This window comes from Prevotella sp. P4-67 (genome assembly GCF_002251325.1).
GTDB lineage: Bacteria > Bacteroidota > Bacteroidia > Bacteroidales > Bacteroidaceae > Prevotella.
The window spans coordinates 1-57671 of sequence record NZ_NPJL01000051.1 but is presented as its reverse complement, the minus strand read 5'-3'; the positions used below and the strand labels follow the sequence as shown (position 1 = coordinate 57671).

Sequence of the window (57671 nt, the reverse complement as noted above, 5' to 3'; positions counted from 1 at the left end):
TTATGTTTATCATAGGCCTCAACCAGGGCATGCAACCCATAGCAGGATATAACTACGGCAGCCGACAGATAGACCGTCTGGTACGAGTATACCACCTATCGGTAATGGCGGCTACGGCAATCATGGCGGTGGGATGGCTGATAGCCATGTTTGTGCCCCATCTCTGTGCCCGCATGTTTACCACCGACCCTACGCTCATCGACATGTCGGCACGCGCCATACGCATCATGATGCTGGTATTCCCCTTTGTGGGCTACCAGATAGTGACGACCAACCTCTTCCAGTGTATCGGCATGGTGAAGATAAGTATCTTCCTCTCGCTGTCGCGACAGATGCTCTTCCTGTTGCCGCTCATCGGCGTGCTGCCCCTGTTCTGGGGCATCGGCGGAGTGTGGTATGCCATGCCCATCTCTGACTTCATGGCAACTATCGCCACCTTTGTCATCATGAAGATATATATCAGCAAACTAAAGAATAGCAACCCCGTAGCCACTAACAATCATGGACAATAACAACATCATCATCACCATAGGCCGGCAGATAGGCAGTGGTGGAAGCGCCATCGCCAAGATGCTCGCCGAGGAGTTCGGCGCACGCCTCTACGACAAGGAGATACTCAACCTGGCAGCACGCGAAAGCGGCTTCTGCGAAGAGTTCTTTGAAGAGAACGACGAGAAGAAGGGTTTCTTCAAGACCGCACTGCAGTTTCACTTCCCTCTCTTCACGCGCAACAGCTACTACAACACCGACTTCAACCAGGAGAACCTGTACCTCTTCCAGTGTGATGCCATACGCAAGGCTGCCTCGGAGGGCAGCTGCGTGTTCGTGGGCCGCACCGCCGACTATGTGCTGCGCGATATGGACAATGTGGTCAACGTGTTTGTAAGTGCCGACCTCGACACCCGCATTGCCGAGATAGCCCGCCGCCGCAACATCAGCGACGACGAAGCCCGCAAGTATATCAGCGAGGGCGAAAGCCGACGGGCGTCGTACTACAACTACTACACGGGCAAGCAGTGGGGACACTGTGAGAGCTACGACCTCTGCATCAACGCCGGACGGTTGGGCCACGAGGCTGCCACCAAACTGATAGCCGACTACGCAAGACAGGTGATGGGACAGGCAAACGACAAGAGCCATGAGTAAGCGGATAGGCATCATCAGCGATACCCACGGATGCTGGGACGACAAGTACGAGACCTATCTCGGCGACTGCGACGAGATATGGCACGCCGGCGACATAGGCACCACCGAACTGGCAGACCAGTTTGAGGCCATGCGCCCCGTCTTCCGCGCCGTCTGCGGCAACTGCGACGGCGGCGACCTGCGTCGGCGCTATCCCGAGAGGCTGCGGTTCAAGTGTGAAGATGTGGACGTGCTCATCAAGCATATCGGCGGCTATCCGGGCCACTATGACCGCTCGGTCTTCAGTTCGCTCGTGGCTATGCCGCCCAAACTCTTCGTAGCCGGACACTCCCATATCCTCAAGGTGCAGTATGACCGCACGCTGGGAATGCTCCACATCAATCCCGGAGCAGCCGGTATGCAGGGCTGGCACGTAGACCGCACGCTGGTAAGGCTCACTATCGACGGCGACAAGATGAGCGACTGCGAAGTGATAACCCTCAATGATAGAAAACAACGATAAACCAACTAAAAAACATACCGATATGAAGACTTACCTTGTCACGGGAGCCGCCGGGTTCATCGGCGCCAATTTCATCAAGTATCTACTCTATAAGAAGTATGCCAACGACGACATACGCGTGGTGGTGCTCGATGCCCTCACCTATGCCGGCAACCTCGGCACCATCAAAGACGACATCGACAATCGTCGTTGCTTCTTTGTCAAGGGCGACATACGCGACCGGGAGCTCGCCGACAGACTCTTCAGCGAATACGATATAGACTATGTGGTAAACTTTGCCGCCGAGAGCCATGTGGACCGCTCTATCGAAGACCCGCAGCTCTTCCTGAGTGTGAACATCCTGGGCACGCAGAACCTGCTCGACGCCGCCCGCCGTGCGTGGGTTACCGGACGCGACAGCCAGGGTTATCCGGCATGGAAGCCGGGCAAGCGCTTCCATCAGGTTGCCACCGACGAGGTGTATGGCTCGCTGGGCGCAGAAGGCTACTTCACCGAGGAGACCCCACTCTGCCCCCACAGTCCCTACTCGGCGTCCAAGACCTCGGCCGACCTCTTTGTGATGGCTTACCGCGACACCTACCACATGCCCGTGTCAATCACCCGCTGTTCCAACAACTACGGCCCCTATCACTTCCCCGAGAAGCTGATACCCCTCATCATCAACAACATCCTCGAAGGCAAGCCGCTGCCCGTCTATGGCGAGGGCCTCAACGTGCGCGACTGGCTCTACGTGGAAGACCACTGCAAGGCGATAGACCTGGTGGTGCGCCAGGGTCGTGAGGGCGAGATATACAATGTGGGCGGTCACAACGAGATGCGCAACATCGACATCGTGAAGCTCATCATCAGCACCATCCATGACATGATGGCCGAAGACAAGCAGCTGCGCAAGGTGCTGCGCAAGCAGGTAATCGGCGACGACGGCGAGATAAGCATAGACTGGATTAACGACAGCCTCATCACCCACGTGGCCGACCGACTGGGCCACGACCAGCGCTACGCCATCGACCCCACCAAAATCAAGAATGAACTGGGATGGTACCCAGAAACCCGCTTTGCCGACGGCATCGTCAAGACCATCCGCTGGAACCTCGAGAACCAGGAGTGGATTAAAGACGTCACATCGGGAGACTATCAGAAATACTACGAACAAATGTATGGCAACCGTGGATAATTACACCTTATTATATATATGACAATGAAAAAGATAATGCTGCTCGGCTCGGGCGAGTTGGGCAAAGAATTGGTAATAGCTGCCAAGAGAGCCGGTCTCTACGTGGTGGCGTGTGACAGATACGACAACGCTCCCGCCATGCAGGTGGCCGACGAGAGAGAGATATTCAGCATGCTCGACGGCGATGCCCTCGCTGCCGCCGTGGCGCGCCACAACCCCGACATCATCGTGCCCGAAATAGAAGCCATACGCACCGAGCGACTCTTCGACTTCGAGGCGCAGGGCATACAGGTGGTTCCCAGCGCCAAGGCAGTAAACTACACGATGAACCGACGCGCCATACGCGACTTGGCATCAAGAGAGCTGGGTCTGCGCACCGCCAAATACTTCTACGCCAAGACCTTTGAAGAGTTCAAGAGCGCTGCCGACGCCATAGGGTTCCCCTGCGTGGTCAAGCCGTTGATGAGCTCGTCGGGGCACGGCCAGAGCTACGTGCACAATGACGACGAACTACAGCAGGCGTTTACCGAAGCGATGGAGGGAAGCCGTGGCGACGTGCGCGAGGTCATCATCGAAGAGTTTATCGACTTCGACAGCGAGTTTACCCTGCTCACCGTCACTCAGAAAAACGGCAAGACGCTCTTCTGCCCGCCCATCGGACACGTGCAGAAGGGCGGCGACTACCGCGAGAGTTGGCAACCCTACCAGATAGCACCACAGGCACTGGAGCAGGCACAGCACATGGCTGCCGAGGTGACACGCGCGCTGACAGGCTATGGCCTCTGGGGCGTGGAGTTCTTCCTGACCAAGCAGGGCGAGGTAATCTTCTCTGAGCTGTCGCCCCGTCCCCACGACACCGGCATGGTCACCCTCGCCCACACCACCAATCTGAGCGAGTTTGAGCTGCATCTGCGCGCCTTTATGGGTTGGAATATCCCCGCCATCCACCTCGAACACGCCGGCTGTTCGGCCGTGATACTCTCGCCGACGGAGTCTTGCCAACCGCTCGACTACCACTTCGACGAGGCTATGGAGGAAGACCGCACCCGTCTGCGTATCTTCTGCAAGCCCGAAGCCCACGTAGGCCGCCGTATGGGTGTCGCCCTCTGCTATGGAGAGGTGGGCGACGACATCGACCGCCTGCGCGAGAAAGCCAAGCGTGTGGCCAAGACCGTGCTGGGCACCGACCCTTATATGAAAAAGTAAGATGATAGGAAAGATAATCAGCCTGAGCAAGATAGCCGACCCTCGGGGCAACCTCTCCGTGGCCGAGCAGATGAAGGATATCCCCTTCGAGGTAAGCCGAGTCTACTGGACCTACGACATCCCTGCCGGCAGCCATCGTGGAGGTCATGCCCACCGCCACTGCCGTGAGTTCATCATCGCTGTGAGCGGCGCGTTCAGCGTAAGCCTTGACAATGGTACCGAGCGCGAGACCTATCAGCTCAACCGTCCTTACCAGGGGCTACTGGTAGACACCGGTATCTGGCGCACTCTCGACGATTTCTCATCGGGAACCGTATGCCTGGTGCTTGCCGAAGACCCCTACGACGAGGCCGATTATATCTATGACTACGAAGAATACCTGCAGAGCAGACGATGAGATGTTTGAGATAAGAAGATATACCGCCGACGACCGCAAGAGCTGGGACGGCTACGTGCGCCGTGCACGCAACGCCACCTTCCTCTTTGAGCGCAACTATATGGAGTATCACGCCGACCGCTTTGATGACTGGTCGCTGATGTTCTATCGCCAAGGCAGGCTCTACGCCCTGCTCCCCGCCCACCGTCGCGACACCACGCTTATCTCTCATTATGGCCTCACTTATGGCGGACTCATTATGGACATCCATGTCACCATAAGCGACACCTGCCAGCTCTTCGCCTGTCTCAACGACTATCTGCGCCACGAGGGCTTTACCCGTGTGCTCTACCGCCCCATCCCCTGGATTTATCATGTTCATCCCTCCGAGGAAGACCTCTATGCCATCTTCTGGCAATGTCATGCCCGGCTCGCCCTCCGCAACATCGGCACCGCCATCAGCATGCCCCAGCATCTGCGCTGGCGCAAAGACCATCTGCGGCGGTTGCGAAAAGCCCACGAGAACGGCGTGACCGTGAGGGCCAATGCGTCCATAGCCGAGTTCTGGCCTATACTCACCGACAACCTGCACAAGCGCTTTGACGCCAAACCTGTGCATACGCTCGACGAGATGCTCCTGCTGCAGAGCCGGTTTCCCGACAACATCATCCAGTACAGCGCCTACCGCGAGGGGCACATCATCGGCGGCATCACCTTCTACATCTCGCAACAGGTGGTGCACGGCCAGTACAGCGGAACCAACGACGAGGGCAAGGAGTATGGAGCCATGGAGGCTATCTACGAACAGGTCATGTACCAGGACTACAAGGACTGGCCCTACCTCGACTTCGGCAGTTCTACCGAGGAGCAAGGCAGCGTCATCAACGCCGGACTCATCGCCCACAAGGAGGGCTATGGCGGCCGGGGTGTGGTCTACGACACTTATGAATGGGAGTTATGATAGAATACTTGAACCTGAAACGGATGACGGCGATGCATGCCGACGAAATCGCGCAGGCGGTGACCGGCGTGGTCAATGGCGGACGCTACCTGCAAGGCGATGCCACGCGGGAGTTTGAGCACGACTATGCCCGGTATATCGGCACGCGCCACTGCATAGGCTGCGGCAACGGGCTGGATGCGCTCACGCTGATACTGCGCGCCTATATCGAGCTGGGACGACTGGCCGAAGGCGACGAGGTAATCGTGCCTGCCAACACCTATATCGCCTCGATACTCGCCGTGACCGAAAACCGGCTCAAGCCTATCCTGGTAGAGCCCGACATAACCACCTACAACATCGACGCCAACCTGATAGAGCAGGCCATCACTCCCCGCACCCGCGCAGTGCTCATCGTGCACCTCTATGGCCGATGTGCCTACTCCCCGCAGATAGCCGCAATATGCCGCCGACACGGGTTGCTGCTGATAGAAGACAACGCCCAAGCCCACGGATGCCGCTTCGGCGACGTGCACACCGGTGCCCTGGGCGACGCAGCCGGACACTCGTTCTACCCAGGCAAGAACCTGGGCGCCCTGGGCGATGCCGGAGCCGTGACCACCGATGACGACCGTCTGGCAGCGACCGTCAGAGCCATTGCCAACTATGGCAGCCATAAGAAATATGTATTTGATTACTGCGGACGCAACAGCCGTATCGACGAGATACAGGCGGCGGTGCTCCGCGTGAAGCTCCGCTATCTGGACCGTGACAACCAGCGTCGCAAGGATATAGCCCGCTATTATCTGGACCATATCCACAACACGCTTGTCGCTCTCCCTGCGGATAGAAACAATGACAGCGTATGGCATATATTCCCCATACGCTGCAATGACCGTGATGCGTTGGCGCTGCACCTCCTCCAACGGGGTATCCAGACGCTTATCCACTATCCCATCGCTCCACACCGCCAACGCTGTTATCTTGCGTGGAGCCATCTCTCACTGCCCATCACCGAGCAGATACATGCCCAGGAACTGAGTCTGCCGCTGGCACCTTATCTCTCAGACGAGGAGTGCCGGCAGGTAGCCGAGGCCGTCAGCGACTACTCGCCATCAAACGGGAACAGACCGTAGAGCTCGGCGTCGATATTGTCGGTGATGGTCTTGAAGTCTTCCACGCTGTTCTCAAACTGCAGAGTGTCGCCATCCACAATCATGAGCTTGCCCTTATAACCGGCAATCCATTCCTCGTATCTCTTGTTGAGACCCTCGAGATAGTCGATGCGGATGGAGCGCTCGAAGTCGCGTCCGCGCTTCTGGATATGCGACACCAGGGTAGGTATGGACGAGCGGATGTAAATCATCAGGTCGGGCAACTTGACAAGCGACATCATCAGGTCGAAGAGGTCGGTGTAGTTGTCAAAGTCGCGGTCGCTCATCATCCCCATATCGTGGAGGTTGGGCGCAAAGATGCGCGCGTCTTCAAAGATGGTGCGGTCCTGGATGATGGTGTCCTGGCTCTTGGCTATCTCCACCACGTCGCGGAAACGCTTGTTGAGGAAATAGATCTGAAGGTTGAACGACCAGCGGTCCATATCGGCGTAGTAATCGGCCAGATAGGGATTGTTGTCGACGGGCTCGAAATGGGGAATCCACCCATATCGCTTGGCGAGCTTCTTGGTAAGCGTGGTCTTACCGCTGCCTATGTTTCCGGCTATTGCTATATGCATAGTTGTATAGAGTTTTTATTCGTTGTCTTTGAATGGAAGTGTACCCAGTTCCAGCGCGCTGTCCACGCGCTCGATGATGCGGGCAAACTTGTCGGGGTCGTGCTGGAAGTCGTTGTCGTCGGCCTCTACCACCAGCACCTTGCCCTTATACTTGTTGAAGATAAAGTCCTCGTAACGCTGGTTGAGGTTCTTGAGATACTCCAGCTGCATCGTCTGCTCATAGGCACGGCCACGCTTTTGGATGTTCTTCACCAGATGGGGCACCGAGGCGCGCAGATAAATCATCAGGTCGGGCAGCTGGGCCACGTCGGTCATAATCTCAAACAGTTCCATATAGGTCTCATAGTCCCTGTCTGAGAGGTTGCCCATATCCCGGTTGTTGGCGGTAAACACATAGACGCCCTCATAGATGGAGCGGTCTTGCACGACGGTTCTGTCGCTCTTGCGTATCTCCAACAGGTCGCGGAAACGCTGTTTGAGGAAATACACTTCAAGACAGAACGACCATCGGGCTATGTCCTTATAATAGTCCTCAAGGTAAGGATTGATATCCACCGGCTCGAAGCGTGGTATCCATCCATAATGTTTTGCCAACATTGTGGTAAGCGTCGTCTTGCCGCTACCTATATTGCCTGCTATCGCTATATGCACGTTAGTGTAGGTTTTTATCGTGGTTATTGATAAATCTGTACTGCCCGGCGCCATCTCTATTGGCGCAAACGCTGTGCAAAGATAACCATTTATATATAAAAAAAGGTAGCGGAATAGAAAAAAAATTAAAAACAGTCTACCAATCGGGATATTATATTTATCTTTGTAATCGTAACAGAGTACATTATTCACCATTAAACCTTATAGATATGAAGAAAATCAATGTCACCGTCGTAGCATGGTTGCTTCTGGGCAGCCTCACCATGAGTTCGTGTATCGGCTCGTTCACCCTCTTCAACAAGTTTGCCAAGTGGGAAACGCAGATGACCAGCAACAAGTATGTCAACGCCATCGTGGGCTTCATCATCACTCCCTTCGTGGGCTCGGTATGCCTCTTGGGCGACGCGCTGCTGTTCAATACCATTGAGTTCTGGAGTGGCAGCAACCCCATCGCCGACATCGGAAAGACACGCACCATCATGGGTCAGGACGGACGCTACTATGCCGTGACCACCCTCAAGGACGGATATGAAATCAAGGCACCTACAGGCGAGGTGACCAATCTGAAATACAACAAGAAGAACAACTCATGGACCATGGAGCAGAACGGTGACGTGAAGGAAATCTTCCGCTTCAACGACGACGGCACCATCATGGCTACCGTCAACGGCGAGCCTCGCACCTACACCCTCGACGAAGCCGGAGTATACCAGGCACGCATGGATGCCAACGAGGGCATGTATTTTGCCGTGAGATAGAGTCACACCCTCTACATACAGACCATCTGGAGCAGCCCACCGCCACTGGCAGAGGCTGCTCCTTTTGGTTTCAGGCACATAGAGCCTAAACAAATGTCCCACTCTCTGTCATGGAGAGTGGGACATTCGGATATGGAGGCACTGCCGTCCATACGGGGGTACCCTTCGGCGGTGAAGGATTTAATCGGTGGTGTCGGCGATATCGACATCGTCGAAGTCTGCATCGTCTTCGTCATCTTCGATGATGTCCTCGGGCACGGGCAGCTGACGGTCTATCACCGCATTGAAGGAGACAATGGTCTCGCTACGCGACAGGCCCAGCGGCTGCAGACGGTCATGGATAATGTTGAGCAGATCATGGTTGGTACGGGCATAGAGCTTGATAAACATGTCATAGCCACCCGTGGTGTAGTGACACTCGGTCACCTCGGGTATCATTCTCAACTTCTCGACCACATCATCAAAGGTGGCGGGGTCCTTCAGGTAAAGGCCCACATAAGCACAAGTCTCATAACCCAGCTTTTCGGGGTCGATTACGTACTTGGAGCCCTTGATTAAGCCCATCTTTGTCATCTTTGCAATGCGCTGATGGATGGCAGCGCCACTCACATTACAGATACGGGCGACCTCGAGGAAAGGCATGCGTGCGTTATCGGCCACCAAGTTCAGGATCTTCTTGTCCAGTAAGTCTAAATTACGATATGCCATAGCAAGTTATATTTTACTTGCAAAGGTACTAATTTTTACCGCAATTTACTCTGTTTTCACGCAAAAAAGTTACAAAATAACAGCGTTAACGTTTTTTATCATTGGCAGTATAGATAACTCTCGTGGCATGGGCGCGACGAAGAGCGTCCTTGACCTGGCGCAGCAGACTCATAGGGATATGGCGGTCGGCTTTGATGACGACCAGATGGCGCTGCTGCTCAGCGGGCGTCATGCGGCTGCGCTCGGCAGCCACGAGGGCCGACAGCTGACTGGCATCGACCATCCTGTCGCCCAACTGTATCTGGGGCTGGGCGCCAGGCCGCTCTATGGGTGTTCCCACGTAGATATAGGTCACACACTGGCGACTCTGCTGGCGGGAGAGGTGAGTGCCCTGGGGCACATCATAGCGCACACGCACGGCATTGGTCTGCATGTGGGTCACTATCATAAAGAAGAAGAGCACGGTGAATATCAGGTCGGGCAGAGACGAGGTGTTCAGCTCGGGCACTTCACGGCGGCGGCGACGGATGATGCTCATGGGCGACTACCTCCTTTCTCCATATAGTTTTCGACGATGCGCTGCGGACAAGCCTGTCTCACCTGGTCGCGCTCGGCGGCGGTGCAGCCCTTCATGGGGCGCCCATAGCGTCGGCGGGCTTCGGCGTCGCGCAGCTGGCGGTAGGCTTCGACGATGCTGTTCTGCAGCTGGAAGTAAGACTGATACTCGGCATCGGGGTCTATGTCGATGGCGATGATATGGCGCAGCCCCCGGCTCGTCACATGCTGCTCCACGCGCGCTGCGACATCCTTGTCGGCCACAGGCTTGCCATCTACTGTCACCGTGCCATTGGCAGCCAGCGCGAAGGTGAGCACGTCGCGGCGGTCCACCTCGGTCGGGGTCTGCTCGGCAGGCTCCATAGGCGGCAGCTGGCGCACCAGGCCCTTGTTCTGGTCCATCGACGTGGTGACCAGAAAGAAGATGAGCAGCACAAACGAGATGTCGGCTGTCGAGGTGGTATTGAGGCCGAACGAGCGGCGGTGACGACGGGCAAACATGATGGTTTTCTATCTTTTTTCTTTGACTCTCCTGTTCTTGACTACTGCCACGGCGACCACGGCAGCCACGATGAGCGCCGTGCCGGCGTAGATGAACATATCGGCGACTCTCAGCCACAGTCTGTCGGCAAAGCGGGCACCGTTGGCCATGATGGGGGCGCTGCTGCCCAGGGCAAAGCCTATCGCCAGCAGAGCCACCGTGCCGAGAACCACCGCCATCATGATGCGGCGTGCAGGGATGCCGTTGGTCAGAGGCTGCGACTTCACGCCACGACGGCGCACTACCATCAGCCACAGGGCGGCGACGACGGCAGCCACCATCGTCAGCTCTACAAAGGCGATGAGCAGCGGGGTGAGCAGCGGCGCGCTGAAGGTGGGGTCGGTAGCCAGCGGCAGGTCATAGCCGATGAGCATAAAGAGGGCATAGACCACCACAGCCAGACCTATCACTGCATAGAGCGCCAGGCGTGAGAGGGCTTCGGTAGGTTTGCTTCCGGTCTTCATGCTTGACCTCCTTTGTGTCGGGCTATGATGTCGAGCAGAGAGATGACGCTCTCCTCCATCTGGCAGGTGAGATGGTCTATCTTGGAGAGGATAAGGTTGTAGAACACCTGCAGCACCAACGCCACAATGATACCGAAGATAGTGGTGATGAGGGCCACGCGCATACCCGATGCCACGATGGCGGGACTGATGTCGCCGGCGGCCTGGATTTGGTCAAACGCCATCACCATGCCGATGACGGTGCCGAGAAATCCCAGCGAGGGTGCCATGGCGATAAACAGCACTATCCACGAGCAGCCGCGCTCGAGCTTGGCGGCCTGCACGCTGCCATAAGCCACGAGTGTGCGCTCGATATTGTCCATAGGCTCTGCCATGCGCGAGAGTCCCTGGGCGCAGAGGGCTGCCACGGGGCCACGGGTGGTGGTGCAGAGTTCACGGGCGCCATCGATGTCGCCGCCTTCCACCTTGTCCTTGATGTCGGTCATGAGTCGCTTGGCGTCCACCTCGGAGAGTCCGAGGTAGATGATGCGCTCGATGCAGAACGCCAGGCCCAGCACCAGGGCGAGGGCGACGAGCGACATAAACCCGGCATTGCCCTCGATAAACTTGGTCTTGAGCATCTGGTGGAAGCTGGGTGCCTCGTCGTCGGCAATGGCCTGCAGGTCATCGGCGCCGGCTGTCAGCGAGTCGGTGGCGGCGAGGGTGGTATCGGCTGCTGCCGCCTCGGCGGCAGCAAGGCTATCGGCGGTCTGCGCCGTCGTGGGCACAGCCATCATGAGCATCAGGGCCATGCAGAGCCCCAGTATCTTTGTCATTGTCTTCATCATATATATATTAATAAGGTGCAAAAGTAGCGGTTTTGCCACGACAGACCAAGATTTTTTGTATAATCTTTGTAAACACGCCCATTTTTTTATTTCGCCGACAGAGACTGTCCACGCGTGGCGGGGGCACGGCGCAAAGGTAGCGCAGCAGCCCTCTATCTTCATTTCCAACTGCGAATTATTGATTGCAGGCCGCGCCACAATCATATCAAACCACGCTTTCACCATTTCACGCCTCGAAGTTAGGTTGGGGATGGTTGCCATAAGGATGAGATAGATACAAAAAGCCGTAGCGTCTTCTGAAGGCTTCGCCTTTGTGGCTATGGCGCCGCCGACAGTCGGAAAACAAGTTTTCCTTCGTGTCACCACCGCCACAACCACAGTCATGCGGGGCATGACTTCAGAAGACACCACGGGGCAAAAAGCGGCCGACGGCCGTAAAAAAAGTCCGGCTACGCCGGTAAAAAAACAGACGCTTACTATCCTTGCCAAAGGAAAGAAGAAGATAGGCAAGGGCCTGCCAATGCAGCCTTCCAGGCATGTTTTTTTCCCTTACGCTGGCAAGCATGAACCCAGACAGGCTGTGACGGTTATCACTATCGTCGACACCTCACGCTGCGGCTTGTCAGAAAGCTGTTATCGTCAAGTCGGTCTTATCGTAATAGAACTTATAGATTGTCGCATGGGGATAACTATGAAAGTTGACGATAATACCTATAGGATATTGAGTGCCAAGCATGTAAGAAAACAACTGTTGATACTCTTTGGACGTCAAGTTCTCAAGGGCTTTACATTCGATGATGACATTGCCGCGCTTGTTGGGAACCACATAATCCATCTTCAGAAACGAAGAGAGGCTGTGGCCTTTGTAGACAGGATGATGGCGGTGCTCCTTCCATGCTGGGATACCTGCCTCGGAAAAGGCAACACCCAACGCTTCCTGGTAGATATACTCAGGCATACCTATTGGCAACTCTTTATACACATCCTGTATGACGCCAACGATGTCATACACATACTTCTGCAACTGAGCCTTGAACTCTGGGTCTAAAGTGGTTTTTGCCTTGACTATCATGATTGTATTATTGTCAGCTGCAAAGATAATGGATAGTTTGCAGACTAAAGAACATGAAACAGATTATTTGTTTTCTATGGCAGCAAACTAAATGAGGATGGGGATGGCTGCCATAAGGATGAGGTAGACACAAAAAGCCGTAGAGTCTTCTGAAGGCTTCGCCTTTGTGGCTATGGCGCCGCCGACAGTCGGAAAACAAGTTTTCCTTCGTGTCACCACCGCCACAACCACAGTCATGCGGGGCATGACTTCAGAAGACACCACGGGGCAAAAAGCGGCCGACGGCCGTAAAAAAAGTCCGGCTACGCCGGTAAAAAAACAGACGCTTACTGTCCTTGCCAAAGGAAAGAAGAAGATAGGCAAGGGCCTGCCAATGCAGTCTTCCAGGCAGGTCGGCGCAACATGGGGAAGACGGGAGAGAACATACACGAAAGCAGCTGTTTTTGTACCGGCGACTGCCGGACTTTTTTTACCGCCAAAGGCGGACTTTTTGTTTTTGCGGCTTTTCAGCCTGCCGACAGGCAGGCGCGGATGAGGGTGGCGGCGAATGGCCGAGAGCGTGCTCTCGACGACATTGCCGACACCCACAAACGCAAAGGGCGCAGCCCTGAAAAACCGCAAATCTTTTTGTATCTATATCAAGCTGATTATGCATACTACAACCGCCAGCAACACTTTTTTCTTGTCATTTAGACTGACTATGTCTATAATTATACGTACCCTTACGGCCGTATATGCAAAAAGATATAACAAAACGGAGTGAAATGATAGTTTGATGACCAAAGAACATGTAACAGATCATTTGTTTTCTATGGCAGCAAACGAAATGAGGATGGGGATGGTTGCCATAAGGATGAGATAGATACAAAAAGCCGTAGAGTCTTCTGAAGGCTTCGCCTTTGTGGCTATGGCGCCGCCGACAGTCGGAAAACAAGTTTTCCTTCGTGTCACCACCGCCACAACCACAGTCATGCGAGGCATGACTTCAGAAGACACCACGGGGCAAAAAGCGGCCAACGGCCGTAAAAAAAGTCCGACTACGCCAGTAAAAAAACAGACGCTTACTGTCCTTGCCAAAGGAAAGAAGAAGATAGGCAACGGCCTGCCAATACAGCCTTCCAGGCAGGGCGGCGCAACATGGGGAAGACGGGAGAGAACCTACACGAAAGCAGCTGTTTTTGTACCGGCGGCAGCCGGACTTTTTTTACCGCCAAAGGCGGACTTTTTGTTTTTGCGGCTTTTCAGCCTGCCGACAGGCAGGCGCGGATGGGGGTGGCGGCGAATGTCCGAGAGCGTGCTCTCGACGACATTGCCGACAGCCACAAACGCAAAGGGCGCAGCCCTGAAAAGCCGCAAATCTTTTTGTATCTATATCACGCTGATTATGCATACTACAACCGCCTGCGACACAAGTAGTCCATTGTGGATGGTACGCACCCTTGATAACTCTGTAGGAGTAGCTGCTGCTTGTGGGCTCCTTGTTTGCAGTTGTTTTTGTACCGGCGACAGCCGGACTTTTTTTACCGCCAAAGGCGGACTTTTTGTTTTTGCGGCTTTTCAGCCTGCCGACAGGCAGGCGCGGATGGGGATGGCGGCGAATGGCCGAGAGCGTGCTCTCGACGACATTGCCGACACCCACAAACGCAAAGGGCGCAGCCCTGAAAAACCGCAAATCTTTTTGTATCTATATCACGCTGATTATGCATACTACAACCGCCTGCGACACTTTTTTCTTGCCATTTAGACTGACTATGTCTATAATTATGCGTACCTTTGCACCCATATATATAATAAGGTATGGCAAAACGGAGTGAAATATTGCTGGAAAAGATACGCATGGGCAACGCAATGACCATGCACGAGAAGTTGAGGTTGATTGTCGACCTCAGCGTACCGTCCATTCTGGCACAAATCACCACCGTACTCATGTTCTTCATCGACGCCGCCATGGTGGGACACCTCGGTGCGGCAGCCTCTGCCAGCATCGGACTCATCGAGTCGACCACCTGGCTCATGGGCAGTGTGATGGGAGCGGTATCTACCGGCTTCTCTGTCCAGGTGGCCCACTTCATCGGAGCCAACGACTTCGTGAGGGCACGCCAGGTATTCCGCCATGCCCTGGTGTGTGGCGCCGTGGTCAGCATGATGATACTGCTGGTGGGCGTTACCATCCACGGAGCACTACCCTACTGGCTGGGAGGCGGAGAGGACATCGCCGGCGACTCGTCGGCCTACTTCCTCATCTTCTCGTTGGCCATGCCCTTTATCCTGCTGTTCCACCTCAACTCAGCCATGCTCAAGAGTACGGGCAATATGCACATCCCCAGTCTGCTGAGCATCACGATGTGCATACTGGATGTGGTGTTCAACTACTTCTTCATCTACATCCTCGAACTCGGCGTACGCGGTGCCGCCATGGGCACCTTCTGCGCCTTTGCCATCATCTCGCTCACCATGATGTGGGTTGCCACGAGGCGCAACCGCATCCTCGCCCTGCGCCAGGACACCGCCCCCTTCACCTGGGTATGGCTCTATGTGCGCAACGCCCTGCGCGTGGGTCTTCCCATAGCCATCCAGTCGGCGCTGATGAGTGGTGCCCAGGTGGTAAGCACACTGATAGTGGCGCCATTGGGCAACGTGGCCATCGCCGCCAACTCGTTTGCCATCACTGCCGAGAGCCTCTGCTATATGCCGGGCTATGGTATCGGCGACGCAGCGTCGACACTGGTGGGCCAGACCTATGGAGCGCGACGCGCAGACCTGTGCCGCAACTTCGCCTATATGACCGTGGCACTGGGCATGGGCGTGATGGCAGTGATGGGTGTGGTGATGTATGTCTTCGCCCCCGAGATGATAGGCATGCTGTCGCCCGTCGAAGAGATACGCCGCCTCGGCACCGAGGTGCTGCGCATCGAGGCTTTTGCTGAACCTTTCTTCGCCGCTTCTATCGTCACCTACAGCGTGTGTGTGGGTGCCGGCGACACCATCAAACCCGCTCTGCTCAACCTGGTTTCGATGTGGTGCGTGCGTCTGACGCTTGCTGCCCTGCTCGCCCCCACCTATGGGTTGCGCGGCGTATGGGTTGCCATGGCGATAGAGCTCACTTTCCGTGGTACTATATTCCTCTTCCGCCTCTTCAAAGGCAGATGGATGAGGGGCCTCGCTACCGTCTGACAAGTCTATCGATAGCCATGTGCGCAAATATTGCGCAACTTTTTTTGACGAAAATCAAAAAAAATAAAGAAAACACTATTATATTTCACAGATTTTTAGTAGATTTGCTCACAAATTGTAGTTATTCTGTCATGAAAGACAGTGCAACCGCAATTGAAGACAGTTCGCCCGCACACCGGGAGAACTCCAACTAACGTGAATATAAACTGATAATTAATAACTTAAACGAGTAATAATATGGACAAAACATTACGCAGCTCCTTATTGGATGGCTTACAGGGAGTAAAGCACGCGTACGTAAAGCCATGCGTGAAGACTCGCGGAATTGAGGCAGACAGCCTGCTTAACACTTCCGTAGAATCTACTGTTGACCCAGGAAATACCGACCACGAAGGTGGCGGCGCTCTTGCACCTAAGGACAACTTTAATTTATGGGAGGACTAACAATGATGAAGAAATTGATGTTTCTCGTTGCCATGGTTGCCGGCTTTTTCGCATCATGTACAGACAACACCGTAGTAGACAACAATCAGGACGAAGGCGCCAAGAAGATGAAGCTGTCTATCAACGCCAGCGTTGCCGGCTCACGTGTAGGATTCACTCCCAATGGCGAGGGCCTGAAGGGCTCGTTCCAGGAGGGCGACTATATGATGGTATATTTCCGCAAGGCTAATGGCGAATGGCTCAACAAGACCTGCGTGCTCAACTATGAGCCCGGTACTGCTGGCAAGTTCTCTGCCCAGATAGCCGAGATTCCCGAAGGAACCGGTCTGCTCCATATCCTCATCGGTACCACCAAGGGTGGCACTCCTTACATCGATGCCGCTGCCGGCAAGTGCGCGCTCATCAATGACCTGAGCAAGCAGGAGGGTACTCTTGAAGACGCCGCCATGCGCAGCGTTTTCCAGGCTGACCCCATGACCGAAGGCAATCTGGACGTAAACACCGAGAAAAATACCGCCACTCTGAACAATGTTACCTTCGCGCCCAAGACCTCTGTACTCAAGCTGCAGCTCACCTTCCCCGAGGGCGTTACTGTAGCCAAGGGCACTGCACTCACCGTACAGGCTGATGCTACATATAATAAGGTACAGATTTCTGGTGGCAATCCTGGCGGCAGCAGTACTCCTGCAGGCGCCAAGGGCAAAGCTACATTCACTGTAAAGGTAGGTGAAGTAAGCGGCAATGTCGCTACTGCCTATATGACCATCTGGCCCAACGTAAATGAAAACGAGTTCAGCACCGTCAACATTTCTACCGAGATAGACGGCAAGAAGTATGCTGGCGAGTATCTGAAGAACCACGCAGACAAGCTCGAGGCAGGCAAGCTCTATACCGTGGCAACAGCCATGGCCAAGCAGAAGACCGAAAAGACCATCTGGGTCAAGGACAACGAGGCCGACGTGGCTGACGCCGTAGACGGTACCGTTAACTCTGAGGCAGACTGGCTCACCTACGCCGCAGGCAAGGTACACGCCAAGGCCAATGAGACTGGCGCTCCACGTACTGGTGTCATCACCGTAGGCGATGTCAAGTTTACCATCACTCAGATTGAACCCAAGGACTTCAAGGGCACATATACTTTCACTACCAAGGTATTTGCTGGTGCTGCCGCTTCTGCTCACAAAGCCACCCAAGACCCCAAGTCTTGGGATGTTACCATCGGCGAGCCCCGCAAGGCTGTCACTCTGACCGACGCTGACGGTAAGACCAAGCACACCAACAATGTAGGTATCAAGGGGCTCTACTTCGATGCCATCATGGACGCTTGTATCGAGATTGACTATGAGAACCAGAAGGCCAAGATGGGTGTATTCTACGATGCACGCCCCGAAGAGGCACAGAAGATAGCAGCAGAAGGCGCTGCCAAGGGTCTCTATGCACGCTTCGTACCTACACTGGTTACCCGCACTGCTGCAGCATGGGCAAAGCCATGGAAGTTTGACGAGGTTAACCTGGGAAATCCCAACTATGCATGGGCATGGTTCCCATTGCAGGCTGACCTGAAGACCTTCATGTACTACAACCGCGCTGGCAACAATGTAGAATTCTCTACCGTAAGCCAATATTCTGACGCTACTATGAACCAGATTGCCGGTATCGACATTGTAGCTACTGCTACTGCAGACGGCATTCCCACTGGCTACGCCAACGTATACCAGGTGAATGCCAAGGGCAAGCCCGGTACAAGTTTCGTACGCAAATAAACTTATCGGATAAACCATAAACCGCAGGCACCTGCTTGGAAAGTAATCGCTTTACAAGCAGGTGTTTTTTCTAACAATCGTGAGCGATGCCCCGCTGGCACCAGCCATCCTTTCCCTGCCGGCTACCATCGCTACCACAACCACACAAACAATAACCTTGGCGCCCATGACTACAGGTGCCTTATATAGATACAACATGAAAAAGAGTAACAATGCAACCACTATTACCCGTGACGCGTATGTGAAGCCTCTGTGCAAAACCCGCGCCATTGAGACTGGCAGCGAGATTTGCAACGCCTCTGTTCCTGACGTGGAACCAGGCGGCGACATGGATCGCGTTAGTAGTTTTTTACCCAACGAAGAAGAGAAGGAGGGACTATGGAACTGAAGAAAATCTTTGGCGGCATAGCTCTCGCCGCCCTCGTAGCCGCATGTTCGTCTGACGACATCGCGCCCATGACTCCCGACACCCCGCAGACCGGCAAGCTGACCATCCGCACCTCTCTCCCCAGCACCCGTGTGGGTCTGAGTGAGCAGGGCGAAGCCACCAACCCCGGACTCAAGGTGCAGTGGAAAGCCGACGACAAGCTCGCCGTAAACTGCTACCAGCAGAACAGCGTGAGCACATTCACCGCAGGCACCATAAGCAGCGACGGCCATAACGCCGAGTTTACCGGCACACTGGCAAGCACTCCCACCGGGAAGACTACCCTCTTCGCCGTCAACCAGATAGTCGCAGCGCCCATCGTTGACGCCACAGCCAAGCTCGACCTGACCACACAGACGGGAAAGATAGAAGACCTGGGCAACTATGACCTGCTGTCGGCCAAGGGTGAATACGTCCCCACCAACAATGGCAAGATAGACCTGAGCATGAAGCACAACGTGGGCTTCATCCGCGGCACCATCATCCTGCCCTTCACCCCCACCACCGAGACCTACGCCGTAAAGCTCAAAGCCGACGGCCTCGCCACAGGAGTATGGTTCTCGCTGAAGGACGGTAGCGAAAGCAACCAGTCGACCGGCGACATCAACATCAGCGCCGCCAAGGTAGACGGCAACAAGCTGACCTTCTATGCCGCCGTGCTGCCCCAGACGCTCAAGAACATGCGCGCCGACATCGTGGGCCCCAGCGCCGAAGCATACAATGACCTCTTCATCACCGACAACTTCCAGGTAGAGGCAGGCAAACTGTACACCGTGACCCGTAGCAACGAGAAGCTGGCCGACGTATCGCTCTGGACCGACAACAAGGCGTGGAGCAAGACCTACGACGTGGCCAAGTACAAGATTACCACCATCGAGCGCATACCTGCCGAGGGGAGCGACTGGCTCAGCGTGACCTCAGACGGTACCCAGGTCATCGTCTCTGCCACCGCCAACACCACCGGTGCACCCCGCCAGGCCAAGCTCATCTTCGGCAACGGCAGCCAGAAGACCACCATCGACCTCACCCAGATAGAAGAGACCGACTTCGCAGGCGTATGGGATATGACAGCCTTCAAGACATTCTACACCAAGGGCTCTGCCTCTACCACCAACTATGACAGCAAGTGGAGCGCCGCAGGCACCACGCCCAGCGACAACCGCACCGACCTGAAGATAGTGGATGGCGTGAACTACAACAACAAGACCGAGCTGAACCTGGTCAACAAGACCGGAAAGACCGTCACCGCATACGAGAGTCTGAGCCCGAACTCGCAGAAAGCCACCAACAACGTGAGCATCACCGGACTCTTCGAAAACCTGAAGACCGAAGCCCTCACCAAGGTCGACCACTCTGCCAAGCAGGCTACCGTGGGCATCTTCATCGACACCCATACCTCGACCAAGGCACAGCGCCTCTACACCGGACAGTATGCCGGAGAGTACGCTGCCCTGATGCCTGAGTTGAGCACCAAGATCAACGGCGGCTGGTCGTTCCAGTATGCCACCATCGGCGGCGTGCAGTACACATGGTATACAGGCACCGTGAGCGTAGTGGGTCATACCACCACCGTACGCTGGAACGCCAACACCAGCAAGATGTCTATGCTGAGAACCTCGACAAGCGCGCCCAAGCTCTATATCTGCGGTCTGCAGGTGATGCGCTATTACAACAACAGCATCTCTTCCACCAGCATGATACGCCAGAAGCCCGGCGGCTACTCAGCCTCCAACTTCGCTGCCTACGCCGTGACCTATCAGGGCGACATCGTCATCAAGCGCACCGCCTCGGGCTACAAGGATGTAGAGATAGGCGGCGGAAACAATTAATCCAACCCATCCAGCACACGAAAGAAGTATGAAGAAGATATTATATTCACTGCTCGCAGCTGCCCTGATGGCAGGTTGCAGCAACGTAGAGGAACAGGTGAATCCCGGCAACGAGCCTGGCAACGACTTCGATGTCACCGCCTGCAAGATAGCCCCCACCCGCGTAGGTTATACCGAGGAGGGCGGCGCCCTCACCGCCCAGTGGGAACAGACCGACCTCATCAGCATCTACGCCGATGCAGGTGTGAACCCCAACCGTGGTACCCTCAAATTTGTAAGCTATAAGGGAAGCGACAAGAGCAACGCCAACTTCAAGGGTCACTTCGACCGCGACGTAGCCACCGCCACCCCCATCTACGCCTACGCCCAGTACCCCAATGTGTATAACCAAGCCGACGCCATCGTCAACGACCTGCACTTCCAGACCGGCAAGCTCACCGGCGAAGGTAGCGCCACTACCCACGACGTGCTCTTCGCCACCGGCACCTACGACCCCAACGCCACCGAGCCGCTGGCGCTCACCTTCAAGCGCAAGATGGCAATCGTGAAGCTCGACATGACGCTGCCCGACGAGGTGACCACCAAGCCCACAAGCGTGAGCATCATGGGTGCGGGTGTATATAACAATGTGTCGCTCAACATCGCCGACGCTACGCTGAAGACCGGCGAAGAGGGCGCCATCACCATAGACACCGAAGGCCTCGCCCTCAACGGCCACAGCCTTACCGTCTATGCAGCCCTCTGCCCCAACGACATCAAGGCTCTGAAAGCCACTGTCAAGGTGGGCACCAAGGCATACATCGTCCACTTCGGCGACGTAGCCCTCACTGCCGGCGCCTTCAAGGCGGTAGCCTCTACCAGCGTCAATGCCATCGACAGCGACGTGACCGGTAAGGTGACCGACCAGAACGGCAACGCCATCGAGGGAGTAGTAGTCAGCGACGGTTTCACCTGTGTGAAGACCGACGCACAGGGAAAGTATGCCTTCAACCGCAACGCCAACGCCAAGTTTGTCTACTACACCGTGCCCGCCGACTGCGAGGTACCCGTACACTCTGCCACCGACAACACCGCCAACTTCTACCTGCCTCTCGCCGAGGGCACCTACGAGTACGACTTCAAGCTCACCAAGCTCGCCGGCGGCAAGGAGACCAACCACATGATGATTGTCATCGGCGACCCACAGGTGACCAACAAGTTCAACCCCTACTACGAGAGCGCCGACGACAACATGATTAACAAGAGCGACGTGATGCGCTTCACCGACGAGACCATGGCCGACATCAAGAAGACCATCGCCTCGCTGCCCGCCAGCACCCCCGTCTACGGCCTCACCATGGGCGACGATGTGCAGTACTACGGTGGTTTCAATGCCAACCTCGAAGCCGAAATCCGCGCCAAGCTCGGTTCGACCAAGATGCGCCTCTTCTCGGTCATCGGCAACCACGACCAGGACGGTAGCGCCCTCTACAAGAGCAAGTGGGAAGAGGCCTGGGGGCCCACCGACTACTCTTTCGACCGTGGCGACGTACACTATGTATGCTTCAACAACGTATACTTCTACTCTGGCGCCACTTACTACCAGCCCGGCGAGCTCACCAATGAGCAGATGGCTTGGCTCGAGAGCGACCTGAAGCTGGCCGACAAGAGCAAGATGGTGGTGCTGAGCTACCACATCCCGCTCACCTTCGGCAACCGCCGTCTCAGCGGTGCCACCGACATGGGCAGCGGCCACTATGCCTCTACCCGATTGGGCAAGATACTCACCCTGCTCAACCAGTTTGCCGGCTACCGTCTCTTCTGCGGTCACACCCACTTCGCTGTCAACAACGAGATAATCTTCGAGGGCAAGGAGGTTTATGAGCGCAGCCACGCCGCAGCCTGTGGCGACATCTGGCAGTCCAACATCAACATCGACGGTACCCCCAACGGCTACTATGTCTACACCATGGACGGTGCAACCATCAGCAACTGCTACTACAAGGGCGCCAACTGGGACAAGAACAAGCAGATGTCTGTATTCCGTGCCGACACCGACTTCAACGGTGAGAGCTATGCCGCCGACTGGCTGCTGGGCAAGGGCAAGGGTACCATCGTGGCCAATATCTTCAACGCCGACTCCAAGTGGAAGGTCTATGCCGTGGAAGGCGGCGTGAAGACCGAGATGACCCGTCTGCAGAGCACTCCCGGACAGGATGCCTTTGCCGTGGGTTACCACAAGAAGTATGCTGTAGCCAACAAGTACAACTTCTTCAGCAAGAACAACGGCTATCTGAAGATGAACCACTGGTATTCGTACATCCCCAAGGACGCCAACGCCGTGATCACCATCGAGGCCACCGACCCCTTCGGCAATACCTATACCGCAAGCAGCAAGGACGCCGTGACCGAGCCGTTCTATAACTATGCCCACTACTACGGCAAGTAACAAGACCAGATAAAACCATCAAAGCGGAAGTCGCACCCAGCCCATCATCTGGGTGCGGCTTTTGCTTATAACAATAATCAGCAACAAGACAACCATACATGAGAAAGACAACCCTATTGACGGCTCTGGCCACCATGGCGCTCGCCATGCTCAGCCCCGTGCAGGCCACAGCCCAAAGTGACACACTGAAGTTTACCGGAACCTTCACCGACCAGAAAGGACGCCCCATGCGCGGGGTGGTGGTGAGCAACGGGTTCACCTGCGTGCAGACCGACACCAAGGGCAACTACGAGCTGCCCTACAACAGCGCCACCAAGTTTGTATACTTCACCGTGCCCGCCGACTGCGAGGTGCCCACCCACTCAGCCACCGACAATACCGCCTGCTTCTACCGGCAGGTAGTAGACAGCGTGAAGCGTTATGACTTCCAGCTCACCCGTATGCCCCGAGGCAAGGAGAAAAGCTACAAGCTCATCGTCATCGGCGACCCGCAGGTGACCAATGCCTATGGCCCCTATTTCCAGGGCCCCAACGACAACGCCGTGCGCAAGAGCGATATAGACCGTTTCACCGACGAGACCATGGCCGACATCAAGAAGACCCTCGCCTCGCTGCCCGACGATATGCCCGTCTATGCGCTCAGCATGGGCGACAACGTGCAGTACTATGGTGGCTACAACGAGAAACTGGAGGGCCAGATGCGCGCCGTGCTCGGCTCTACCCGCATGCGCACGTTCTCGGTCATCGGCAACCACGACCAGGACGGCAAGGCGCTCTTCAAGCGCAAGTGGGAAGAGGCATGGGGACCCACCGACTACTCCTTCGACCGCGGCAACGTTCACTATGTGTGCATCAACAATGTCATCTACTACCGGGGCGGTGCCTACTACCAGCCCGGCGAGCTCACCGACGAGCAGATGGCCTGGCTCGAGAGCGACCTCAGCCTGGTGCCCAAGAACAAGATGGTGGTGCTGAGCTACCACATCCCCTTCACCTTCGGCAACCGTACCCTCAAGCCCAATCCCAATGATATGGGCAAGGGCCACTACGCCTCCAACCGTCTGGAGAAGATACTCCTGATGCTCGACAAGTTCAAGGGCTACCAGCTCTTCTGCGGACACACCCACTTTGCCATCAACAACGAGATAGAACTCAACGGCCGTAAGGTGCTCGAGCGCTGTCATGCCGCCGCCTGTGGCGACATCTGGCAGTCCAACCTCAACATCGACGGTGTGCCCAATGGCTATTACGTCTACAGCGTCAAGGGTAACAAGATTGACGACTGTTATTATAAAGGTACGCGATGGGACAAGAGCCGCCAGATGACGCTCTTCCTCGCCGACACCGACTTCAATGGCGAGAGCTATGCCGCCGACTGGAACCTGCCGCGTGGCAAGGGCATCATCGTGGCCAATGTCTTCAACGCCGACTCGGGCTGGCAACTCTTCGCCATCGAGAATGGAGTGAAGACAGAGATGACCCGACTGCAGAAGACGCCCTGTCAGGACGCCTTTGCCGTGGGCTATCACCACAAGTATGTCAAGTCAAATCCCTACAATTTCTTCAGCAAGCGCAACGGTTACCTGAAGATGAACCACTGGTACTTCTACCAGCCCAAGGACCCCAAAGCGATTGTCACCATCGTGGCCAAAGACCGCTACGGCAACACCTACACCGAGACGAGCGACAAGGTAGTCACCGAGCCTTTCTACAACTATGCCCACTACTACGTGGACGAAGAGTAGACCGCCTCGCCCATAAAGCCGACACGCAGTAACCGCATCCCTGGATGCCGTTACTGCGTGTTTGTTTTGTGCCCCCATGCGCCGCTCATCATCATCCATGCGCCCGGTGCTGCCGTTCTGGCCGCAGCCGTCATGACGATAATCCTAGCTGTCATGGCAGTGGCGCTCGGCTGCCATTGCGTTGGCGCCCTGCACGGCTTACGGCGGAGCGGATATGGCGGTGGCTGGCATGGAGACGAAAAAAGGCGACCCTCTGTGGAGCCGCCTTCTTCAAAAGTGCATTTCTACACTTTCATTTTCTCTCTCAAAATTCTCTTTTTGTTATCCAAAAGCATAGGACAGTCATCGCGACTACACCTGTGCATATGTCTAATTACCTAACTTAATACCTATGACAATCACTTATGTCTAAATGCAAATGCAAATGTTATCCTTATCTTTATTACCTTGAACAGAAATACCCTTATTTCTTATTTCTGATGCAAAGTTAAGCGTTTTCTGACATTTAGAAAGCTATTCTATGGAAAAAGTTTACAAAATGATTATATTTTTGATATACATCAACACGCCAAAGATTGGCTTTATTGCTCCAGAGGCTGTAGATAGGCGTGCCCAAGGGGCTGATACGGGGTAGCAGAGCCTGATGCCCACCCCCAACATCCATGGCAGACAGCCGTTTGCCGCCTTGGCTGGACGAGTCATGCCCCCGCCCGCTCCGCCATCCGCCTTCGCTCGGCCCGCCATGCCCTCCGGCAAGGCTGGAGATGAGAGTCAGCTGCTCGTATCGTAAGGCACGAGGCCACGTAACATAAGAAACGAAAGCCCGTATCATACGATACGCCGGCTCGTGCCTTACGATACGAGCCGGCAATGACGGTCGGCAGGGGCGCAAAGGCTCTGGGAAAGAGGGGAAAGATGGTCAGTAGATGCGCTGAGCGGGTCGGCAGAGTTGTGATAATGACGCTATTACCCACGGAGCGATGCAGCTGGATTGGGGCATAAAACGCCGAAAAGACAAGGACAATGAAGAAAAATCGAAAAAAGATGAAGAAATATTTGGAGATATGGAATAATTATGGTATATTGCGCCACTTTTAACATGGGAATGCATACAAACTGACCATCAACCAACTAACAAGTTTAATACAAATGATGAGACAACTTAAGATATCCAACAGCATCACCAATCGTGATCAGACTTTAGGCTCCTACCTCACCTGGATAGCCAAATTTCCCCTTCTCAATATAGAAGAGGAAATAGAACTCGCCCAGAAAATCAAACGCGGCGGACCAGAGGGCGAGAAAGCCAGAGAGAAGTTGGTCACCTCCAACCTGCGCTTCGTAGTATCGGTCGCCAAGCAATACCAGCACCAGGGTTTGGCGCTCAGCGACCTCATCAACGAGGGCAACATAGGTCTGATGAAGGCTGCCGACAAGTTTGACGAGACCCGTGGCTTCAAGTTCATCTCCTATGCAGTGTGGTGGATACGCCAGAGCGTGCTGCAAGCCATCTCGGAGCAGGGCCGCATGGTGCGTCTGCCGCTCAATGTGGAGGGCGTGCTGCACACCATAGCCAACGCCACCAACGACTTCATGCAGAAACACCAGCGGCTGCCCTCGGTCGACGAACTGGCAGCCATCACCAATGTAGACCCTGAAAAAATCGGTCAGGTGCTGAAGAGCCATGGTCCTCATACCAGCATCGACGCGCCCCTGCAGTCTGGCGAAGACACGACGATAGCCGACACGATACAGGCCGACAGCAAATGGAGCCCCGACAAGGAGGCCGACTCAAAGAGTCTCACCGACGAGCTCTGCCAGGTCATGCAGAAGGTGCTCAAGGAGCGCGAGATGACCATCGTGAGATACTGCTTCGGCATAGGCTGTCCCGAAAAGGGACTGGAAGAGATAGGCGACCTGTTCAATCTCACCCGTGAGCGCGTGCGCCAGATACGCGAGCGCTGCATCCTCAAGCTCAAAGGCAGCGACCAGGCCCACATTCTCGCCAAGTACTTGGGGTAGGCGCCCACCTTATTATATATATAGCGCAGGGACAGACTCCTTGCCAGCACTGCAGCCAGGGCACTACCCACAGAGGGTGGTGCCCTGCCGCTTGCTGCCCCCGGTAAGGCTGTGGATGGGAAGGACTACAGCGACGATATGGGAAAAAAATATCCGCAATACCAGTCGGTCGGTATTGCGGATAATTGTAGTATGCTGTGTATTTGCTTTCTGTACAGTCGCCAGCTCGGCTTATGGTCGGGTTGTTCCGGGACGATGGAACGAAACCAGCGTAAGGTCGAACACCAGCGTAGAGTAGCCCGGAATAGATGTGGTGGCACCACTGGGGGCGTAGGTCGACTTGCCGTAACCCAGAGCGTAGGGAATGGTGACACGCCAGCGGTCGCCGGGGTGCATATTGAGCAGCGCTGTGGTGAAACCGTCGATGAAGGTCGACGCGGTGTAGGTCGTGGAGTTCATCGTGGTGAGGTCGTAGTCTCCCGTCCATGTCTGATCGAACACATATCCTGCGGGGTACGATGTCGTGGGGATAAAGCAACCACGGTAGTGTATCGTCACGGAGTCGGTGTACATAGGACTCTCGGTGCTGGTTCCCTCGTGGAGCACTTCGGCTACGATGTAATTGTCGGGGTTTGTGGCCACATTCTCGGGCAAGTCCCAACTGCGTATTACCTTGTACCTGGCGGGATTGCTCTTGGCTGTCTGGTAGAGATTGTTGAAGTAAGTCTCATTGCGATTCTGCCAATCCTCAAACTCGCTGGGCTCGCCGGGGGTCTCGGAGCACGATGCCATCACGAGAGGCAATGCCATCAATAAGAATTTTACGATATTCTTTATCATCTATTATACTATGTATATCCTCCCTGCCGTCGGTGGACAACAGGGAGGATGTGAAAAAATCAATTGAGCTTCTTGAGCAGACTGGTGATGCTCACGCGGTCTTCGATGATGGCGCGGAGCTGGTCTACAGGCACACGCTCCTGCTTCATCGTGTCGCGATAGCGCAGGGTAACGGTGTTGTCGGTAAGGGTATCGCCATCGACGGTGACACAGAAGGGAGTACCGATGGCATCCTGACGGCGGTAACGCTTGCCGATAGAGTCCTTGGCCTCGATATGTGTGTTGAAGTGGAACTTCAGGTCGTTGACAATCTCCTGTGCCTTCTCAGGCAGTCCGTCCTTGTTGACCAGGGGCAGCACGGCACACTTGACGGGAGCCAGTGGCTCGGGCAACTTGAGCACTACGCGGCTGCCGTTCTCGAGCTGTTCCTCGGTGTAGGCATGGCACATCACGCTGAGGAACATACGGTCTACGCCGATAGAGGTTTCAACATCGTAAGGTACGTAGCTCTCATTGGTTTCGGGGTCAAAATACTTGATTTGACGACCGCTGTACTTCTCATGCTGAGAGAGGTCGAAGTTAGTACGTGAGTGAATACCCTCAACCTCCTTGAAGCCGAATGGCATGCGGAACTCGATGTCTGTGGCGGCATTGGCGTAGTGAGCCAACTTCTCGTGGTCGTGGAAGCGATAGTTCTCGGCGCCCATGCCAAGAGCCTCGTGCCACTTGAGGCGATACTGCTTCCAGTACTCGAACCACTTCATCTCCGTGCCGGGCTGGCAGAAGAACTGCATCTCCATCTGCTCAAACTCACGCATACGGAATACGAACTGGCGAGCCACTATCTCGTTGCGGAAAGCCTTTCCTATCTGTGCGATACCGAAGGGCAGCTTCATGCGGCCGGTCTTCTGCACGTTGAGGTAGTTGACAAAGATACCCTGGGCGGTCTCGGGACGCAGGTAAATCTTGTTGGTAGTGTCGGAAACAGAACCCATCTCGGTAGAGAACATCAGGTTGAACTGGCGCACATCTGTCCAGTTCTTGGTGCCGCTGATAGGGTCTACAATGTTCTCGTCGAGGATTATCTGCTTCAGCTCCTCAAGGTTGGGACCCTGCATTGCCTCGGTGTAACGTGCATGAAGAGCGTCGCGCTTCTGCTGATGCTCGAGCACACGGGGATTGGTAGCGCGGAATTTCTGCTCATCAAAGGCGTCGCCGAACTTCTTGGCGGCCTTGGCAACCTCCTTGTCTATCTTCTCCTCGTACTTGGCTATCTGGTCTTCGATGAGCACGTCGGCACGATAACGCTTCTTGGAGTCGCGGTTATCGATAAGTGGGTCGTTGAACGCATCGACGTGGCCGGAAGCCTTCCACACGGTCGGGTGCATGAAGATGGCGGCGTCGATACCCACGATATTGCTGTGCATCAGCACCATCGACTTCCACCAATATTCCTTGATATTATTCTTAAGCTCAACGCCGTTCTGACCGTAGTCATACACGGCGGCGAGACCGTCGTAAATGTCTGAACTGGGAAAAACAAAGCCATACTCTTTGCAATGGCTGACTATTTTCTTGAAAACATCTTCTTGTGCCATAATTGATTTATCTTCGTTAAATGCTGACTGCAAAGGTACTACAAAAAATAGATACCCGCTAAGATATAGTCGTTTATTTTTCGGTTTTAATCAAAAATTAACTACTCATACAGACGCACCGGACCCAGCAGACCCATAGAGCGCAGAGGGTGATTGCGCTTGATTACATAGCGCTGTGCCACCTTGTTGTCCTTGAGGGTATGCATGTAATTGCCCATGAGGGTGGTCACCTTGACCTCGATGGTGTTGGCACCGGCATGGAGCATGCCTTCGACGTCGATGACGCGGTCGCCAAACCACTGCACCCCGGCTGGGCGTCCATTGATCTTGACCTCGGCTATCTCGCACACGCGTCCTAAGTTAAGGTATTTGGGCATGCGTCCGCTCTCCACATTGACGGTGGTGGTGTAGGTGATATCGCCCATGAAGTGGGAGTACTCCGTGTTCTTCAGGTCCTGCAGGCTGTCGGGCATGGCCATCGTCTTGACCCATCCCTCGCGCGAGTGGTGCAGGCTGGCGGTCCAGTTGCCCAACTCGATGTACTGCTCGCCCTGCAGAGGCTTGCGCTTGTAGACGGGAGCCTTGGCCTTGACATCGTTGAAGACCACGAAGAAGGCCTCAGCGGGACCCATGTCGAGGTGCAGACGCTGGCCGTCGAGCTTGAGCGTGTAGCGCTTGCCGTCGGCGGGGTCGTAGAGCCATGCCGACTTGCCACGGGTCATGCTCTCGGGGAAGACCACATCGGTCTGCTTGCTGTCCTTCAGGTTGACATTGGCAAAGAAGAAGAGGTCGGAACCATCGTCGGCCTTGTATCTGTTCTGGAGCACAAAGCGGTCGGGGTTGGTAATGGTAACGGCGTGGGAGAGCTGATACTTGTCCATCACGTTGCGATACCACTCGAGATACTTGCCGTCCTGGGGCTTCTCGAGCAGCACGAAGCGGTCGGCGTAGCCCTTGAGCTCGTCAACGGTGGCACGCATCTTGGCGTCGCGCTCCTGATAGTCCTTCAGACCGAGCGAGCGCTGGGGATAGGTGCCGATGCAGAACACGCGGCCGCCACCACGGACAAACTCGAGCAACTTGTCCATCACGCCCTGGGTAGTGCCCTTGACTTCGGGCAGGAAGATAGCCGAATAGCTCTTGGGGCCATAGCAGAGATGGCCATCGCGCACGTCGCATTTCTCGATGATGCTCTCACTGAGATAGTCGGCGCCGCCGCCATTCTTATGGATGGCTTCCCAGATGAGGGAAGTATAGGTCACGTTGAGGTCGCGGGGAAACGGCTCGGTCTGCACGCCCATCTCGGTCCACAGGTCGGCGTTGGGGGGCAGTATGGCGATGTCAGTCTGCATGTCCACATTCTGCAGGATGCTGCTCACGCGGGCACGGTAGTTGTTCAGATACTTCCAGTAGGGGAACCATGTGTTCTTCTCGTTATAGTAGCTGCCATACTGGACCCATCCGGGGAATGCCACATCGCGCGGGCTGTAGTTGAAGCCATGCCATACGGAGTGGGTAACACCCGAGAAGGCCGACATGTCGGTGCCTATCTTGATAAGTTCGAGCGGGGTATTGAAGACGAGATACGTATTGGTCATCTCCTCACAGCTCACGAGGCGCTTGCCGGTAAGGTGGGCTGCCGAAGAGACATACTTGTCTATCATCGTATATCCGCGGCCACGGCGGTAGTCCTTATCGCCCATCTCTTCACCCAGACGGTGGCGCAACCAGTTGGTAGTCCACGACTCGCCTTCGGGAATGTCGTAGGAGAGGGATGACTCGAGTGGGAAGAAGCCTCGTCCGTAAGCCTGGGCACGCGACTTGACGCCCTTTTCCTTGCACCATGAGGTGAAGGTATTGGTATATCGCTCCTGCAGCAACTCTGCCTTGGTCAGCTCGAAGTCGTAGCGCACGCGGTCTACCTGGTTCTTGAAGTCGGGGCCCTTCTTGGCACCGAAGATATAGCTCTCCACATCGCCCAGGCGTCCTACCTTGAACATGGTGAAGGGCAGCCAGGGCATCACGTCATAACCGCGACGGCGCTTGAACTCCTCGCGGAAGTCGTCGGTCCAGTTTGTACCCTCGAGCTCCATACTGTCGACGAAGAACGAACGCAACCAGCGCGAGAGGGGACCCGTCTTGGTCTCAATGGTATTGTACATATTGTCGAGGTAACGGCGTACGGCACCCGCATTCATGTGGTCGAGTATGCTGCCGGCTGCTCCAGGAGCGCCGTTGATGACCGATGCGAAGGAGTCGAAGCGCACCATGGCGTAGAGCTGATACTTGCCCTCGGCGGGGGTGTCTACTACGTAGTTGCCATTGGCAAACTCGGCGGTGACATCCTTGGCCTGGCGGAAGTCATTGATGGAGTCGGGCACGAGATAAGCTATCTCCAAGCGGGGCTCGCGGGCTGAGTTGGTGATAGACACTCCAGGGTCGAGGCGCTTGAAGAGGTCAAACTTGGAGAACTCGTAATGACGGCCGGGAGTTAGAGGGATGGCAGCGGTAAGCAGCACCGACGCACGGTCCTTGTGGGGCAGAGTCTCGCTGCCGAAGGGCCATCCCGAACCGATGAGCAGGTCGCAGGTCATACCGATGCGGCGTGCCTCGGTCAGCGTGGTGTCGAGGGCCTCAAGCCAGGGCTGGCTGAGCCAGGTGAGCTGCTTGTAGCCGTGCTGGTCGGCACCGTAGGGCAGCGAGATGGGATTAATCTCGACACCGCCGATGCCTGCATCGCGCAACAAGTGGAGCTCGCGCACAAGCTCCTTGCCTACGACGGCATCGCCGTTCCACCACCAGCGCACGAAGGGACGATAGCGGCTGTCCGGGTTCTGAAACTGGGCATACAACGCCTGCGCCGAGAGCTTGCTCGGCTTATTGTCGGCATGCACGGGCATCAGCGCCATGGCCGACAGGATCAGGGTAAAGATAACATTTTTCATAATTGGTAACAAAATTACCATGATTAGGCGGGGAAGGCTAACCATAATCGTTAAAACTCACTAAAATATCATTATTCATAGGCGAATAACAAAAAGAGAGAGCCCGAGCGAGAAGGCTGTGGCCTCCGTCACTCGGGCTCTGGTTATGGGGATGATTATGCGTTTACATATCTTCGGCGAAGAGAGGGTCTTCGGGCATAACCATTACTGGCTTCTGGTCGAACTCACGAAGGAAGTTCTCGGGCACATACTCCTTGTTGACAACGAGGCGGAACATGTAGTCGCGGAACCAGCGGTCGGTCATGATGAAGCATCCACCGAAGCCGTTGTCAGCTCCCCAGCTGTTTTCCACCTTCCACTTCACGGGCTTGCCGTCCTTATCCAGGTCTACGGCGGTGAGGGTCATGGCGTGGGTAGAGCCGCTGTCGAAGGTTTCGATGCGCTGGGCCTTGTCCATGCCGAAGGTGATGCCGAAGAGCGAGCCGTAGTCAAAGTTCTCAGTGTCGAGATAGCCGCGCTTGCGGTCGAGCTGCTTGCCCACATCGTAGCTGGAGTACATCTTGCTGCCACCCTTGATACTGGCTATGGCAAGCTGGGCAATATCGTCCATAGGCAGGTTGAGATACTTCCAGTTGTGGCCGTCATAGGTGTGGCGGTCATACTCCACCTCGTAGGTCTTGTGGTATTCGCGGCGAGGGTCGTTCATCACCATAATGAAGGAGCCGTTGAGCGAGTGGCCTACGGTCTCATCGTAGAACGACTTGGGGGTATAGCGCTTGGCGGGAGTCAGGGTGCGTCCGTTCTTGTCGGTGAAGGCGTAGGTAAACTCCTGCACGGGTTCGCCGATGGTAAGAGCCAGGATGTGGTAGATGGTGCCCAGCATCTCGGTCTTGCGCTTGCGGATGTCCTGAGCCTTCTTGCCGGCAGCCACCATCGAGCGCAGCTCAAGACCATACTCACGCAGTTTGGAAGAGATAATCCTTGCCATGCGGCTGGTATTGTCAGACGAGTAGGTCTCGGGCATCACTGCCATAGGCACCAGACCGTACTTCTCGGCGAGGTCGGCCACGCCACAGAAGGTACCGCCATCGTTGATGGGGTGCTGGAAGAAGAAGCGCACACGCTGGTCGTCGATGGGCTTGCGGGCATTGTCGATGACGCCTTGGAGCATGAGGTTGGCCTTCTCCAGCTGGTCGTAGAAGAAGAGATAAGCCTGTGAATACTCTACACAGAGGCTGTCCTGATGCTGCTTGGCAAAGTTGGCGCGCAGCACATTGAAGCCAGAGAACATCCAGCAGCGGCCCGAACTGCGTTGGTTGTGAATCTTCTGCTTGGGAGTCTCGTTGCTGAAGTGGGTGTCTACAGGGCGTTTGGCAGCATAATTCTTGGCCAGGTCGTCGATAGAGTTGGCGGCAATGGCATTGAAGAGCGCCTTGTCTTGAGCCGCTGTAGGCTGAGCCTTGCGGATGGCAGCGAGCATATCATTGCTGAGCCCGCCGTCATGCTTCTGCGCCGAGGCGGTAACCGCTCCCATCAGCGCCAGAGCAATAAGAAGTGTCTTTTGTTTCATCATCGTTTATAATAAATTAGTAATTGCTGTCTATGATGCTACAAAGTTAGCACTTTCTGCCGAGCCGAAGGGGATAAAAATGATAAAATCTCTGATGATAATGCGAAAAAACAGCCCGGCGGGATTAATCTTTGGCCTCGGGATGCTCGACATCGCGGCGCGACTTCGACTTGGTGACGAGCCATACGCCCGAGAAGACGAGGATTACCGCCAGCGCCTGACTCAGCGTGAAGACGGCCAGACCCGTAAGCACCGACACGGTGACCGACACGATGGGTTGCACATAATTGTAAACGCTCACCACGGTGGGGCGCAGCACCTGCTGGCCAGCCATCATCAACAGGTAGCTCACAAACGTGCCGAAGAAGACCACAAAGCCTGCCTCTGCCCAGGTGGTAAGAGCCACTGCCGACCAGTCGTTGGCCATCAGGTGGGGCGAGGCTATGGGCAGGATGTAGAGCGATGCCCAGAGAAACATCCACTTGTTGACGGTGATGACGGAATAGCGGCGCACCAGCTTGCTGAACAGCGCCAGATAGAGGGCAAACGACAACTGGGCCATCATGCACAGCACGTCGCCTCGCAAGTCGCCCACCCGGGCGTTGGCTGCCGACACGCTGCTCACGATCAGGATGACGGCGCCGCCACAGCCCATCGCTACCCCACCCGCCTTCATCGCCGACAGGGGCTCGCGCAGGATGAAGAACGACAGCACCATGGCGAAGATGGGCATCGATGTGGTGACGATGCTGGCATTGACGGGCGAGGTGATGCCCAGTCCGATGGTATACATGCACTGGTTGAACACGATGCCAAACAGTGCCGCCACAGCCAACAACAGCACATCGCGGCGTGCCATGCGCTCACGGGGCGCAAAGAGCGACGCCGTCCAGAACAGCAGCGCGGCGCCTGCCACGCGGAGCGATACCAGACAGATGCCGTCGATGCCGTGGGCCATGGCATCCTTGCCCACCGGAGCCATAAGGCCCCAAAAGATTTCGGCGAAGAGCAGACTCAGATGGGCCTTGAGCGCACGATTGTCATTCATAATCTTATTAATAGTTAAATTTCGGGGGCAAAGGTAAACAAATAAGCCATAAATGGGTGCAAGGCAAGGCTTTTTTTCGTAAATTTGTGCGAAAACTTAACCTGTATCATCATGCAGAAATATGCCGATTACATCAAGGAGATAGAGATAGAGTCGCTGTGGAGCGGGCAGCGTCATGTCGTGTGGCAACTGGACCGCCGCGTCAATGTGCTGAGCGGCGTCAACGGCGTGGGCAAGAGCACCATCCTCAACAAGGTGGTCAAGGGCCTCGCCGCCGGCGGCGAGTTTCCCAGCCACATGCTCAAGGGCGTCCACCTCACTGTGAGCCCAGCCGACGCCAAATGGATACGCTACGATATCATACGCTCGTTCGACAGGCCGTTGCTCAACGCCGACATGCTCACCAAGGTCGACATCTCTCTGGTCACCGAGCTCGACTGGCAACTCTTCCAACTGCAGCGCCGCTACCTCGATTACCAGGTCAACATTGGCAACCGCATCATCAGCGTGCTCCAACAGGGCGGCTGCGACGGTGCCGCCGAAGCCCAGCGTATCAGTGAGCCCAAGAAGAAGTTCCAGGACATGATAGACAGACTCTTCGCAGACACGGGCAAGAAGATTGTGCGCACAGAGAACGAGATTCGGTTCACGCAGATCGGCGAGACGCTACTGCCCTATCAGCTGTCCAGCGGCGAGAAGCAGATACTCGCCATCCTGCTCACCGTGCTGGTCGAGGACAACAAGCCCTACGTGCTGTTCATGGACGAGCCCGAGGTGAGCCTGCACGTAGACTGGCAGCAGCAGCTCATAGACCTCATCCTCGAGCTCAACCCCAACGTACAGATTATCCTCACCACCCACAGTCCGGCTGTCATCATGAACGGATGGATGGACCGTGTGACCGAGGTATCCGATATTATTGTCAACAATGGGTAGACGACTCAAAGACAGCATCACCTCCGACTACCTGTCGGCTGCCAACAGGCTCAACTCCAGGCAGGCGCGTCACCGCATCGTGGCCTATGTCGAAAGCTACGACGACGTGTTCTTCTGGCGCACTGTCCTCTCGAGCTTCGAGACCGACAGCTACTACTTCCAGGTGATGCTCCCCTCGCGCTCCCGCCAGCTCAACCGTGGCAAGAAGGCGGCGCTCATGCGGCTCATGACCGACCGCGTGGGCAGTGATATGATTGCCTGCGTCGATGCCGACTACGACTATCTTATCCAGAAGGCCACGCCCACCTCGCAGCAGATTATCGACAGCCCATACGTCTTCCACACCTACGCCTATGCCATCGAGAACCTGCAGTGCTACGCCCCGTCGCTCCACGATGTCTGCGTGGCTATCACCCTCAACGACCACCACATTTTCGACTTCAACGGCTACCTGCGCAGCTTCTCCGAGATTATCTATCCGCTCTTCGTGTGGAACGTATGGTTCTATCGCACGCCCCATTACGGCGAGTTCACGATGAGCGACTTCCTCTCCATCATCGAGATGGGCAACTTCTCCATCGTCCATGCCCAGGACATGCTCGCCCGCCTGTCTCACAAGGTGGACAGACGGCTCGACGCCCTACGCCGCAACTACCCCGAGGGCGTCAAGGCTTACCCCAAGGTCGAAGCGAGTCTGCGCTCGTTGGGCGTGACGCCACAGACCACCTATTTATATATACAGGGGCATCATCTCTTCGACCGCGTGGTGAGCCCAGCCATGACGCGCATCTGCGCCCAACTTATCCGCGAGCGCGAAAACGAAATCTCGCGCGACAGCATGCACTCCACCCAGCGCCGCAATGAGCTGAGCTGCTACTCGCACAGTGTGGAAGATGTCGAGGCGATGCTCAAGAAGAACATGGGGTATGTGCTCTCCGATGTCTTTGCTCACATCCGTGCCGATGTGCAGCACTTCCTCGACACCTATCATGCCCCTGCGCCAGCCGAGACTGTTGGGGCTACCGCCGGGCCCACCGCCCTTGCGGCCGACCCTACCCCGCCAGCCACCGCAGCCGGAGAGTAGCCCACAGCCTCCGTCACCGTCATCCCCGTCCATACAAGAAGCGGGAGGAAACACCGTATCTGCTGATACCGTGCTTCCTCTCGCTTTCTGTTATTGCCTTGCGGCGGGGAGTACAGGCCCTATCGGCCGTGCGATGAGGGTTTATACGTAAGTCTCGAGCATCTTGATAGTGCCCTCGACCTTGAGCGTCTCAGTGGTGGCAGGCACGAGGATAGACTCGCCGGCGCTGATGGTCACTGTGTTGCCCTCGTTGTCGGTGATGGTGCCTTCGCCCTTCAGACCGATGAGGATTACAAAGCTGTCGAGCTCGCTGTAGTCGAGCGTCATGGGCTCGTCGAGGTCATAGACGGCTGTGGTGAAGTAAGGACATTCCACCAGGGTCACGCCCTCGTTCTTCTTGTGCTCATAGTGGGTGCGGTAGTCGTCCTCCACGGTGTAGTTGATGCACTCGGCAGCCTCCTTGGTGTGGAGCTGGCGGTAGTTGCCGTCCTTGTCCTTGCGCTTGAAGTCGTAGATGCGATAGGTGACATCGCTGGTCTGCTGGATTTCGGCGAGGAAGCAGCCTGTGCCGATGGCGTGGATGCGGCCTGCGGGTAGGAAGAAGCAGTCGTCTTCCTTGACCTCATACTGGGCGAGGGCGTCGGTGATGGTGTCGTCCTCGACCATAGCCTTGTACTGCTCGGGGGTAATCTGCTTCTTCAGACCGCTGTAGAGCTTGGCGTCCTTGTCAGAGTCCATGATGTACCACATCTCGGTCTTGCCGCGCTCCTTGCCCTGACGCTTGGCTATCTCGTCGGTGGGATGCACCTGGATAGAGAGGTCCTGACGGGCATCGATAAACTTGATGAGCAGGGGGAACTCGTCGCCGAAGCGCTCATAGTTGGCCTTGCCCACGAGCTTGTCCTTCTGCTCGATTACCAGTTCGTTGAGCTTCTTGCCGGCATACTCGCCGTCGGCTACCACTGTCTCGTTGCCGGGCACGCCAGAGATTTCCCAGCTTTCGCCTACGTTCTCGAGATGGTCATCGAGATGCTTGAAGGGGATGATTTTGTCGCCACCCCAGATGGTCTGCTTCAACAGAGCCTTAAACTTTAATGGTTTCATACGCTTTATTGTTTGTTGTTTTATACTGTTTGTCGTTTTCTAATTGTCTTTCCAGAATGTGGGGGTGAAGATGACCAGCACGGTGAATATCTCCAGACGCCCTACGAGCATCATGAACGAGCAGGTCCATTTGGCAAGGTCGGGCAGCTGGCTCCACGACATCGTGGGACCTATCTCCAGACCCAGCGAGGGACCCACGTTGCCCAGACTGCTCAGACAGATGGTGATGGCATTGGTGTGGTCTATGCCGCAGGCTATCATGATAAACGCCACCACCAGCAGCATGATGACATAGGTGGCGAGGAATGCCAGCAGCGTCACCCTCTTCTGGATGGGCACATTGACGCCGTCGACCCTCAGCGGCAGCACGGCATTGGGGTGGAGTATCTGCCGCAACTCGTTGCGTATCACCTTGAGCACCATCATACTGCGTATGCTCTTGAAGGCACCGCTGGTAGAGCCCGAGCAGGCTCCCACAAACATACATACCGCCAGCACCACCCAGGTGACATGGGGCCACAGCGCGGCGTTGTCGTTGAACAGGCCCGTGGTGGTCAGGAAGTTGACTACCTGGAAGGCGCCGCAACGGAAGGCGTGCTCGGCGTCATAGCCGCGGTACGCCATGAGCTGGAACATGACGAATGCCGTACAGGCTGCCGTCATGAAGAGATAGAACTTGAACTCGTCGCTCTTGAAGAGCATCCCTATGCGGCGGCGTGCCACGGTGAAGTAAAGCAGGGTGAAGTTGATGCCCGCGAGGAAGCAGAATGTGGTGCAGGTATATTCCAGTGCGGGCGAGTGGAAGTTCTCCATGCTGTCGTTGTATATGGAGAAACCGCCGGTGGCTGTCGAGGTCATGGCATAGTTGATGCTCTCCCACGGCGACATGCCGAATATCCAGTAGCAGCCTGCACAGGCTGCCGTCAGGCATACATATACCATCCATATATACTTGGCTCCCATCGACAGACGGGGATGCAGCTTGGTCTGGATGGGGCCCGTAATCTCGGCAGAGAACACCTTGACATAGCCGCCGTCGAGCGAGGGCAGCAGGGCGACCGTGAAGAAGACGATACCCAGACCTCCTATCCACTGGGTGAACGAGCGCCAGAAGAGGAGACCATGGGGCAGCGCCTCGACATCGTCTATCACGGTGGCGCCGGTAGTGGTAAATCCCGACATGTTCTCAAAGAACGCGTCGGTGAAGTTGTTGACATATCCGCTCAGCATGAAGGGCAGCGAGCCAAAGAGGCTGAAGACCACCCACGACAGCGTGACGACCATGTAGGCATCCTTGCGCGAGAGGCGGTTGCCCGCCTTGAGTCCGAAATACCTGAAGACGATGGCGGCAAGGAGTATCAGCCCCACCGAGGTGACAAACGCCGGCGTGTCGCCCTCGCCGCTATAGACAGAGATGCCCAGGCTCAGCGACATGAGGGCTGCCTCGAAGAAGAGGAGCGCTCCCATAATCTTGCTTATCATGTTCCAGTTGATCATAACAGCTGCACTCTATCAGATGAAGAACTTCTCTATCTTTTTCATATTGATATTGTGGCAGAACACCATCACCGTGTCGCCCGCCATAATCTGGGTATTACCCGACACCAGCATACCTACGCCGTTTCTTACCAGTCCGCCGATGGTCATGCCCTGTGGCAGTCCCAGTTCGTATACGGGCTTCTGGGTAATCTTGGAGTTCTCCTTGGGGATAAACTCGGCGATATCGGCATTGGCCGACATGAGGAAGGTGACATTGAGCACATCGGCATCGAGCAGCATCTGGTAGATGCGGCTGGCGGCGATGGCCTTCTTGTTGATGATGGTACCTATATCCAGGCTCTCTGCCATGCTTACATAGTCGAGATTCTCGACCATAGCCACGGTCTTTCTCACGCCCATTCGCTTGGCGGTGAGGCAGGCCAGGATGTTGGTCTCTGTGTTGCCCGTGAGCGCCACAAAGGCTTGGGTATTGTTGATGCTCTCTTCGGTGAGCAGCGACAGGTCACGGCCGTCACCGTTGATGACGAGCGCCTTATGGCTGTCGAGCATGTCGTTGAGCTGTTCGCAGCGCTCCAGACTGCTCTCGATGATTTTGACATCCATGTATTCGGGCATGCCCTTGACGGCGTTGACGGCAGTGTTGCCACCGCCCATAATCATCACGTTCTTGACATCGGCATACTGCTCCTTGCCCACTATCTTGCGGATGTAGGGGATAAACTGGCGCGTGGTCATGAAGTAGGCCAGGTCGTAGAGCTGCAGCACGTCGTTACCGCCAGGGATGATGGTATCGGGACCACGCTTCACCGCCACCACGTGGTAAGGGTCCTGCGCACCGCAGAGCTCGCGGAGCGGACGGTTCAGTATCTCGCATCCCTCGCGCAGCTTGATGCCCAGCAGGATGAGGGCTCCATTGTGCACATCCCAACGCTGGCGCACCCACGACATCTTGAGACCGTTGTTGATGTCACGGGCAGCGAGCACCTCGGGGTAGATGAGCTCGTCGACACCCAGTCTGACGAAGAGTTCGCGCTTGTCGTCTTCGATATATTCGGCGCGGTCTATGCGCGCCACGGTCTTGTGGGCACCGAGTGCCTTGGCCAGGATGCAGCAGTTGAGGTTGAGACTCTGGTCGGGGGTTACGGCGATGAAGAGGTCGGTGTGGCCCACGCCGGCATCGGTGAGGGCCTGTATGCTGTCGGGGTCGGCCACCATCGTCAGCAGGTCGTAGTCGCTGCCGATGCGTGCCAACCGGTCGGGGTCGGGGTCTATGAGCGTGATGTCCTCGTGGTTGCGCGAGAGCAGTCGTGCCAGATGGGTACCTATGGCGTAGGCACCGGTAATAATGATTTTCATCCTTTAATATGTTGAATAATCGTTGCCTTGTCTATACCCGCGATGCGGCGCAGTTCGCTTACGGTGCCGTGCTCGACAAACTCGTCGGGCAGGCCCAGCCTTACAATCTCGGGCGTATAGTGATGGTCGGCCATCCATTCGGTGACAGCCGTTCCCAGACCACCGCATCTCACACCGTCTTCCACGGTGATGACGCGGCTGAACCTCTGGCCCACCTCGTCGAGTATGCCGCCGTCGATGGGTTTGAGATAGCGCATATCGTAATGGGCCACAGTGAGCTGGCCCTCAGCCTCAACCTCAGCCACAGCCTCGGCAGCCACATTGCCTATAGGGCCGATGGTGAGCACAGCCACATCGTGACCCTCGTGCATGCGTCGGCCAGTGCCCACCTCGATGGCTTCGAGCTTGCAGCGCCAGTCGTTGTGCTCGGCAGCGCCTCGGGGATAGCGTATCACCACCGTACCCATGTCGGGGAGCTGTGCGGTGTACATCATCCGGCGCAGTTCGTGCTCGTCCATGGGCGAGCAAATCGTGAGATGGGGGATGGGGCGCAGCGCCGCCATATCGAAGGCGCCATGGTGGGTGGGGCCGTCCTCGCCCACCAGTCCGCCGCGGTCCAGACAGAGCACCACGGGCAGCGAGAGCAGAGCGAGGTCGTGAATGATATTGTCGTAAGCGCGCTGGGCAAACGAGCTGTAGATATTGCAGAAGGGTTGGAGACCGTCTTTGGCCATACCTCCCGAGAAGGTCACGGCGTGGCCCTCGGCTATGCCCACATCGAAGGCGCGGTCGGGCATGGCATTCATCAGTATGTTCATCGAGCAGCCGGTGGGCATGGCGGGTGTAACGCCCACAATGCGGTCGTTCATCTGTGCCAGTTCGAGCAGGGTCTCACCAAACACATCCTGGTACTTGGGAGGCTTGTTGGACGAGTCGCTCACGATGCGCTCGCCGGTCTCGGCATCAAATCGGCCCGGAGCGTGCCAGATGGTGGCTTCGTTTTCGGCGGGCTTGTAGCCTTTGCCCTTGGTGGTATGCAGGTGCAGCAGCTTGGGGCCCTTCATGTCTTTGAGCTGGCGCAGCAGGCGCACCACCTCCTTGACGTCGTGACCGTCGAAGGGACCGAAGTAGCGTATGTTCATGCCCTCAAAGATATTCTGCTGATGGCTCAGCACCGACTTGATGGCGTTGTTGAGTCGTATGATGCCCTTGCGGCGGCGGTCGCTCAGATGGCCATTGTCCTCGAGCCATCGGGCCACCTTGAACCTTATCTTGTTATAGGTGGCATTGGTGTCGAGATTGAGCAGATACTTCTCCATACCACCCACAGCGCGGTCTATGCTCATGTCGTTGTCGTTGAGGATGATGAGCAGATCATTGGGGGTCGACGAGACATTGTTGAGACCCTCAAAGGCCAGACCGCCACTCATGGCACCATCGCCGATGACGGCCACCACATGACGGTCGTTGTGCCCGGTCTTGCGGGCAGCCACCGCCATACCGAGGGCGGCAGAGATGGAGTTGGAGGCATGACCGCAGGCGAAAGTGTCGTACTCGCTCTCCAATGGGGAGGGAAACGGGCGGACGCCGTGCAGATGACGGTTGGTGCAGAACGTGTCGCGACGTCCTGTAAGTATCTTGTGACCATAAGCCTGATGACCCACATCCCACACTATGCGGTCGTCGGGGGTATTGAAGACATAGTGCAGGGCAACGGTAATCTCAACGACGCCCAGACTCGAGGCAAAGTGACCGGGATTGACCGACACCTCGTCGATAATGTCTTGGCGCAGCTCGCTGCAAACCTCTGCCAACTGGTCTATATCCAACTTGCGCAGGTCAGAAGGGTATTTTATTTGGCTTAGTAGTCCGAATTTATTCTTGTCCACATCTATAACATGTTATATTCATGCAAAAGTATTAATTTTTTTTGATATTAACCTATTTATTCATGAAAAAATGGCGCCCGCCCTTACAGTCGCGCGCATTATAATATAATAAGGTGTAAAGGGAGTAAAGCACAGCCCCACGGTTGGCGCCAGCAGGGGCAGCGGAGTCCACCCTGTCCAGGTATTGACAAGAGGTGTGCGCAAGCAGCAGTTAAGTGGGGATGATACAAATAAGGAGCCCACAAGCAGCAGCAACGTGGGGAATGATACAAACGAGGAACCCACAAGCAGCAGCAACGTGGGGAATGATACAAACGAGGAGCCCGCAAGCAGCAGCAACGTGGGGAATGATACAAACGAGGAACCCACAAGCAGCAGCTACGTGGGGAATGATACAAATAGAGAGCCCACAAGCAGCAGCAACTCTGTAGGAGTTGCGATTCCCCAGCCCAGGGTTGCGGGCGAAGACCGCTACCCTGGGTAGCGACCCCACTAACCTGGCAACTCTGTAGGAGTTGCGATTAGCCGCAGGCGTTACCCACAGCAGGACAAAGGGTAGGAATGGGTAGGCGGTTATTAGCAGATTGAGTATAACGCCTTCGGCTAAACGCAACTCCTACAGAGTTGCTATATCTTTGTGTATCAGCACCCAGGGTAGAGGCGCTGCACGCCTCAACCCTGGGCTATGAAATCGCAACTCCTACAGAGTTGCCAGGGGTGCGTACCATCCACAATGGGCTACTTGTATCACTGTCATGGGCATATCCACTGCACGCCTCTACTTTGGGTTACACCCTCACCACATTCCCCATAAACGCGACACACGCCATCGCGCCGATGGGCCTCGCCCCAGCGCTGCCGATGGAACTGTGCCATCTGCGCATTGTGTTCCGCCATGCCCTAATCGTCCTTGGCGGCTCGTGACGGTTGTCACGGGCTCACGTGCCGCTTGTTACGTGAGCCCGTATCATAAGGCACGTGACCACGTATCATCCGTCACGAACCACCGATATGACCGTCCACGACGGCGGGCGTTATGGCGGCGGGCACGGCGTGGCTATCGATGGTGATGGAGGCCACATATAAACTGGAGGCGGGGCATGAAATAGAGAAATCGGGACTTGCAATGATTACGGCAAGCCCCGAAATAGTGGTATCAAACCACGAAATGATAAATAAAGACATCGCCAGAGAGTTGGCTGCTATGGGCGGCAGATATACTTAGACTGACGCCAATGCGGGAGCAGAGGACGCCAATGCGGGAGCAGAGGACGCCAACGCGGGAGCAGAGGACGCCACCTCGGCGACGGAGGAAATAGAAAAATCCCGGACAACTGCCTGCTGCCCGGGACTGATGCTTGTAACCGTTATGGCGCGGAGAGACGCCTACTTCTTCTCTACCATCTTCCACTCGATGACGAAGGCGATGAGCAAGCCTACGCCGCCGCCTATGGCTGCCGTAAGCCAGAGGGTGAGTATGGTGAAGTCAGCCACACGGGCCAGCACGGCTGCGATGCCTGTAAAGAACAGCAGCAGACCCAGGCGCAGGGTGGCGAACGAGAGAGAGTGACGGCGCCCGGTCTCCTCGAGCAGTAAGCGTGCCGTGTCGCAGTCCACACCGCCGCTGATGATTTCGCTACGCAGTCTGAAAGCGTTGCGTTTCATGTCTACAAGGTAGTAGACCAGACCGATAATCAACGAGAGGGGGACGGAGAACACCATAATGATGGCGACGATTTGTTTTATTAAATCCATAATGCAATCCATAATGCTTAATGTGTTAATGTTGTTAATATTGTTGTTGTCATTGCTTTACCTAAAGACCGGCATGCAGACAAATTATTACACTCTGGTGACAGAAAAATCGCAGATGACGCGGACGACAGCCACGAGGGTAGTCACTGCCGCCACTGCCATAGACACGGCGACGACGGGAGTGGACGCCGAAGCCACGCTGTCTGACAAGACGCCGACGACAAAGACCAGCAGCGGCATGCCAAAGGCAAAAGCCACCACGCGCGCCCAACGGCGCAGCAGGGTGCGGCGTGCCGAGCGTCTTACCTCGGTCATCACCCTGGTGTTGATATCCGAGAGCAGCATCTGCCGCTCTACCGCCTCGCTGATGAGGCGGTCAAACTCTTGTTCATTCATCTTCTCCATGTTCCAGTTGTTTCTTTAATCGTTGACGTATACGGTTGAGCCGCACCAGCACATTGGCCTGGGTGAGACTGAGCCTGGCGGCTATCTCGGCGGTGGTCTGGTGGCGGTAGTAATGCAGCTGCACGATGCTCCTGTCGGGCTCGCCCAACTGCGAGACAGCCTGCTCCATGCGCTGCAGGCGGCGTTCGTGCTCGGGGGAATAGTCTTCGTAGGGCACATCGTGGTCCAACTGACCGGCACGACGGCGGCGGGCGGTGTCGAGATAGGTCAGCGACAGGCGCACGGCTATCATGGCGAGCCACGGCGCGATGGAGTCGTCGCCATGCCAGTCGGCAAGCCGGGTATAGGCGCGCACAAAGGTCTGCTGGGCTATCTCGGCAGCCAGGTCACGACATCGCACCACGCCCATGGCCTTGGCAAAGACCAGGGCCGAATGTCGGCTCACGATATCGCTGTAAGCCTGGGTCTTGCCGCCCAGCACGAGCGTCACCAGTTGTCTGTCGGTCATCTCTGTTTTCATTGTCTTTTTCTTACAAGACGACGGTGGGGCGCTATTATTACACCCCATGCCCATATTTTTTCTCTGACGAGGCGCTGCCCTAACCTCCCCCGTGGCTGAGGCAAAGAAAAAGCCACCGCCTGCCCTACTGCTCTCTACAGGATGGCTGGCGGTGGCCCGATGGTATATCAGCGTGGGACTTTACTTCACATTGCCCACCTTGACGAGATACTCGGCTATCTGCACGGCATTGAGCGCGGCGCCCTTGCGTATCTGGTCGCCGGTAAGCCAGAGGGTGATGCCATGGTCGTCGACCAGGTCGCGGCGCACGCGGCCTACGAAGACATCGTCCTTGCCCGCACTCTCAAGCGGCATGGGATAAACATAGTGCTGGGGGTCGTCCTCAAGGGTGCAACCGGGAGCTGCAGCAATGGCAGAGCGCACCTCGTCGACGGTAAGCGGACGCTCGGTCTCTATCCACACAGACTCGGAGTGAGAGCGGAGCGAAGAGACGCGCACACAGGTGGCGCTGGTGCGCACGTCGCTGTGCATAATCTTACGGGTCTCATGATACATCTTCATCTCCTCCTTGGTATAGTCGTTGTCGGTCATCACGTCAATCTGTGGAATGACGTTGTAGGCCAGCTGATGGGGAAACTTGTTGATGGTCTTTACCTTGCCCTCGGTGAGAACCTCACGGTACTGCTGCTCGAGTTCGGCCATGGCTGCGGCACCTGCACCGCTGGCGCTCTGGTAAGAAGAGACATGGACACGGCGGATGTGGCTGAGCTTCTCGATGGGCTGCAGCACTACGACCATCATGATGGTGGTGCAGTTGGGGTTGGCAATGATGCCACGGGGGCGGTTGAGGGCGTCCTCGGGATTGACCTCGGGCACTACCAGTGGCACGTCCTCGTCCATGCGGAAGGCGCTGGAATTGTCAATCATCACCGCGCCGTGCTTGGTGATGGTCTCGGCAAACTCCTTGGAAGTGCCGCCACCGGCAGAAACGAAGGCTATATCTATATCGCGGAAGTCGTCGTTGTGCTGGAGCAGCTGGACTTCGTACTCTTTACCTTTGAAAGCGTATTTGGTACCTGCGCTGCGCTTGGAGCCAAACAGTACCAGCTCATCGATGGGAAACTCTCTCTCAGCGAGAATACGAAGAAACTCTTGTCCAACGGCGCCACTCGCGCCCACAATTGCTACTTTCATTTTGTTTATTTCTTATTGATTATCTGTTATCGTGTGCAAAATTACAACATTTGGGGCACTTATCAGTTAATTTTTAGGGATTTTATCATCAAATGTGACATTTTTTTCGGACCTTTGCAGTAGATTTATACGTCACAGAGAGCTATGCCCGATTTATCCCAATATTTCCCCATAACCGACCCGACAATCATATTCTTTGTCGTGCTGCTCATCATCCTCTTTGCGCCAATCATCATGGGCAAGTTGCGTATTCCCCACATCATCGGCATGGTGCTGGCGGGTATGGCGATAGGCAGCTACGGCCTGAATATACTCTCGCGCGACGCCTCTTTCGAGCTCTTCGGCAAGGTGGGCATGTACTACATCATGTTCCTCGCCGCCCTGGAGATGGATATGGAGGGTGTGAAGCGTACGAAGGGTCAGATGGGTATCTACGGCATACTCACCTTTATCCTGCCGGCACTGCTCACGGGTGGCGCTGCGCGCTGGATACTGGGTTATCCGGTGCAGACCTGTCTGCTGCTGGGCTGTCTGATGGCCTCAAACACGCTGGTGGCCTACCCCATCGTGGGACGTTATGGTCTGCAGCGCAAACCGAGTGTGGCGCTGAGCGTGGGGTCGTCGATGCTGTCGCTCTTCATGGCGCTCATGGCGCTGGCAGCCATCGTGGGCATACACCAGGGCGACAGCGGCATAGGGTTCTGGGCTCTGTTTGCCGCCAAGACCGTGGCGCTCTGCCTGTTTATGAGTATGGTGATACCGAGGCTGACGCGCTGCTTTCTGCGCCGGTACAGCGACTCGGTGATGCAGTTTATCTTTGTGCTCGCCATACTCTTCATGAGTGCCGTGCTGTCGGGGTTGGCTGGGCTTGAAGGCATCCTCGGCGCATTCCTTGCCGGACTGATACTCAACAGATACATACCCCGCCTGTCGCCGCTGATGAACCGCATCGAGTTTATCGGCAACGCCCTGTTTATCCCCTACTTCCTGATAGGTGTGGGCATGCTCATCAACGTGAGGCTGCTCTTCACCGGAGGGCAAATCATCTGGGTGGCAGCGGTGATTACCATCTTCGGCACGCTGGGCAAGGCACTGGCAGCCTACATCTCATCGGTGGCACTGCGGCTGCCGTGGACATCGGGCAACATGATGTTTGGTCTCACCTCGGCACATGCCGCCGGAGCCATAGCCATACTGATGACAGGCATGAAGCTGGCCTCGCCCGGAGGCGTATCGATGATAGATGACACGCTGCTCAACGGTGTGGTGCTGATGATACTCTTCACCTGCGTCATCTCGACCATCGTCACCGACAGGGCGGCGCAGCAGATAGTGTTCCGCGACAAGGAGTATGCACCCAAGAACCCCAGCAAGGACAACGAGAAGATACTGGTGCCGGTGAAATATCCCGAGTATGCCGACCAGCTGATGTCAATGGCCTTCATGATGCGCAACCCCAAGCTGAAGACGCCCATTGTGGGCCTCAACGTGGTCTACGACGACGCCGACCTGATGCAGAACCAGGAAGAGGGGCAGAAGCTGCTGGAACATCTGGTGCGCCATGCCGCATCAGCAGACGTGCAGATGGAGACTCAGGTGCGCATAGCCGCCAACATAGCCAACGGCATCAAGCATGCCTTCAAGGAGTTTCAGGCTTCGGAGATACTCATAGGCATGCACATGCACGCCGACAAGTCCAACAAGTTCTGGGGAAACTTCCACCAGAGTCTCTTCAACGGACTCAACTGCCAGATTATCATGGCGCGCCTCAACCAGCCGCTCTCCACGCTGCGCCGCATACAGGTGGCTGTGCCGTCGAGGGCCCAGTATGAGCCTGGATTCTATCGATGGATGGAACGACTGGCCCGTATGGCAGAGAACCTGGAATGTCGCATCACCTACCACGCCCGCGAAGACACCATGGCACTGATTACCGAATGGGTGCGCAACCAGCACCCCGCGCTCAGGGCCGAATACATAAGCATGAACCACTGGAACCAGTTGCCGCATCTGGCTACGACGATTGCCGACGACCACCTGTTTGTGGTGGTGACAGCCCGCAAGGGCACGGTGTCGTACAAGTCGGCGCAGGAGAAGCTGCCCTACGAGATAGAGCACTACTTCAACGGCACCAACCTGATGATAATCTTCCCCGACCAGTATGGAGGCACCATGGACGAGATGACCTTCGCCCAGCCACAGCACACGGAGGAAGACAGCGCTTATGACATGATACACAACTGGATAGCCAAGCACTGGCGTCACAAGAACTAAGACAGACACTATGATAGATATCAAAGGCATAACCAAGAGTTTCGGCTCGCTGCAGGTGCTCAAGGGCATAGACCTGCACATCAACAAGGGCGAGATACTGAGTATCGTCGGCCCCAGCGGTGCCGGCAAGACCACACTGCTGCAGATAATAGGCACACTGGACAAGCCCGATGGCGGACAGGTGTGCATCGACGGCGTAGAGGTAAGCCGGCTGAAGTCGAACAAGCTGAGCGATTTCCGTAACCGTCATATCGGTTTCGTGTTCCAGTTCCATCAGCTTCTGCCCGAATTTACCGCCATCGAAAACATCATGATTCCCGCCCTCATCGCCGGAACCGGCAAGAGCGAGGCTCGCGAGAAAGCCATGCAGCTGCTGCAGTTTATGGGACTCGAAGAGCGGGCACAGCACAAGCCCGCCCAACTCTCAGGAGGTGAAAAGCAGCGCATCGCCGTGGCAAGAGCGCTCGTCAACGACCCCGACGTGATACTGGCTGACGAACCCAGCGGCTCGCTCGACAGCAAGAACAAGCAGGAGTTGCACCAGCTCTTCTTCGACCTGCGCGAGAAGATGGGCCAGACCTTTGTCATCGTGACCCACGACGAACAGCTGGCTGCCATCACCGACCGCACCATCCACCTGAAGGACGGCATGATCATCCACACCGAAACACCAAATCAAGAAGACAATGGAGAAGATACAACTGGGAGCATATAACCTGCTGAAAATAGTGAAAGAGGTAGACTTCGGACTCTACCTCGACGGAGGCGATGAGGGCGAGATACTGCTGCCCAAACGCTATGTACCCAAAGATTATAAGATAGGTGACGAACTCGACGTGTTTCTGTACCTCGACCAGGACGAACGCCTCGTGGCTACCACCGAGCACCCGCTGGCCAAGCCGGGCGACTTTGCCTACCTCGAGTGCTCGTGGGTGAACGAATACGGCGCCTTCCTCAACTGGGGCCTGATGAAAGACCTCTTCTGCCCCTTCCGCGAACAGAAACGCCGCATGGAGATAGGTTCGTCGTACATCGTCTATGTGACCATCGACGAAGAGAGCTACCGCATTATGGCTACGGCGAAGGTGGAGAAATACCTCAACAAGGAAAAGCCCACATACAACGCCGGCGACGAGGTAGACATCATGATATGGCAGAAGACCGATCTGGGCTTCAAGGTCATCATCGACAACCAGTATGCCGGCCTCATCTACCGCGACCAAATCTTCAAGCACGTGCAGACGGGCGACCGCATGAAGGCTTACATCGCCTGCGTGCGCCCCGACGGCAAGATAGACCTCACGCTGCAGCCCACAGGCCGCCAGCAGACACTCGACTTCTCGGAGACGCTGCTCAACTGGCTGCAACAGCACGACGGATACTGCGAACTGGGCGACAAGAGCGATGCCGAGGAGATAAAGGCACGCTTCGAGGTGAGCAAGAAGGTCTATAAGAAGGCCATCGGTGACCTCTACCGACGCAGACTCATCGTCATGGAGAACGGAGGCATACGCCTGATAGACAAAGTATGAAAACAAGATGAGGAAGCTATTGTCCTTTATCCTTTTATCTACCTTCACCTGTCATATCTATGCCCAAAGGGATTTCAGAGAGAAACAGAGGGTTAGCAACTCTGTCCTTTTCACTATCGAGACACATGACGGCAAGAGATATCTAACAAGTGATGCGTTATTTCATTCTTCAGAGATAACCTATATGGGCTGGCTGAAAGTAGAAGAGAAATACAAGAGAATGGGAGTAAAGACAATGATACTTTTCAAACTTCCTGCCGATGTAAAAGCAATGGCATGGAAGGACTTTATAAGGCGTAAAGGTATCACTATACATAAGAATGACACCGTTTACTACCAGTCTCTTCCCATCGGGACGTTATACGAACCCCTTCTCAGCCCCGACTATATAACAGGCATCAAGAGAAACGGCCATCGAGTAGATATTGTCTATAAGCAAAAAATGAATCGCAAGCCGTCGTGGGCAACTGAGAAGGCAAGAGATAGCGTCTATAAAGTACGGGCACAACGCCAACAAGCAACAGGAATAACAGATAGAAAGGCAAGGCGCGCTTCGAGGTGAGCAAGAAGGTCTATAAGAAGGCCATCGGCGACCTCTACCGACGCAGACTCATCGTCATGGAGGACGGAGGCATAAGACTCGTAGCGCAAAAAGACTGAGATTGTGGCAGCTGCAAACAAAATAATCGGCAAAATGCTTGGCAGTTAGCGCAAAAAGCAGTACCTTTGCACCGCAATTTCGGAAAATCCGATGCATTCGAAGGCGTGGCCGGTTGTGATTAAGGCCAGCAGGCGCCCGATGGATGTAATAGCACAACAATTAATCAACTTATAATCATGTATTTAGACAAAGCTAAGAAAGAAGAGATCTTCGCACAGTATGGTAATGACGCCAAGAACACTGGTTCTGCCGAGAGCCAGATTGCTCTGTTCACCTATCGTATCGCTCACCTCACTGAGCACGTAAAGCAGAACCGCAAGGACTTCGTTACCACCCGCTCACTGACTCAGCTCGTAGGTAAGCGTCGCGCGCTGCTCGACTATCTCTATCGCATCGACATCAACCGCTACCGCGCCATCATCAAGGCTCTCGGTCTGCGTAAGTAATCGCAACGCAACGGTTGGTCGAAAGACCCATACAAGGATGCCCGTCCGCAAGGATGGGCATCCTTTTTTGTTGTACCTCTGTCTGGCACAAAAAGAAGCTGTGCCAAGCTATCGACAGGATAGCTTGACACAGCTTGGGATTGCAGCTGGCGGGATGGCCTCGCCGCCGGCAGTCTGACGGGCAAGAGCCGCGACAGACGCAGTCTATAGGATGCCTATGGTGAGGCAGTTACTCCTTGTTGGCACGCTTACGCTCGAGATGGTCGAGCAGCACCTTGCGCATACGCATGCTCTTGGGTGTCACCTCGACATACTCGTCGCCCTTGATATACTCCAGACACTCCTCGAGACTCATCACCACCTTGGGGATGACACGGGCCTTCTCGTCGCTACCGCTGGCGCGGACGTTGGTGAGTTGCTTGGCCTTGGTGACATTGATGACCAGGTCGTTGTCATGAACGTGCTCGCCCACAACCTCGCCGGCATATACCTCCTCGCCCGGGTCGATGAAGAACTTGCCACGGTCCTGCAGCTTGTCAATCGAATAGGCGTAGGCGGTACCCGTCTCGAGGGCTATCATCGAACCATTGGTACGACGAATAATCTCGCCCTTGAACGGCTGATACTCCTTATAACGGTGGGCCATGATGGCCTCGCCCTGAGAGGCGGTGAGCACATTGGTACGCAGACCAATGATACCGCGGGAGGGTATCTCAAACTGTATATTGACGCGGTCGCCCTCGGTATCCATACCCACGAGCTCGCCCTTGCGACGAGTAACCATGTCAATCATCTTGCTGGAGAAGTCCTGGGGCACATTGATGGTGAGCTCCTCAATGGGCTCGCACTTCTGGCCGTCTATCTCCTTGTAGATAACCTGTGGCTGACCTACCTGGAGCTCGTAGCCCTCGCGGCGCATGGTCTCGATGAGCACAGAGAGGTGGAGCACACCACGGCCGCTGACAATCCAACGGTCGGTACAGCCCTCGACAGGAACTACGCGGAGCGCGAGGTTCTTCTCCAGCTCCTTCTGCAGTCGGTCGTTGATGTGGCGCGAGGTGCAGAACTTGCCCTCACGGCCGAAGAAAGGACTATCGTTGATGGTGAAGAGCATACTCATCGTAGGCTCGTCGATGGCGATGGGTGGCAGAGGCTCGGGGTTCTCGAAGTCGGCGATGGTGTCGCCAATCTCGAAACGCTCGAGACCGATAACGGCACAGATGTCGCCAGAGCAAACCTCGTCGGTCTTCTTGTGACCCATACCCTCAAAGGTATGCAGCTCCTTAATCTTGGTCTTCTCCTTGCTGCCGTCGCGGTGACAGATAGTGATGTTCATACCATCGCGCAGCACGCCACGGTGCACGCGGCCCACGGCGATACGACCCGTGTAGCTGCTATAGTCGAGCGAAGTGATAAGCATCTGGGGCGTTCCGTCCAACTGGCGTGGAGCAGGAATCTTCTCGAGTATCTCGTCGAGCAGATATTCGATATTGTCGGTAGGCTTGGTCCAGTCTGCCGACATCCAGCCGTTCTTGGCAGAACCATAGACGACAGGGAAATCGAGCTGGTCTTCGGTGGCGTTGAGGTCGCACATAAGGTCGAACACCATCTCATAGACCTGCTCGGGACGGCAGTTGGGTTTGTCTACCTTGTTGACCACCACGATGGGCTTCAAGCCCAACTGCAGCGCCTTCTGCAGCACAAATCGGGTCTGGGGCATAGGGCCCTCAAAGGCGTCGACGAGCAGCAGACAGCCGTCGGCCATATTGAGCACACGCTCTACCTCGCCACCGAAGTCGGAGTGACCCGGGGTGTCGAGGATATTTATCTTAACACCTTTCCAGTTGATAGAAACGTTTTTGGAGAGGATGGTGATACCGCGCTCACGTTCCAAATCGTTAGCATCCAACACCTCACCACTATTATCCTGGCCCTCACGGAAGAGTTTTCCGGCGAGCATCATCTTGTCGACCAGCGTAGTTTTTCCGTGGTCGACGTGTGCAATCACTGCAATATTCCTAATGTCTTGCATCAAATGTTACCTTAAATTCGGATGCAAAGTTACTGAAACTATCGGACAAAAAGACATACTTGTTGAGTTTTTTGACATGACTCGCGGTAATTTATGATAATTTACTAATGTACTGAGTATTACAAGGAATGAATTGCTATAGAATACGGGCTGCCAGCACGCTCTCGCAGTTGGCAGCCCGTCGCAGAGTGGAGACCCTAAGGTCTGGGGATTATATCAGTCTATGAAGCACTCTTCACGGTAACACCGTCGACGATGACGGTAGCCTTGGTACCCCTCTTCTCGTTCCACAGCGAGTTGCCGCTGACAGAGCCGTTGTCGAATCCGGTAGCTGTGCAGTTGTTGATAACCACCTTGTAGGAAGTGCCTACGCCTGTGAGAAGAGAGCTGTCAATCTCTATGGCAGCCTTGCCTGTAGCGGGAGCCGAGGCGTTAAAGGTGCAGTCCTGGAATGTGGCTGTCTGGCCTGTTATGGCACCTTCGTTGTAGATGAGCACACTCTTGCCGGCGCAGCTGAAGGCGCAGCGGGTAAAGGTAATGTTAGATGAACCATAGGTCCAGATGTTGTAACTGCTGCTTGAGGTCTGCTCAAACTTACAGTCTTCATATGAAGCATCAGCTGCATAAGAGAAGGGCTGGCCGGTAATCACACAGCCTTTGTACTTCACCGTGGTAGCATGCTGGATACCTACGTAGTTGGCATTGGGCGACGCTACGGTGACATTCTCAAACGCAACATTCGTGGCAGTTACAGCGGCGGGAATACTGATTGTGGTCGTAGCGGCATCGTCGCTGGAGAATACCACGCCGTCGGCAGGTGCAGTAGAGAGAGTATAGGAGTTGCCGGCAGCCAACTTCACAACGGTATTGGGCTGAGAGGCAGCAGCAGTCATCTCGGCTTGGGTCGAAGCATGTACCATGCGGTAGGTGGTGTTGTGGTCAGGAGTGGAGAAAGCAGGGTCGACCACTACGGAGAATGTGGTAGTACCAGAGAGGATGTTGCCCACGATATTGGTGCGGTAATTGCGCTGGAGGGGCAGGTTCTGCAGACCGTTCTTGACTACGATTTCGGTGCCGGAGGCTGTCTTGAAGGTAAATTCAGCCGAAGCCAGGGTCTTCTGGGTACCGTCGGTAGCGTCGTTGGGCAGAATGTAGCTCATGGAGAGATACTTGTAATCCTCCTTGGTGCCGTCACCATCGGCATCGACCTTCAGGGACTCGCCAGGCTTAGTAGCATAGGTAAAGTTGACATCGGCGGCGCCAGATACCTTGCCGTCAAGTACATTCAGCGTAGTGGCTGCCTGCTTCACGGTCACCTTTGATTTGTCGAAAGTAGCGCCCGAAGCTACAGCTGCATTCCAGTCTGCTATAGTAGTACCCACATTGAGTTGGGCGAAGGGGCGCTTGAGTTCAACGGTCTGAGCGACATCGCCATTGACGGTTATCTCAACGGCATTGAAGAATGCGTCGCGACTCTCGTCATTGTTGGCGCCGCTGTAGTTGACCGAAACCTGCATGTTGTCATTCACGGAGTAAGCAGTGGTTCCGGCTTTCTGGGCCCAGAAGGCTACCTTGTAGGTCTGGCCCTTTGCCAAGGTGAGCGCTACCGTATGGCCGGAGCTGAGGTCGGTTGCAGACACTTTAACGAGGGGCAGTGCATCAATGGGGTTGCCATTCTTGTCAAACACACGATAGACAAGCTCATCGACGGTGGTGCCGTCACTGATAGCACGGGTAAGGGCACCATCGGCGCTTACCTTGAACGTTACCTGGGCAAGACTGCTGTCTGCCTGCGGGACATTGTTGTCGTCCGAACACGAGTTTGCCAGCATCAGAGCGGCAAACATTCCAAAGATAGTTACTTTTTTCATTTTGTAAATAATTTAGATGATTAAGATAATTGATATATAAAACAATGTGAATTAGTTGTTCTATGGTAAGGGGAATGTCAGTAGAAGACATTGAACTCGCCGTCGTAACCGGGGTTGACGCTTACGCCACCCGTGGCAGTCTGGGTGAGAAACTCGCCTCTGACGATGGTATGGCGGCTGCGCTGGAGCGGCACGTTGACGGCGCGGGAGAGCGAAACCTGACGACCCTGGCGATCGTAGATGCCCAACTGCACGGTGACCTCGGAGGCGTGGCCGTTGACGAGCACATAGTCAAACCCCAACGAGGCTTCGTCGGCAGACAGGCGCTCCACGCGGCCATCGCAGACCACTCCCATAATGGCGTCGGTGGGCTTGTCGGTAAATATATTATAGGTGTTGGGTGCGTAGCCGTTGTAGATGATGCGCACGGTGAACATATCCAGGTCTACGGCAGGCGTCGCGGCTCCCGTAGAAGGGTCGACGGGCGTATGGCCGGCTATGGCTGCCGACTGCTGCTCGATAAAGAGGCGCACATCATTGGCCACAAACTCAAACTTGGCGAGCGGGCGGGTCATCTGCACGGTGACTCCGACGGGCGCCTGCTCACTGGTGCTGGTGGCGACGACAGCCTCGGCCTCACCTCTGAACGCATCGCGGTAGTCAGTGCTGCCCTGATAGGGCATGAGGACTCTGATGCTGGAAAAATCGGAAGCATCGTAGAAGCCACCCACGCCGGCATCATCATCAGAGAGGTCGGCCCACACCATGACGCGATAGCTGCCGGCAGGGGCGTCGAGGTCTATATCGGCATCATAGCCCTGACTGACGTCGCGCCGCACGATGTATTCGCGGACGGGAATTGCCTGGGGCGCAGAGGCTTGAGGATAGAGACGGATGATGTATCTCATCGTGCCACGGGTGCGGACAGAGGTAACCTGGACGGGGGCTCCAGTGCGCGAGAGGGTGTAGTAGACCTGGGGCATATCGGTATCAAACCGCAGATGCAGACTGACCTTCGCCGTGTCGGGCACGTCGGGAAACTCATGCACTCCACATCCCACAAGGAGCAGCGGCAGCACTGCCAGCAGCATCCTTGCATGCAGGCAGCAGAGGCGGCGGAGTATAGTGGACTGGTTTGGCATCATCATTTTCTCCCTCGTTTGAAGTCAAACACATAACAGAGCGACAGCGAAGCCTGGTCTATACCCGTGTAGGTCTTGTTCTCGGTATATGCCTTGAGGCCGTTGGGCTGGTTGTAGAACTTGTCGTGGTTGAGCGAATAGACGCCAACACCGGCAGAGAGCTCCATCTGCCAACGACGGTTGCGGCTGACGGGGAGTCGCAGTCCTGCCGACACGCCACCACCGAGCGCCGGACGATGACCGCCACGGTCCTGGGTGCGATAGCGTCCGCCAAAAGCCACATTGTAGTAAGCCATGCCGAGATGGGCTCCCACAAAGAAGCCGGTATTGCAGGCTGAGGGCCAATAGCGACACTCGGGATAGAGCGAGAAGGTGCGGTATTTGCGGCTGTTGCTGAAATAGTTCCATGCCGAGAAGTTCACGGGCAGAGCCACCGACCAATGAGGGGCGACATCCATCTCAATGGCGATATTGGAGATGAGAAACGCCCAAGCCACGGCATTGGTCTTGAGGATGATATGGCGCTGACAGGGAGTCTCTGCCGTCGTCGCCACAGTATCTGCCGTGGATGGTGCTACCGTGGGAGCGGCTGGCGCAGGCTCGGGCATGGGTTCGGGAGCCGGACATACGATGGTGGGAGGTGTCTCTACGCGTGCCACGTCGACCTCGGCACGTGCCATACGCATCTGGGGATAGACATCACGCATAAGTATGGGCCAGAGTCGGCCACCCTGGGCGCGGCGCAGGAGCAGCACGCGGCGGTCTATCGTCAACCCGCGGTGATAGGAGACCTGGGTAGAGTCGAGCGACAGGATATGCGCCATCGACGCAGTGTAGGGCGACAGCCTGGGGCTATCGAGGGTGAGGGTATCGAGCAACGACCAGCCCACACCCATATTGTCTGCCAACACGAGGGGCAACTCTGTATCGGTATGAGCACGAAGCCATGAGGCCAGAGCCTGGGCACGGCGGTTGGCGAGACGGCGATTGGTCTCATAACTGCCTTCGGGCGACGCCATACCCGTAATCTGGACATTCAAAAGCAAAAGACTGCTGTCGCGGCGCACCGCTGACAGATAGTCGAGCATAGCCGACAGACTACAGCCGTTACTGGTATAGGCAGTATCGAGCACCGTTTTGCCCACGGGAAAGAAGACGCTGAAATGGGTGTTGACCACATGACTCTGCGACCTGGACTCTGTGACGGGCATCCAGACGATTAGCATGAGCGTGATGATGTAAGTCAGTCGTTTCATATCGGTTAGAGTTATCGGTTCAAATCCTTGGATACAAGTTGTAGACAATTGACACGCATGGCATTGGATTGTCGATTTGTATCTATCGTACGCTGCAAATTTAACCCAAATCGGTCATTAGAAAAAGTTTCTTGTCATTTTCTAATGACCGCCATTAGAAAAATAGCTTTGTATATGCTTGATTCATAAATATTTACTAACTTTACCACGAAAAAAAGAATATACTCCG

Annotated in this window: 52 protein-coding genes and 1 pseudogene (1 of these 53 running past the window's edge); 27 read left to right on the top strand and 26 right to left on the bottom strand. The window is 55.7% G+C overall.

Features of this window, described 5'->3' with window-relative positions:
• The 8 genes in view from CIK92_RS08105 to CIK92_RS08070 are tightly spaced (at most 24 nt apart) and all read left to right on the top strand, a layout consistent with a single transcriptional unit that may run on beyond the window.
• Window positions 1-512, top strand: the final stretch of a protein-coding gene (locus tag CIK92_RS08105; protein WP_094388740.1) for an MATE family efflux transporter. 865 nt of this gene lie to the left of the window's left edge; 512 of the gene's 1377 nt are visible here — the last part of the coding sequence; its start codon lies off the left edge, out of view; the stop codon is at window positions 510-512.
• Window positions 502-1146 (top strand): AAA family ATPase, encoded by a 645-nt coding sequence (locus CIK92_RS08100; RefSeq protein ID WP_094388739.1) that lies wholly within the window; start codon window positions 502-504, stop codon window positions 1144-1146. The genes CIK92_RS08105 and CIK92_RS08100 overlap by 11 nt, the downstream gene beginning before the upstream one ends.
• The gene (locus CIK92_RS08095) at window positions 1139-1648 is read left to right on the top strand and encodes a metallophosphoesterase (RefSeq protein ID WP_094387489.1); all 510 of its coding nucleotides are present in this window, start codon (window positions 1139-1141) and stop codon (window positions 1646-1648) included. The genes CIK92_RS08100 and CIK92_RS08095 overlap by 8 nt, the downstream gene beginning before the upstream one ends.
• 22 nt (window positions 1649-1670) lie before the next feature.
• Complete coding sequence (gene rfbB, locus CIK92_RS08090; RefSeq protein ID WP_094388738.1) at window positions 1671-2822, top strand: dTDP-glucose 4,6-dehydratase; 1152 nt, start codon at window positions 1671-1673, stop codon at window positions 2820-2822.
• Between the two features lie 24 nt (window positions 2823-2846).
• Window positions 2847-4028 carry a formate-dependent phosphoribosylglycinamide formyltransferase gene (gene purT / locus CIK92_RS08085; protein ID WP_094387512.1) on the top strand — a complete coding sequence of 394 codons (1182 nt, stop codon included), beginning with the start codon at window positions 2847-2849 and terminating at the stop codon, window positions 4026-4028.
• A gap of 1 nt (window position 4029) precedes the next feature.
• Window positions 4030-4425: an FdtA/QdtA family cupin domain-containing protein gene (locus CIK92_RS08080; protein WP_094388737.1), complete on the top strand. Its 396-nt coding sequence runs from the start codon at window positions 4030-4032 to the stop codon at window positions 4423-4425.
• Window positions 4391-5365: a GNAT family N-acetyltransferase gene (locus CIK92_RS08075; protein WP_254046027.1), complete on the top strand. Its 975-nt coding sequence runs from the start codon at window positions 4391-4393 to the stop codon at window positions 5363-5365. The genes CIK92_RS08080 and CIK92_RS08075 overlap by 35 nt, the downstream gene beginning before the upstream one ends.
• A complete protein-coding gene (locus CIK92_RS08070; protein ID WP_094388746.1) occupies window positions 5362-6480 on the top strand; it encodes a DegT/DnrJ/EryC1/StrS aminotransferase family protein in 1119 nt (372 codons plus the stop codon). Before CIK92_RS08075 ends, CIK92_RS08070 begins: the two co-directional genes overlap by 4 nt.
• Here the strand turns inward: CIK92_RS08070 and CIK92_RS08065 are convergent.
• Window positions 6450-7076, bottom strand: a complete 627-nt coding sequence (locus CIK92_RS08065) for a deoxynucleoside kinase (RefSeq protein ID WP_022311177.1) — start codon at window positions 7074-7076, stop codon at window positions 6450-6452. The two genes, CIK92_RS08070 and CIK92_RS08065, sit on opposite strands and share 31 nt — an antisense overlap.
• Before the next feature lie 15 nt (window positions 7077-7091).
• The gene (locus CIK92_RS08060) at window positions 7092-7727 is read right to left on the bottom strand and encodes a deoxynucleoside kinase (RefSeq protein WP_094387485.1); all 636 of its coding nucleotides are present in this window, start codon (window positions 7725-7727) and stop codon (window positions 7092-7094) included.
• Between the two features lie 209 nt (window positions 7728-7936).
• Between CIK92_RS08060 and CIK92_RS08055 the strand changes: the two genes are divergently transcribed.
• Window positions 7937-8485, top strand: coding sequence for a DUF3332 domain-containing protein (locus tag CIK92_RS08055; protein ID WP_022311179.1), 549 nt, complete (start codon window positions 7937-7939; stop codon window positions 8483-8485).
• A gap of 180 nt (window positions 8486-8665) precedes the next feature.
• On the opposite strand, the gene CIK92_RS08050 is transcribed toward CIK92_RS08055, so the two are convergent.
• The 7 genes from CIK92_RS08050 to CIK92_RS13775 form a co-directional block, all read right to left on the bottom strand.
• A complete protein-coding gene (locus tag CIK92_RS08050) occupies window positions 8666-9193 on the bottom strand; it encodes an Lrp/AsnC family transcriptional regulator (RefSeq protein ID WP_022311180.1) in 528 nt (175 codons plus the stop codon).
• 85 nt (window positions 9194-9278) lie between these two features.
• Window positions 9279-9731 carry a biopolymer transporter ExbD gene (locus CIK92_RS08045; RefSeq protein WP_094388736.1) on the bottom strand — a complete coding sequence of 151 codons (453 nt, stop codon included), beginning with the start codon at window positions 9729-9731 and terminating at the stop codon, window positions 9279-9281.
• Complete coding sequence (locus tag CIK92_RS08040; protein ID WP_094388735.1) at window positions 9728-10249, bottom strand: biopolymer transporter ExbD; 522 nt, start codon at window positions 10247-10249, stop codon at window positions 9728-9730. The genes CIK92_RS08045 and CIK92_RS08040 overlap by 4 nt, the downstream gene beginning before the upstream one ends.
• 9 nt (window positions 10250-10258) lie before the next feature.
• Entirely contained in the window at window positions 10259-10753 is a 495-nt protein-coding gene (locus tag CIK92_RS08035) for a hypothetical protein (RefSeq protein ID WP_094388734.1), read from the bottom strand.
• Window positions 10750-11577: a MotA/TolQ/ExbB proton channel family protein gene (locus tag CIK92_RS08030; protein ID WP_371594134.1), complete on the bottom strand. Its 828-nt coding sequence runs from the start codon at window positions 11575-11577 to the stop codon at window positions 10750-10752. Before CIK92_RS08030 ends, CIK92_RS08035 begins: the two co-directional genes overlap by 4 nt.
• Before the next feature lie 625 nt (window positions 11578-12202).
• A complete protein-coding gene (locus CIK92_RS08025; RefSeq protein WP_094385820.1) occupies window positions 12203-12652 on the bottom strand; it encodes a GxxExxY protein in 450 nt (149 codons plus the stop codon).
• Window positions 12653-12739: 87 nt separating this feature from the next.
• Entirely contained in the window at window positions 12740-12898 is a 159-nt protein-coding gene (locus tag CIK92_RS13775; RefSeq protein ID WP_158214761.1) for a hypothetical protein, read from the bottom strand.
• 156 nt (window positions 12899-13054) lie between these two features.
• On the opposite strand from CIK92_RS13775, the gene CIK92_RS13420 reads away from it, so the two are divergent.
• The 9 genes from CIK92_RS13420 (at window position 13055) to CIK92_RS07970 (ending at window position 26484) form a co-directional block, all read left to right on the top strand.
• On the top strand, window positions 13055-13345 hold the full coding sequence (locus CIK92_RS13420; protein WP_144289381.1) for a hypothetical protein: 291 nt from the start codon (window positions 13055-13057) through the stop codon (window positions 13343-13345).
• A 214-nt stretch (window positions 13346-13559) separates the two neighbouring features.
• Window positions 13560-14396: a hypothetical protein gene (locus tag CIK92_RS08015; protein ID WP_158214760.1), complete on the top strand. Its 837-nt coding sequence runs from the start codon at window positions 13560-13562 to the stop codon at window positions 14394-14396.
• A 53-nt stretch (window positions 14397-14449) separates the two neighbouring features.
• Window positions 14450-15826, top strand: a complete 1377-nt coding sequence (locus tag CIK92_RS08010; protein ID WP_094388730.1) for an MATE family efflux transporter — start codon at window positions 14450-14452, stop codon at window positions 15824-15826.
• 446 nt (window positions 15827-16272) lie between these two features.
• Entirely contained in the window at window positions 16273-18033 is a 1761-nt protein-coding gene (locus CIK92_RS08000; RefSeq protein WP_094388729.1) for a BACON domain-containing protein, read from the top strand.
• Window positions 18034-18229: 196 nt separating this feature from the next.
• On the top strand, window positions 18230-18421 hold the full coding sequence (locus CIK92_RS13770; RefSeq protein WP_094388728.1) for a hypothetical protein: 192 nt from the start codon (window positions 18230-18232) through the stop codon (window positions 18419-18421).
• On the top strand, window positions 18412-20289 hold the full coding sequence (locus CIK92_RS07990) for a BACON domain-containing protein (protein WP_094388727.1): 1878 nt from the start codon (window positions 18412-18414) through the stop codon (window positions 20287-20289). The genes CIK92_RS13770 and CIK92_RS07990 overlap by 10 nt, the downstream gene beginning before the upstream one ends.
• A gap of 28 nt (window positions 20290-20317) precedes the next feature.
• A complete protein-coding gene (locus CIK92_RS07985) occupies window positions 20318-22717 on the top strand; it encodes a calcineurin-like phosphoesterase C-terminal domain-containing protein (RefSeq protein ID WP_254046026.1) in 2400 nt (799 codons plus the stop codon).
• Window positions 22718-22815: 98 nt separating this feature from the next.
• On the top strand, window positions 22816-24462 hold the full coding sequence (locus tag CIK92_RS07980; protein WP_094388726.1) for a calcineurin-like phosphoesterase family protein: 1647 nt from the start codon (window positions 22816-22818) through the stop codon (window positions 24460-24462).
• Window positions 24463-25614: 1152 nt separating this feature from the next.
• The gene (locus CIK92_RS07970) at window positions 25615-26484 is read left to right on the top strand and encodes an RNA polymerase sigma factor RpoD/SigA (protein ID WP_094388744.1); all 870 of its coding nucleotides are present in this window, start codon (window positions 25615-25617) and stop codon (window positions 26482-26484) included.
• A gap of 231 nt (window positions 26485-26715) precedes the next feature.
• Here the strand turns inward: CIK92_RS07970 and CIK92_RS07965 are convergent, their stop codons facing one another.
• The 5 genes from CIK92_RS07965 to CIK92_RS07945 form a co-directional block, all read right to left on the bottom strand.
• Window positions 26716-27324 (bottom strand): FKBP-type peptidyl-prolyl cis-trans isomerase, encoded by a 609-nt coding sequence (locus CIK92_RS07965; protein ID WP_094384932.1) that lies wholly within the window; start codon window positions 27322-27324, stop codon window positions 26716-26718.
• A 59-nt stretch (window positions 27325-27383) separates the two neighbouring features.
• Window positions 27384-28922, bottom strand: a complete 1539-nt coding sequence (locus CIK92_RS07960; RefSeq protein ID WP_094384930.1) for a glycine--tRNA ligase — start codon at window positions 28920-28922, stop codon at window positions 27384-27386.
• A 101-nt stretch (window positions 28923-29023) separates the two neighbouring features.
• Complete coding sequence (locus CIK92_RS07955; protein ID WP_158214759.1) at window positions 29024-31867, bottom strand: glycosyl hydrolase; 2844 nt, start codon at window positions 31865-31867, stop codon at window positions 29024-29026.
• Window positions 31868-32030: 163 nt separating this feature from the next.
• Window positions 32031-33437: an aminopeptidase C gene (locus CIK92_RS07950; RefSeq protein ID WP_094388743.1), complete on the bottom strand. Its 1407-nt coding sequence runs from the start codon at window positions 33435-33437 to the stop codon at window positions 32031-32033.
• Window positions 33438-33561: 124 nt separating this feature from the next.
• Complete coding sequence (locus CIK92_RS07945; RefSeq protein ID WP_094384924.1) at window positions 33562-34485, bottom strand: DMT family transporter; 924 nt, start codon at window positions 34483-34485, stop codon at window positions 33562-33564.
• A 111-nt stretch (window positions 34486-34596) separates the two neighbouring features.
• Between CIK92_RS07945 and CIK92_RS07940 the strand changes: the two genes are divergently transcribed.
• Both CIK92_RS07940 and CIK92_RS07935 read left to right on the top strand, forming a co-directional pair.
• The gene (locus CIK92_RS07940) at window positions 34597-35421 is read left to right on the top strand and encodes an AAA family ATPase (protein WP_022311201.1); all 825 of its coding nucleotides are present in this window, start codon (window positions 34597-34599) and stop codon (window positions 35419-35421) included.
• The gene (locus CIK92_RS07935; RefSeq protein WP_094388723.1) at window positions 35414-36505 is read left to right on the top strand and encodes a DUF4435 domain-containing protein; all 1092 of its coding nucleotides are present in this window, start codon (window positions 35414-35416) and stop codon (window positions 36503-36505) included. The genes CIK92_RS07940 and CIK92_RS07935 overlap by 8 nt, the downstream gene beginning before the upstream one ends.
• A 141-nt stretch (window positions 36506-36646) precedes the next feature.
• Here CIK92_RS07935 and CIK92_RS07930 read toward each other — a convergent pair whose 3' ends face one another.
• The 4 genes from CIK92_RS07930 to dxs are packed head-to-tail and all read right to left on the bottom strand — an operon-like array spanning window position 36647 to window position 42354.
• Window positions 36647-37609: a type I phosphomannose isomerase catalytic subunit gene (locus CIK92_RS07930; RefSeq protein ID WP_094388722.1), complete on the bottom strand. Its 963-nt coding sequence runs from the start codon at window positions 37607-37609 to the stop codon at window positions 36647-36649.
• 39 nt (window positions 37610-37648) lie between these two features.
• Window positions 37649-39106 carry a TrkH family potassium uptake protein gene (locus CIK92_RS07925; RefSeq protein ID WP_094384920.1) on the bottom strand — a complete coding sequence of 486 codons (1458 nt, stop codon included), beginning with the start codon at window positions 39104-39106 and terminating at the stop codon, window positions 37649-37651.
• 15 nt (window positions 39107-39121) lie between these two features.
• Entirely contained in the window at window positions 39122-40465 is a 1344-nt protein-coding gene (gene trkA / locus CIK92_RS07920) for a Trk system potassium transporter TrkA (protein WP_022311205.1), read from the bottom strand.
• Window positions 40462-42354 (bottom strand): 1-deoxy-D-xylulose-5-phosphate synthase, encoded by a 1893-nt coding sequence (gene dxs, locus CIK92_RS07915; RefSeq protein WP_094388721.1) that lies wholly within the window; start codon window positions 42352-42354, stop codon window positions 40462-40464. The genes trkA and dxs overlap by 4 nt, the downstream gene beginning before the upstream one ends.
• Window positions 42355-43390: 1036 nt before the next feature.
• Between dxs and CIK92_RS07910 the strand changes: the two genes are divergently transcribed.
• Window positions 43391-43579, top strand: coding sequence for a hypothetical protein (locus CIK92_RS07910; protein ID WP_094388720.1), 189 nt, complete (start codon window positions 43391-43393; stop codon window positions 43577-43579).
• A 161-nt stretch (window positions 43580-43740) separates the two neighbouring features.
• Here the strand turns inward: CIK92_RS07910 and CIK92_RS07905 are convergent, their stop codons facing one another.
• From CIK92_RS07905 to CIK92_RS07890, 4 genes are all read right to left on the bottom strand, one after another.
• Window positions 43741-44109, bottom strand: a complete 369-nt coding sequence (locus CIK92_RS07905) for a hypothetical protein (protein WP_144289379.1) — start codon at window positions 44107-44109, stop codon at window positions 43741-43743.
• An 87-nt stretch (window positions 44110-44196) separates the two neighbouring features.
• On the bottom strand, window positions 44197-44514 hold the full coding sequence (locus tag CIK92_RS07900; RefSeq protein ID WP_022311661.1) for a hypothetical protein: 318 nt from the start codon (window positions 44512-44514) through the stop codon (window positions 44197-44199).
• On the bottom strand, window positions 44498-45034 hold the full coding sequence (locus CIK92_RS07895; RefSeq protein WP_158214758.1) for an RNA polymerase sigma factor: 537 nt from the start codon (window positions 45032-45034) through the stop codon (window positions 44498-44500). Before CIK92_RS07895 ends, CIK92_RS07900 begins: the two co-directional genes overlap by 17 nt.
• Before the next feature lie 180 nt (window positions 45035-45214).
• Window positions 45215-46228 carry an aspartate-semialdehyde dehydrogenase gene (locus CIK92_RS07890; RefSeq protein ID WP_094388716.1) on the bottom strand — a complete coding sequence of 338 codons (1014 nt, stop codon included), beginning with the start codon at window positions 46226-46228 and terminating at the stop codon, window positions 45215-45217.
• A gap of 144 nt (window positions 46229-46372) precedes the next feature.
• On the opposite strand from CIK92_RS07890, the gene CIK92_RS07885 reads away from it, so the two are divergent.
• The 6 genes and pseudogenes from CIK92_RS07885 (at window position 46373) to rpsO (ending at window position 51141) form a co-directional block, all read left to right on the top strand.
• Complete coding sequence (locus CIK92_RS07885) at window positions 46373-48502, top strand: cation:proton antiporter (protein ID WP_022311664.1); 2130 nt, start codon at window positions 46373-46375, stop codon at window positions 48500-48502.
• 10 nt (window positions 48503-48512) lie between these two features.
• The gene (locus CIK92_RS07880) at window positions 48513-49217 is read left to right on the top strand and encodes an ABC transporter ATP-binding protein (protein WP_094388715.1); all 705 of its coding nucleotides are present in this window, start codon (window positions 48513-48515) and stop codon (window positions 49215-49217) included.
• Window positions 49189-50034 carry a S1 RNA-binding domain-containing protein gene (locus CIK92_RS07875; protein WP_022311666.1) on the top strand — a complete coding sequence of 282 codons (846 nt, stop codon included), beginning with the start codon at window positions 49189-49191 and terminating at the stop codon, window positions 50032-50034. The genes CIK92_RS07880 and CIK92_RS07875 overlap by 29 nt, the downstream gene beginning before the upstream one ends.
• Window positions 50035-50041: 7 nt before the next feature.
• Window positions 50042-50596 carry a hypothetical protein gene (locus CIK92_RS07870; protein ID WP_022311667.1) on the top strand — a complete coding sequence of 185 codons (555 nt, stop codon included), beginning with the start codon at window positions 50042-50044 and terminating at the stop codon, window positions 50594-50596.
• Window positions 50578-50694: pseudogene (locus CIK92_RS13415) on the top strand (GntR family transcriptional regulator); the annotation flags it as partial. The gene CIK92_RS07870 and the pseudogene CIK92_RS13415, both read left to right, overlap by 19 nt.
• A gap of 177 nt (window positions 50695-50871) precedes the next feature.
• The gene (gene rpsO, locus CIK92_RS07865) at window positions 50872-51141 is read left to right on the top strand and encodes a 30S ribosomal protein S15 (protein WP_022311668.1); all 270 of its coding nucleotides are present in this window, start codon (window positions 50872-50874) and stop codon (window positions 51139-51141) included.
• 229 nt (window positions 51142-51370) lie between these two features.
• Here the strand turns inward: rpsO and typA are convergent, their stop codons facing one another.
• The 4 genes from typA to CIK92_RS07845 all read right to left on the bottom strand — a co-directional run bounded on the left by typA (window position 51371) and on the right by CIK92_RS07845 (window position 57442).
• Window positions 51371-53173, bottom strand: a complete 1803-nt coding sequence (gene typA / locus CIK92_RS07860; protein ID WP_022311669.1) for a translational GTPase TypA — start codon at window positions 53171-53173, stop codon at window positions 51371-51373.
• Between the two features lie 221 nt (window positions 53174-53394).
• Complete coding sequence (locus CIK92_RS07855; RefSeq protein ID WP_144289378.1) at window positions 53395-55044, bottom strand: DUF6562 domain-containing protein; 1650 nt, start codon at window positions 55042-55044, stop codon at window positions 53395-53397.
• A 77-nt stretch (window positions 55045-55121) separates the two neighbouring features.
• A complete protein-coding gene (locus tag CIK92_RS07850; RefSeq protein ID WP_094388713.1) occupies window positions 55122-56192 on the bottom strand; it encodes a DUF6562 domain-containing protein in 1071 nt (356 codons plus the stop codon).
• Window positions 56189-57442: a DUF3575 domain-containing protein gene (locus CIK92_RS07845; protein ID WP_094388712.1), complete on the bottom strand. Its 1254-nt coding sequence runs from the start codon at window positions 57440-57442 to the stop codon at window positions 56189-56191. Before CIK92_RS07845 ends, CIK92_RS07850 begins: the two co-directional genes overlap by 4 nt.
• Window positions 57443-57671 lie beyond the last annotated feature (229 nt).

Bases quoted from the DNA above. Each gene is read 5' to 3' on its own strand.
- CIK92_RS08100 (WP_094388739.1), top strand. From the start codon at position 502: ATGGACAATAACAACATCATCATCACCATAGGCCGGCAGATAGGCAGT.
- CIK92_RS08095 (WP_094387489.1), top strand. From the start codon at position 1,139: ATGAGTAAGCGGATAGGCATCATCAGCGATACCCACGGATGCTGGGAC.
- rfbB (WP_094388738.1), top strand. From the start codon at position 1,671: ATGAAGACTTACCTTGTCACGGGAGCCGCCGGGTTCATCGGCGCCAAT.
- purT (WP_094387512.1), top strand. From the start codon at position 2,847: ATGAAAAAGATAATGCTGCTCGGCTCGGGCGAGTTGGGCAAAGAATTG.
- CIK92_RS08080 (WP_094388737.1), top strand. From the start codon at position 4,030: ATGATAGGAAAGATAATCAGCCTGAGCAAGATAGCCGACCCTCGGGGC.
- CIK92_RS08075 (WP_254046027.1), top strand. From the start codon at position 4,391: ATGACTACGAAGAATACCTGCAGAGCAGACGATGAGATGTTTGAGATA.
- CIK92_RS08070 (WP_094388746.1), top strand. From the start codon at position 5,362: ATGATAGAATACTTGAACCTGAAACGGATGACGGCGATGCATGCCGAC.
- CIK92_RS08065 (WP_022311177.1), bottom strand. From the start codon at position 7,076: ATGCATATAGCAATAGCCGGAAACATAGGCAGCGGTAAGACCACGCTT.
- CIK92_RS08055 (WP_022311179.1), top strand. From the start codon at position 7,937: ATGAAGAAAATCAATGTCACCGTCGTAGCATGGTTGCTTCTGGGCAGC.
- CIK92_RS08050 (WP_022311180.1), bottom strand. From the start codon at position 9,193: ATGGCATATCGTAATTTAGACTTACTGGACAAGAAGATCCTGAACTTG.
- CIK92_RS08045 (WP_094388736.1), bottom strand. From the start codon at position 9,731: ATGAGCATCATCCGTCGCCGCCGCCGTGAAGTGCCCGAGCTGAACACC.
- CIK92_RS08040 (WP_094388735.1), bottom strand. From the start codon at position 10,249: ATGTTTGCCCGTCGTCACCGCCGCTCGTTCGGCCTCAATACCACCTCG.
- CIK92_RS08035 (WP_094388734.1), bottom strand. From the start codon at position 10,753: ATGAAGACCGGAAGCAAACCTACCGAAGCCCTCTCACGCCTGGCGCTC.
- CIK92_RS08030 (WP_371594134.1), bottom strand. From the start codon at position 11,577: ATGAAGACAATGACAAAGATACTGGGGCTCTGCATGGCCCTGATGCTC.
- CIK92_RS08025 (WP_094385820.1), bottom strand. From the start codon at position 12,652: ATGATAGTCAAGGCAAAAACCACTTTAGACCCAGAGTTCAAGGCTCAG.
- CIK92_RS13775 (WP_158214761.1), bottom strand. From the start codon at position 12,898: ATGCCCCGCATGACTGTGGTTGTGGCGGTGGTGACACGAAGGAAAACT.
- CIK92_RS13420 (WP_144289381.1), top strand. From the start codon at position 13,055: ATGGGGAAGACGGGAGAGAACATACACGAAAGCAGCTGTTTTTGTACC.
- CIK92_RS08015 (WP_158214760.1), top strand. From the start codon at position 13,560: ATGGCGCCGCCGACAGTCGGAAAACAAGTTTTCCTTCGTGTCACCACC.
- CIK92_RS08010 (WP_094388730.1), top strand. From the start codon at position 14,450: ATGGCAAAACGGAGTGAAATATTGCTGGAAAAGATACGCATGGGCAAC.
- CIK92_RS08000 (WP_094388729.1), top strand. From the start codon at position 16,273: ATGATGAAGAAATTGATGTTTCTCGTTGCCATGGTTGCCGGCTTTTTC.
- CIK92_RS13770 (WP_094388728.1), top strand. From the start codon at position 18,230: ATGAAAAAGAGTAACAATGCAACCACTATTACCCGTGACGCGTATGTG.
- CIK92_RS07990 (WP_094388727.1), top strand. From the start codon at position 18,412: ATGGAACTGAAGAAAATCTTTGGCGGCATAGCTCTCGCCGCCCTCGTA.
- CIK92_RS07985 (WP_254046026.1), top strand. From the start codon at position 20,318: ATGAAGAAGATATTATATTCACTGCTCGCAGCTGCCCTGATGGCAGGT.
- CIK92_RS07980 (WP_094388726.1), top strand. From the start codon at position 22,816: ATGAGAAAGACAACCCTATTGACGGCTCTGGCCACCATGGCGCTCGCC.
- CIK92_RS07970 (WP_094388744.1), top strand. From the start codon at position 25,615: ATGAGACAACTTAAGATATCCAACAGCATCACCAATCGTGATCAGACT.
- CIK92_RS07965 (WP_094384932.1), bottom strand. From the start codon at position 27,324: ATGATAAAGAATATCGTAAAATTCTTATTGATGGCATTGCCTCTCGTG.
- CIK92_RS07960 (WP_094384930.1), bottom strand. From the start codon at position 28,922: ATGGCACAAGAAGATGTTTTCAAGAAAATAGTCAGCCATTGCAAAGAG.
- CIK92_RS07955 (WP_158214759.1), bottom strand. From the start codon at position 31,867: ATGAAAAATGTTATCTTTACCCTGATCCTGTCGGCCATGGCGCTGATG.
- CIK92_RS07950 (WP_094388743.1), bottom strand. From the start codon at position 33,437: ATGAAACAAAAGACACTTCTTATTGCTCTGGCGCTGATGGGAGCGGTT.
- CIK92_RS07945 (WP_094384924.1), bottom strand. From the start codon at position 34,485: ATGAATGACAATCGTGCGCTCAAGGCCCATCTGAGTCTGCTCTTCGCC.
- CIK92_RS07940 (WP_022311201.1), top strand. From the start codon at position 34,597: ATGCAGAAATATGCCGATTACATCAAGGAGATAGAGATAGAGTCGCTG.
- CIK92_RS07935 (WP_094388723.1), top strand. From the start codon at position 35,414: ATGGGTAGACGACTCAAAGACAGCATCACCTCCGACTACCTGTCGGCT.
- CIK92_RS07930 (WP_094388722.1), bottom strand. From the start codon at position 37,609: ATGAAACCATTAAAGTTTAAGGCTCTGTTGAAGCAGACCATCTGGGGT.
- CIK92_RS07925 (WP_094384920.1), bottom strand. From the start codon at position 39,106: ATGATCAACTGGAACATGATAAGCAAGATTATGGGAGCGCTCCTCTTC.
- trkA (WP_022311205.1), bottom strand. From the start codon at position 40,465: ATGAAAATCATTATTACCGGTGCCTACGCCATAGGTACCCATCTGGCA.
- CIK92_RS07910 (WP_094388720.1), top strand. From the start codon at position 43,391: ATGGCGGCGGGCACGGCGTGGCTATCGATGGTGATGGAGGCCACATAT.
- CIK92_RS07905 (WP_144289379.1), bottom strand. From the start codon at position 44,109: ATGGATTTAATAAAACAAATCGTCGCCATCATTATGGTGTTCTCCGTC.
- CIK92_RS07900 (WP_022311661.1), bottom strand. From the start codon at position 44,514: ATGGAGAAGATGAATGAACAAGAGTTTGACCGCCTCATCAGCGAGGCG.
- CIK92_RS07895 (WP_158214758.1), bottom strand. From the start codon at position 45,034: ATGAAAACAGAGATGACCGACAGACAACTGGTGACGCTCGTGCTGGGC.
- CIK92_RS07890 (WP_094388716.1), bottom strand. From the start codon at position 46,228: ATGAAAGTAGCAATTGTGGGCGCGAGTGGCGCCGTTGGACAAGAGTTT.
- CIK92_RS07885 (WP_022311664.1), top strand. From the start codon at position 46,373: ATGCCCGATTTATCCCAATATTTCCCCATAACCGACCCGACAATCATA.
- CIK92_RS07880 (WP_094388715.1), top strand. From the start codon at position 48,513: ATGATAGATATCAAAGGCATAACCAAGAGTTTCGGCTCGCTGCAGGTG.
- CIK92_RS07875 (WP_022311666.1), top strand. From the start codon at position 49,189: ATGGAGAAGATACAACTGGGAGCATATAACCTGCTGAAAATAGTGAAA.
- CIK92_RS07870 (WP_022311667.1), top strand. From the start codon at position 50,042: ATGAGGAAGCTATTGTCCTTTATCCTTTTATCTACCTTCACCTGTCAT.
- rpsO (WP_022311668.1), top strand. From the start codon at position 50,872: ATGTATTTAGACAAAGCTAAGAAAGAAGAGATCTTCGCACAGTATGGT.
- typA (WP_022311669.1), bottom strand. From the start codon at position 53,173: ATGCAAGACATTAGGAATATTGCAGTGATTGCACACGTCGACCACGGA.
- CIK92_RS07855 (WP_144289378.1), bottom strand. From the start codon at position 55,044: ATGAAAAAAGTAACTATCTTTGGAATGTTTGCCGCTCTGATGCTGGCA.
- CIK92_RS07850 (WP_094388713.1), bottom strand. From the start codon at position 56,192: ATGATGATGCCAAACCAGTCCACTATACTCCGCCGCCTCTGCTGCCTG.
- CIK92_RS07845 (WP_094388712.1), bottom strand. From the start codon at position 57,442: ATGAAACGACTGACTTACATCATCACGCTCATGCTAATCGTCTGGATG.